The sequence below is a fragment of the Cupriavidus sp. GW823-FHT07B10 genome, assembly GCF_058794355.1.
The window spans coordinates 88678-144337 of sequence record NZ_JBXAGS010000008.1 but is presented as its reverse complement, the minus strand read 5'-3'; the positions used below and the strand labels follow the sequence as shown (position 1 = coordinate 144337).

Annotated in this window: 53 protein-coding genes (1 of these 53 cut by a window edge); 23 read left to right on the top strand and 30 right to left on the bottom strand. The window is 66.7% G+C overall.

Annotated features, from left to right (window positions below; translation table 11 throughout):
• The 4 genes in view from AC1Q6V_RS18625 to AC1Q6V_RS18610 are tightly spaced (at most 33 nt apart) and all read right to left on the bottom strand, a layout consistent with a single transcriptional unit that may run on beyond the window.
• On the bottom strand, positions 1 to 678 hold the 5' portion of the coding sequence (locus AC1Q6V_RS18625; RefSeq protein WP_010814005.1) for a hypothetical protein. 288 nt of this gene lie to the left of the window's left edge; the window shows 678 of its 966 coding nt (coding positions 1-678); it begins with the start codon at positions 676 to 678; the stop codon falls past the left edge of the window.
• A 15-nt stretch (positions 679 to 693) separates the two neighbouring features.
• Entirely contained in the window at positions 694 to 1485 is a 792-nt protein-coding gene (locus AC1Q6V_RS18620; protein ID WP_010814006.1) for an SDR family oxidoreductase, read from the bottom strand.
• A gap of 33 nt (positions 1486 to 1518) precedes the next feature.
• Complete coding sequence (locus tag AC1Q6V_RS18615) at positions 1519 to 2712, bottom strand: sulfotransferase family protein (protein WP_439669740.1); 1194 nt, start codon at positions 2710 to 2712, stop codon at positions 1519 to 1521.
• The gene (locus tag AC1Q6V_RS18610) at positions 2709 to 3827 is read right to left on the bottom strand and encodes a DUF1214 domain-containing protein (RefSeq protein WP_454750673.1); all 1119 of its coding nucleotides are present in this window, start codon (positions 3825 to 3827) and stop codon (positions 2709 to 2711) included. Before AC1Q6V_RS18610 ends, AC1Q6V_RS18615 begins: the two co-directional genes overlap by 4 nt.
• Before the next feature lie 212 nt (positions 3828 to 4039).
• On the opposite strand from AC1Q6V_RS18610, the gene cysD reads away from it, so the two are divergent.
• The 4 genes from cysD to AC1Q6V_RS18590 all read left to right on the top strand — a co-directional run bounded on the left by cysD (position 4040) and on the right by AC1Q6V_RS18590 (position 8854).
• Positions 4040 to 4936, top strand: coding sequence for a sulfate adenylyltransferase subunit CysD (cysD, locus tag AC1Q6V_RS18605; protein ID WP_010814009.1), 897 nt, complete (start codon positions 4040 to 4042; stop codon positions 4934 to 4936).
• The gene (gene cysN, locus AC1Q6V_RS18600) at positions 4936 to 6870 is read left to right on the top strand and encodes a sulfate adenylyltransferase subunit CysN (protein WP_010814010.1); all 1935 of its coding nucleotides are present in this window, start codon (positions 4936 to 4938) and stop codon (positions 6868 to 6870) included. The genes cysD and cysN overlap by 1 nt, the downstream gene beginning before the upstream one ends.
• Before the next feature lie 325 nt (positions 6871 to 7195).
• Complete coding sequence (locus AC1Q6V_RS18595; RefSeq protein ID WP_011616709.1) at positions 7196 to 8335, top strand: helix-turn-helix transcriptional regulator; 1140 nt, start codon at positions 7196 to 7198, stop codon at positions 8333 to 8335.
• A gap of 78 nt (positions 8336 to 8413) precedes the next feature.
• Entirely contained in the window at positions 8414 to 8854 is a 441-nt protein-coding gene (locus AC1Q6V_RS18590; protein ID WP_011616708.1) for a nuclear transport factor 2 family protein, read from the top strand.
• 36 nt (positions 8855 to 8890) lie between these two features.
• Here AC1Q6V_RS18590 and AC1Q6V_RS18585 read toward each other — a convergent pair whose 3' ends face one another.
• From AC1Q6V_RS18585 to AC1Q6V_RS18570, 4 genes are all read right to left on the bottom strand, one after another.
• Positions 8891 to 9472, bottom strand: a complete 582-nt coding sequence (locus AC1Q6V_RS18585) for a cysteine hydrolase family protein (protein WP_010814013.1) — start codon at positions 9470 to 9472, stop codon at positions 8891 to 8893.
• A gap of 175 nt (positions 9473 to 9647) precedes the next feature.
• Positions 9648 to 11594 (bottom strand): sensor histidine kinase, encoded by a 1947-nt coding sequence (locus tag AC1Q6V_RS18580; RefSeq protein WP_058697817.1) that lies wholly within the window; start codon positions 11592 to 11594, stop codon positions 9648 to 9650.
• Between the two features lie 2 nt (positions 11595 to 11596).
• A complete protein-coding gene (locus AC1Q6V_RS18575) occupies positions 11597 to 12304 on the bottom strand; it encodes a response regulator (protein ID WP_011616706.1) in 708 nt (235 codons plus the stop codon).
• 172 nt (positions 12305 to 12476) lie between these two features.
• On the bottom strand, positions 12477 to 13397 hold the full coding sequence (locus AC1Q6V_RS18570) for a pyridoxal-phosphate dependent enzyme (protein ID WP_011616705.1): 921 nt from the start codon (positions 13395 to 13397) through the stop codon (positions 12477 to 12479).
• Positions 13398 to 13541: 144 nt separating this feature from the next.
• On the opposite strand from AC1Q6V_RS18570, the gene AC1Q6V_RS18565 reads away from it, so the two are divergent.
• Positions 13542 to 14450 (top strand): LysR substrate-binding domain-containing protein, encoded by a 909-nt coding sequence (locus tag AC1Q6V_RS18565; protein ID WP_011616704.1) that lies wholly within the window; start codon positions 13542 to 13544, stop codon positions 14448 to 14450.
• Between the two features lie 80 nt (positions 14451 to 14530).
• Here AC1Q6V_RS18565 and AC1Q6V_RS18560 read toward each other — a convergent pair whose 3' ends face one another.
• Positions 14531 to 14821: an excalibur calcium-binding domain-containing protein gene (locus AC1Q6V_RS18560; RefSeq protein WP_081050256.1), complete on the bottom strand. Its 291-nt coding sequence runs from the start codon at positions 14819 to 14821 to the stop codon at positions 14531 to 14533.
• A 132-nt stretch (positions 14822 to 14953) separates the two neighbouring features.
• On the opposite strand from AC1Q6V_RS18560, the gene glnA reads away from it, so the two are divergent.
• Positions 14954 to 16429 carry a type I glutamate--ammonia ligase gene (glnA, locus tag AC1Q6V_RS18555; RefSeq protein WP_010811649.1) on the top strand — a complete coding sequence of 492 codons (1476 nt, stop codon included), beginning with the start codon at positions 14954 to 14956 and terminating at the stop codon, positions 16427 to 16429.
• 19 nt (positions 16430 to 16448) lie between these two features.
• Here glnA and AC1Q6V_RS18550 read toward each other — a convergent pair whose 3' ends face one another.
• Entirely contained in the window at positions 16449 to 17366 is a 918-nt protein-coding gene (locus tag AC1Q6V_RS18550; protein ID WP_010811648.1) for a LysR family transcriptional regulator, read from the bottom strand.
• A gap of 278 nt (positions 17367 to 17644) precedes the next feature.
• On the opposite strand from AC1Q6V_RS18550, the gene AC1Q6V_RS18545 reads away from it, so the two are divergent.
• From AC1Q6V_RS18545 to AC1Q6V_RS18530, 4 genes are read left to right on the top strand one after another with little or no spacing between them, the layout of a single operon-like run.
• Positions 17645 to 18847: a CaiB/BaiF CoA transferase family protein gene (locus AC1Q6V_RS18545; protein WP_010811647.1), complete on the top strand. Its 1203-nt coding sequence runs from the start codon at positions 17645 to 17647 to the stop codon at positions 18845 to 18847.
• Between the two features lie 13 nt (positions 18848 to 18860).
• The gene (locus tag AC1Q6V_RS18540) at positions 18861 to 19814 is read left to right on the top strand and encodes a hydroxymethylglutaryl-CoA lyase (protein WP_010811646.1); all 954 of its coding nucleotides are present in this window, start codon (positions 18861 to 18863) and stop codon (positions 19812 to 19814) included.
• Between the two features lie 19 nt (positions 19815 to 19833).
• On the top strand, positions 19834 to 20220 hold the full coding sequence (locus AC1Q6V_RS18535) for a VOC family protein (RefSeq protein ID WP_010811645.1): 387 nt from the start codon (positions 19834 to 19836) through the stop codon (positions 20218 to 20220).
• A 38-nt stretch (positions 20221 to 20258) separates the two neighbouring features.
• Positions 20259 to 21227: a Bug family tripartite tricarboxylate transporter substrate binding protein gene (locus AC1Q6V_RS18530; RefSeq protein WP_454750674.1), complete on the top strand. Its 969-nt coding sequence runs from the start codon at positions 20259 to 20261 to the stop codon at positions 21225 to 21227.
• Positions 21228 to 21276: 49 nt separating this feature from the next.
• On the opposite strand, the gene AC1Q6V_RS18525 is transcribed toward AC1Q6V_RS18530, so the two are convergent.
• Complete coding sequence (locus tag AC1Q6V_RS18525; RefSeq protein WP_439669734.1) at positions 21277 to 22431, bottom strand: glycerate kinase; 1155 nt, start codon at positions 22429 to 22431, stop codon at positions 21277 to 21279.
• 31 nt (positions 22432 to 22462) lie between these two features.
• Positions 22463 to 23419, bottom strand: coding sequence for a D-2-hydroxyacid dehydrogenase (locus AC1Q6V_RS18520; RefSeq protein ID WP_454750675.1), 957 nt, complete (start codon positions 23417 to 23419; stop codon positions 22463 to 22465).
• 349 nt (positions 23420 to 23768) lie between these two features.
• Here AC1Q6V_RS18520 and AC1Q6V_RS18515 point away from each other — a divergent pair, with 349 nt between their 5' ends.
• Complete coding sequence (locus tag AC1Q6V_RS18515) at positions 23769 to 24479, top strand: DUF899 domain-containing protein (RefSeq protein ID WP_010811641.1); 711 nt, start codon at positions 23769 to 23771, stop codon at positions 24477 to 24479.
• 18 nt (positions 24480 to 24497) lie between these two features.
• Here the strand turns inward: AC1Q6V_RS18515 and AC1Q6V_RS18510 are convergent, their stop codons facing one another.
• Positions 24498 to 24872 carry a VOC family protein gene (locus AC1Q6V_RS18510; RefSeq protein WP_439672472.1) on the bottom strand — a complete coding sequence of 125 codons (375 nt, stop codon included), beginning with the start codon at positions 24870 to 24872 and terminating at the stop codon, positions 24498 to 24500.
• Positions 24873 to 25166: 294 nt separating this feature from the next.
• Between AC1Q6V_RS18510 and AC1Q6V_RS18505 the strand changes: the two genes are divergently transcribed.
• A complete protein-coding gene (locus AC1Q6V_RS18505; RefSeq protein WP_454750676.1) occupies positions 25167 to 25646 on the top strand; it encodes an SRPBCC domain-containing protein in 480 nt (159 codons plus the stop codon).
• Between the two features lie 35 nt (positions 25647 to 25681).
• Here AC1Q6V_RS18505 and AC1Q6V_RS18500 read toward each other — a convergent pair whose 3' ends face one another.
• The gene (locus AC1Q6V_RS18500; RefSeq protein ID WP_010811638.1) at positions 25682 to 26581 is read right to left on the bottom strand and encodes a LysR family transcriptional regulator; all 900 of its coding nucleotides are present in this window, start codon (positions 26579 to 26581) and stop codon (positions 25682 to 25684) included.
• 144 nt (positions 26582 to 26725) lie between these two features.
• Between AC1Q6V_RS18500 and AC1Q6V_RS18495 the strand changes: the two genes are divergently transcribed.
• Both AC1Q6V_RS18495 and AC1Q6V_RS18490 read left to right on the top strand, forming a co-directional pair.
• The gene (locus tag AC1Q6V_RS18495) at positions 26726 to 27763 is read left to right on the top strand and encodes a tripartite tricarboxylate transporter substrate binding protein (protein WP_010811637.1); all 1038 of its coding nucleotides are present in this window, start codon (positions 26726 to 26728) and stop codon (positions 27761 to 27763) included.
• Between the two features lie 42 nt (positions 27764 to 27805).
• On the top strand, positions 27806 to 28981 hold the full coding sequence (locus tag AC1Q6V_RS18490) for a M20 aminoacylase family protein (protein ID WP_454750677.1): 1176 nt from the start codon (positions 27806 to 27808) through the stop codon (positions 28979 to 28981).
• 73 nt (positions 28982 to 29054) lie between these two features.
• Here the strand turns inward: AC1Q6V_RS18490 and AC1Q6V_RS18485 are convergent, their stop codons facing one another.
• The 5 genes from AC1Q6V_RS18485 to AC1Q6V_RS18465 all read right to left on the bottom strand — a co-directional run bounded on the left by AC1Q6V_RS18485 (position 29055) and on the right by AC1Q6V_RS18465 (position 32143).
• Positions 29055 to 29291: a hypothetical protein gene (locus AC1Q6V_RS18485; protein WP_010811635.1), complete on the bottom strand. Its 237-nt coding sequence runs from the start codon at positions 29289 to 29291 to the stop codon at positions 29055 to 29057.
• Positions 29292 to 29377: 86 nt separating this feature from the next.
• A complete protein-coding gene (locus AC1Q6V_RS18480) occupies positions 29378 to 30031 on the bottom strand; it encodes a TetR family transcriptional regulator (RefSeq protein WP_011616697.1) in 654 nt (217 codons plus the stop codon).
• Between the two features lie 13 nt (positions 30032 to 30044).
• Positions 30045 to 30422 carry a nuclear transport factor 2 family protein gene (locus tag AC1Q6V_RS18475; RefSeq protein WP_010811633.1) on the bottom strand — a complete coding sequence of 126 codons (378 nt, stop codon included), beginning with the start codon at positions 30420 to 30422 and terminating at the stop codon, positions 30045 to 30047.
• A gap of 23 nt (positions 30423 to 30445) precedes the next feature.
• On the bottom strand, positions 30446 to 31231 hold the full coding sequence (locus tag AC1Q6V_RS18470; RefSeq protein ID WP_454750400.1) for an SDR family NAD(P)-dependent oxidoreductase: 786 nt from the start codon (positions 31229 to 31231) through the stop codon (positions 30446 to 30448).
• 39 nt (positions 31232 to 31270) lie between these two features.
• On the bottom strand, positions 31271 to 32143 hold the full coding sequence (locus AC1Q6V_RS18465; RefSeq protein WP_011616696.1) for an alpha/beta fold hydrolase: 873 nt from the start codon (positions 32141 to 32143) through the stop codon (positions 31271 to 31273).
• Positions 32144 to 32269: 126 nt separating this feature from the next.
• Here AC1Q6V_RS18465 and AC1Q6V_RS18460 point away from each other — a divergent pair, with 126 nt between their 5' ends.
• From AC1Q6V_RS18460 to AC1Q6V_RS18425, 8 genes are all read left to right on the top strand, one after another.
• Entirely contained in the window at positions 32270 to 33058 is a 789-nt protein-coding gene (locus AC1Q6V_RS18460; RefSeq protein WP_010811630.1) for an SDR family oxidoreductase, read from the top strand.
• Between the two features lie 138 nt (positions 33059 to 33196).
• Entirely contained in the window at positions 33197 to 34759 is a 1563-nt protein-coding gene (locus AC1Q6V_RS18455; RefSeq protein ID WP_454750399.1) for a DUF1302 domain-containing protein, read from the top strand.
• A 69-nt stretch (positions 34760 to 34828) separates the two neighbouring features.
• The gene (dmpE, locus tag AC1Q6V_RS18450; RefSeq protein ID WP_010811628.1) at positions 34829 to 35611 is read left to right on the top strand and encodes a 2-oxopent-4-enoate hydratase; all 783 of its coding nucleotides are present in this window, start codon (positions 34829 to 34831) and stop codon (positions 35609 to 35611) included.
• Between the two features lie 45 nt (positions 35612 to 35656).
• Positions 35657 to 36565, top strand: coding sequence for an acetaldehyde dehydrogenase (acetylating) (locus tag AC1Q6V_RS18445; RefSeq protein WP_010811627.1), 909 nt, complete (start codon positions 35657 to 35659; stop codon positions 36563 to 36565).
• A 10-nt stretch (positions 36566 to 36575) separates the two neighbouring features.
• Positions 36576 to 37601, top strand: a complete 1026-nt coding sequence (gene dmpG / locus AC1Q6V_RS18440; protein ID WP_439669727.1) for a 4-hydroxy-2-oxovalerate aldolase — start codon at positions 36576 to 36578, stop codon at positions 37599 to 37601.
• Between the two features lie 92 nt (positions 37602 to 37693).
• Positions 37694 to 38686 carry a 5'/3'-nucleotidase SurE gene (surE, locus tag AC1Q6V_RS18435; RefSeq protein ID WP_454750398.1) on the top strand — a complete coding sequence of 331 codons (993 nt, stop codon included), beginning with the start codon at positions 37694 to 37696 and terminating at the stop codon, positions 38684 to 38686.
• Between the two features lie 11 nt (positions 38687 to 38697).
• The gene (locus AC1Q6V_RS18430; RefSeq protein WP_010811624.1) at positions 38698 to 39360 is read left to right on the top strand and encodes a carboxypeptidase-like regulatory domain-containing protein; all 663 of its coding nucleotides are present in this window, start codon (positions 38698 to 38700) and stop codon (positions 39358 to 39360) included.
• A 295-nt stretch (positions 39361 to 39655) separates the two neighbouring features.
• On the top strand, positions 39656 to 40066 hold the full coding sequence (locus tag AC1Q6V_RS18425) for a hypothetical protein (protein ID WP_010811623.1): 411 nt from the start codon (positions 39656 to 39658) through the stop codon (positions 40064 to 40066).
• Between the two features lie 65 nt (positions 40067 to 40131).
• On the opposite strand, the gene AC1Q6V_RS18420 is transcribed toward AC1Q6V_RS18425, so the two are convergent.
• The 4 genes from AC1Q6V_RS18420 to AC1Q6V_RS18405 form a co-directional block, all read right to left on the bottom strand.
• Positions 40132 to 41304 (bottom strand): thiolase family protein, encoded by a 1173-nt coding sequence (locus AC1Q6V_RS18420; protein ID WP_058698481.1) that lies wholly within the window; start codon positions 41302 to 41304, stop codon positions 40132 to 40134.
• Positions 41305 to 41308: 4 nt separating this feature from the next.
• Positions 41309 to 41701 carry a Zn-ribbon domain-containing OB-fold protein gene (locus AC1Q6V_RS18415; RefSeq protein WP_010810370.1) on the bottom strand — a complete coding sequence of 131 codons (393 nt, stop codon included), beginning with the start codon at positions 41699 to 41701 and terminating at the stop codon, positions 41309 to 41311.
• A 131-nt stretch (positions 41702 to 41832) separates the two neighbouring features.
• A complete protein-coding gene (locus AC1Q6V_RS18410; protein WP_010810371.1) occupies positions 41833 to 43377 on the bottom strand; it encodes an acetolactate synthase large subunit in 1545 nt (514 codons plus the stop codon).
• Between the two features lie 76 nt (positions 43378 to 43453).
• The gene (locus tag AC1Q6V_RS18405; protein WP_010810372.1) at positions 43454 to 44230 is read right to left on the bottom strand and encodes a GntR family transcriptional regulator; all 777 of its coding nucleotides are present in this window, start codon (positions 44228 to 44230) and stop codon (positions 43454 to 43456) included.
• A 328-nt stretch (positions 44231 to 44558) separates the two neighbouring features.
• Here AC1Q6V_RS18405 and AC1Q6V_RS18400 point away from each other — a divergent pair, with 328 nt between their 5' ends.
• Entirely contained in the window at positions 44559 to 45056 is a 498-nt protein-coding gene (locus tag AC1Q6V_RS18400) for an acyl-CoA thioesterase (RefSeq protein ID WP_010810373.1), read from the top strand.
• A gap of 53 nt (positions 45057 to 45109) precedes the next feature.
• Here the strand turns inward: AC1Q6V_RS18400 and AC1Q6V_RS18395 are convergent, their stop codons facing one another.
• The 7 genes from AC1Q6V_RS18395 to AC1Q6V_RS18365 all read right to left on the bottom strand — a co-directional run bounded on the left by AC1Q6V_RS18395 (position 45110) and on the right by AC1Q6V_RS18365 (position 55258).
• Positions 45110 to 46528 (bottom strand): sensor histidine kinase, encoded by a 1419-nt coding sequence (locus AC1Q6V_RS18395; protein WP_011616688.1) that lies wholly within the window; start codon positions 46526 to 46528, stop codon positions 45110 to 45112.
• Positions 46529 to 46766: 238 nt separating this feature from the next.
• Entirely contained in the window at positions 46767 to 46970 is a 204-nt protein-coding gene (locus tag AC1Q6V_RS18390) for a CsbD family protein (protein ID WP_454750397.1), read from the bottom strand.
• A 101-nt stretch (positions 46971 to 47071) separates the two neighbouring features.
• Positions 47072 to 47680 (bottom strand): hypothetical protein, encoded by a 609-nt coding sequence (locus tag AC1Q6V_RS18385; RefSeq protein WP_454750396.1) that lies wholly within the window; start codon positions 47678 to 47680, stop codon positions 47072 to 47074.
• 322 nt (positions 47681 to 48002) lie between these two features.
• The gene (locus AC1Q6V_RS18380; protein ID WP_010810377.1) at positions 48003 to 51125 is read right to left on the bottom strand and encodes an efflux RND transporter permease subunit; all 3123 of its coding nucleotides are present in this window, start codon (positions 51123 to 51125) and stop codon (positions 48003 to 48005) included.
• A 13-nt stretch (positions 51126 to 51138) separates the two neighbouring features.
• The gene (locus AC1Q6V_RS18375; RefSeq protein WP_439669725.1) at positions 51139 to 52338 is read right to left on the bottom strand and encodes an efflux RND transporter periplasmic adaptor subunit; all 1200 of its coding nucleotides are present in this window, start codon (positions 52336 to 52338) and stop codon (positions 51139 to 51141) included.
• Between the two features lie 54 nt (positions 52339 to 52392).
• A complete protein-coding gene (locus AC1Q6V_RS18370) occupies positions 52393 to 53775 on the bottom strand; it encodes a TolC family protein (protein WP_454750395.1) in 1383 nt (460 codons plus the stop codon).
• Positions 53776 to 54100: 325 nt separating this feature from the next.
• Positions 54101 to 55258: an acyl-CoA dehydrogenase family protein gene (locus AC1Q6V_RS18365; RefSeq protein WP_010810380.1), complete on the bottom strand. Its 1158-nt coding sequence runs from the start codon at positions 55256 to 55258 to the stop codon at positions 54101 to 54103.
• Positions 55259 to 55660 lie beyond the last annotated feature (402 nt).

Here is a 55660-nt window from a genome sequence, read left to right as displayed (position 1 = left end):
CAGCAGCGCGGCGCCGGGCACTTCGTGCGCGGGCGCCAGGCGGCGCGCGCGGGCCATGTCGTCCGCATAGCCGTCGCACAGCACCGCATAGGCCCCGCATTGCGCGGCGAACGCCAGCGGGTCGGCAAACGGCAGCATGTGCCGCGCCAGCTCGGCGGGATCGAAATGCAGGTCCGCCACGCACTCGCCATAGGCGTTGTAGTTCAGGCACGTGCCCAGCTGTTCCAGCACCGCGGTTTCGCGCTCGCCCAGCCCGGCCTGCGCCGCCAGCGCGCGCGCCACGCTGCCCAGGTTGTCGCCGAACGCGGCGGTGATCGCCCAGCGCCGGTGGCAGCCGTCCAGGTGGCGGTCGACCAGGAGGCTGGTGCAAACCTCCGGCCCCTCGTCGATATGCGCGCACAGGCCGGCATGCCCGGGCAGTTCGCCGGCATGGTGGTGGTCGAAGTAGTCCACCCGCGCACCGGCGCCGAGCAGCCGCATCAGGCCATCGCGGTTCTGCTCCAGCGAGATGTCCAGCGCGGTCACGGTATCGCCGGGCCCGGCGTCGATGCGCTCGAGCAGCCGGATATCGCGCTTGACGCCGGTGACCAGCGTGGCGTCGCCGGGCTGCGCCAGGCGCAGCTGCTGCAGGGCGCACAGGCCGTCGGCGTCGCCGTTGAAGGCAAAGTAGCGTGTCATTGGTGTGGTCAGGACTCAGGGCATGAAATCGCCGCCGTTGGCATCGAGCGAAGCGCCGGTGATGGCCCTGGCGTAGTCTGACACGAGAAACAGCGCAGCGCGCGCGCAGTCGTCGTCGGTCGGCATGCGGCCCAGCGCAATCTGCGCGGTCACCGGCGCGATCACGGTGTCCTCGCTCACGCCCTGCTCGGCCGCAGCGTGGCGCACATAGCCCTGCACCGGCTCGCCCCACATCCAGCCCATGAAGATGCTGTTGGCGCGGATGCCATGCGGGCCCAGTTCGCGCGCCAGGTACTTGACCGCCACCGCCAGCGCGCCCTTGGACGCCGCGTAGCCGGATTCGCCGGGCATCGGCTTGCGCGTGGCCTGGGTGTTGATCATGACAATGGCGCCGCCGCCCTGCGGCTTCATCAGCGCCGCCACTTCCTGCGTCAGCGTCATGGTGCCGAACACGTTAGTGTCGAACACCTGGCGCCAGACATCCAGGTCGGCCGCTTCCACCGGCTCGGGGAAGTTGCCGTGCTGGAAGGCGCTGTTGACCAGCGCATCGATGCGGCCGAAGCGGCGCATGGTCTCGCCGGCCAGGTGCCGGGACTGGGCCCGGTCGGTGATGTCGGTCACCACCTTGAGCACTTCGCAGTCGGCGCCTAGTGCATCGATGCGGGCCTGGGCGTCGTCCAGCTTCGCCGCGGTGCGCGCGGCGATGGCAATGGCGCGGGCGCCTTCGCGCGCCGCCTCAACGGCCAGCTTGACGCCCAGCCCGGGACCGATTCCCGACACGATGACGACCTTGTCTTTCAACAGCATGGTGTTGTCTCCTGTGATGCGCAGTGCGCAGTCTTAGTTTTGCTTCAGGATGTGCCGTGCGCGGTAGCCGGCGAAATCGCGTTCCAGTTGTTCCTGGCTCAGTCCGAACTGCTCCAGCGTATAGGCGTGCGCCGCGCGCTGGTTGCGCGGGTTGCCCTCCATCCATGCCCACATGCCGGCGCGCGCGGACTCGGTCAGCGGCATGCCGGCAAAGCGGTAGACCGCCTGCGCCACGCCGAAGGGATCGCGCACGGTATCCTCGAAACGCACGTCGAGGAAGCAATCGGCAGGCAGCCCGTCGCGCACCGTCATGGCATGGGCGGTGGCGCGCTGCATCTGCCCGCTCCACTGCCGCCCCACCGTGGCGGCATCGGGCGCGTCGGCGTACAGCTTCCACAGCGTATGCGCCATGCTGGCCATCGACGGAATGGTCTGGGCGGGGTCGCGATGGGTCAGCACGACCTGCGCGCCGGGGAAGACCCGGAACAGGATTTCCAGCGTATGCAGGTGCTGCGGCGTCTTCAGCACCCACCGCTGCGCCGGCGGCTCGCCGCGCTGCCGCTTCTGCCACTGCAGGAACTGCAGCATGGTCTTCAGGTAGGCATAGACCTGGGTGTGGTCCTGGCGCGCCAGCCAGTCGGTATAGGACGGCACGTTGGCGTAGGAATCCATCGCGCACAGGAAGGAATGCTCCATCAGCATGAATTCCTCATCGGCCGCCATCGCGTCGAGCGGATGGATGGCGAGGATGTCCGGGATAAAGCGGATCATCTGCGCCACCTCCTCGCGCGCCAGCCCGATGCGCCGGCCGGCATCGCGCACGTCCTCGCCGGGCAGCGGCGCCGGGTAGCGCGTTTCCCACCACGCCGCCGAGTGGAAGCGCGCGTCCGTGGCCAGCATGCGCTGCAGCAGCGTGGTGCCGGTGCGCGGCAGGCCGACGATCACCAGCGGATCGTCGACGCGCTCTTCCAGGATTTCGGGATGGCGCCGGCAGTAGTCCTGGATCACCAGCCGGTTCACCAGTTGCGCCTGCAGCTTGCCTTGCAGCATCTGCGCGCCCTGCGGCGACAGCCCGGCTTCGCGCGCAAGCGAGTCGGACAGCACCGCCAGCGCCTCGCGGTAATCGCCCGGGCCAAAGTCAGTCAGTCCGCCGGCCTGTGCGCTGGCCTGTGCCAGCAGTCGCTCCACGTCAAGCACTGCGGTGTGGTCGGATGCGATGGTGTTCATGCGTTCTCCCGGCATTCATTCCTGAGCGATTCAAGCTTGACCACGCGCGTGCGCGGATGCACCGGCTGCGCCGCCCCCACCCAGCGCCAGCACATGGTGCCGTTGCGGTGGCCCGCGGTTTCCAGCCAGTTGGGCAGGCCCGGATCGCGCGCGCTGAGGACGACGGTGACGCCGCCGTTGGCATCCAGCCGGGCACTGTGCTTGTTCAGGCAGATGTCGTGGTAGCGGTAGTCGAGCGACTCCATCCAGTAGTTGTTGATCTGGAAATTCCAGAAATCGCAGGCCGGCACCCGGTCCACCTCGACCACCAGCGCTTCGTCGTCCGCCAGCGCCCAGCAGGAGTGGTAGTAGAAGATGTTGGGATCGCCGCCGGCCGCCTGGCATACGGCCTGGTCGGCGGGCGGCAGCGCATTGACATGGCCGCCATAGCCCTGGGCCCAGTCGGCGAAGATGCGCGCGGTCCCCTCGACAAAGCCAGCGGCGCGCAGCAGGCCGCCATGCAGGCGTTCAGCGTCGAGCACGGGCGGCTTGTCGCTGCCATTGAGGTGCTCGATGTGCAGTTCGGCCGGGGTCTCGGCCTTGCGGTCCATAAAGGTCTGCCGCACCACCAGCGCGTTGGTGCCCGGCTCCATGCGCACCCAGTTGCCTTCGTGCTGGCGCGCGCTGAGGGCGATCTCGAAACTGCCATCGGCCGCCACTGCCAGCTTGTTGCTGTCGAGAAAGCCGGTCTGGACCATGCGCCCGTCGGTTTCATAGCCGCCCTTCTGCGTGCCGAAACTCAGGTACGCCACCGTGCCGCGCCGGCCGCGGATGCGGTACTCGGCACTGCCGTCCAGGCGTGCGTATCGGTACAGGTTGTCCGGATTGTCCGCGCCGATCTTGGCGGTTTCGTGCGACGGCGAGAAGAAGCCGGGAAACGCCGGATCGGCAAATTCCACATGCATCTCCAGCGCAATGCGCAGCAGGCGGCTCAGGTAGCGGAAGCCCTCGGCGCGCGTGAGCGCGTCCGAGGGGGCCTCCGGGCGCAGGATCTGCTGCCCGCTGCGCTTGAGCACCTCGCAAAACTCGGCCCAGGTCTGGCCGCTCAGCAATTGTTCTTCGGCGGAGTTCGCCATCTGCCTGCTCCCGTGGTTCGTCGGCGAAGCAACGATACCGAGCGCGGGGCCGCCCCAGCCTCGTCCGGGTGGACTAGGAAATGCGCGCCGCGTCCCGCGATTTCTTAGTCCGCCCGGACGAAGTGGCGAAGGGCCCCGGCTCGCTACCTTGTGGCCATGCCAGACCGCCGCGACATCCCTGCACGGCGCCGGCAAACCAAGAGGAGATCCCGATGTTGACCCACCTGGAGCAACTGGAGGCGGAGAGCATCCACATCATGCGGGAGGTGGTGGCGGAATGCGAAAACCCCGTCATGCTCTATTCCATCGGCAAGGACAGCGCCGTGATGCTGCACCTTGCCATGAAGGCCTTCCATCCCGCGCGGCCGCCGTTCCCGCTGCTGCATGTCGATACCACATGGAAGTTCGGCGAGATGATCGCGTTCCGCGACCAGACCGCCGCGCGGCTTGGCCTGGACCTGCGCGTGCATGTCAACCCCGAAGGGCTGGCGCGCAATATCAGCCCGCACGAGCACGGCTCCGCCGTCCATACCGACGTGTGGAAGACCCAGGGCCTGAAGCAGGCGCTGGACCACTACGGCTTTGACGCCGCCTTCGGCGGCGCGCGCCGCGACGAGGAAAAGTCGCGCGCCAAGGAGCGCGTGTTCTCGGTACGCACCGCCCAGCACCGCTGGGACCCGAAGATGCAGCGCCCCGAGCTCTGGCGCCAGTACAACACCCGCAAGCGCAAGGGCGAAAGCCTGCGCGTGTTCCCGCTGTCCAACTGGACCGAGCTGGACATCTGGCAATACATCTACCTGAACGACATCCCCATCGTGCCGCTCTACTACGCCAAGGAGCGCCCGGTGGTGGAACGCGACGGCACGCTGATCATGGTCGACGACGAGCGCCTGCCGCTGCGCCCCGGAGAAACGCCGCAGCTGCGCAAGGTGCGCTTCCGCACGCTGGGCTGCTACCCGCTCACCGGCGCGATCGAGAGCGAGGCCGACACCCTCGGCGGCATCATCCAGGAAATGCTGCTGGCAACCACCTCGGAGCGCCAGGGACGGCTGATCGACAGCGACTCGGCCGGATCGATGGAAAAAAAGAAGCAGGAGGGATACTTCTGATGGAAACCCTGATCGACACCGCGCCCGCGCTTGCGCAGGACGCCGCGCAAGCCACCGGCACCTCGGGCGAGATCGCCCACTACCTGCGCGCCCAGCAAAACAAGAGCCTGCTGCGCTTTATCACCTGCGGCAGCGTCGACGACGGCAAGAGCACGCTGATCGGCCGGCTGCTGTATGAATCCAAGATGCTGTTCGAAGACCAGCTCGCCCAGCTGGAGGCCGACTCGAAGAAAATGGGCACGCAGGGCGAGAACCTCGACTTCGCGCTGCTGGTGGACGGCCTGGCCGCGGAGCGCGAACAAGGCATCACCATCGACGTGGCCTACCGCTTCTTCGCCACCGACAAGCGCAAGTTCATCGTCGCCGACACGCCCGGGCACGAACAGTACACGCGCAACATGGTCACCGGGGCCTCCACCGCCGACCTGGCCATCCTGCTGGTGGATGCGCGCCGCGGCGTGCAGACCCAGACGCGCCGCCACAGCTACCTGGTGGCCACGCTTGGCATTCGCCGTGTGGTGCTGGCCGTCAACAAGCTGGACATGGTCGACTACTCGCGCGAGGTCCATACGCGCATCGAGAACGAGTACCGGGAGTTCGCCCGGCAGATCGGCCTGACCGATATCACCTGCATTCCGATGTCGGCCCTGCGCGGCGACAACATCACCGAGCCCAGCGCCAATACCCCGTGGTACCACGGCCCGACGCTGATGGCCCACCTGGAGAACGTGCCGATCGACAACGCGCCCGTGCAAGGCGAACCGTTCCGGTTGCCGGTGCAGTGGGTCAACCGGCCCAACCTGGACTTCCGCGGCTTTGCCGGCACCGTCAGCGCCGGCGAGATCCGCCGTGGCGACCGCGTGCGCGCGCTGCCCTCGGGCCGCGAGAGCCGCGTGGCCGGCATCGTCGGCGCCGCCGGCGCGTGCGAGCACGCCATGCGCGGCCAGGCGGTGACGCTGACGCTGGAGGACGAGATCGACATCAGCCGCGGCGACGTGCTGGCCTGCCCGGAAGACCCGCCGGCAGTGGCCGACCAGTTCGAGGCCACGCTGGTGTGGATGAACGAGGACGCCATGCTGCCCGGGCGCCCCTACCTGCTCAAGCTCGGCACGCGCACCGTGGGCGTGACCGTGGCGCAGCCCAAGTACAAGGTCAATGTCAACACGCTCGAACACCTGGCCGCGCGCACGCTGGAGCTGAACGAGATCGGCGTGTGCAACCTGCACCTGGACCAGCCGGTGGCCTTCGATCCCTACGCGCGCAACCGCGAGCTGGGCGGCTTCATCATCATCGACCGTCTCAGCAACAACACGGTCGGCGCCGGCATGCTGCACTTTGCGCTGCGCCGGGCGCAGAACGTGCACTGGCAGGCCATCGACGTGGACCGCCGCGCCCATGCCGCGCTCAAGCACCAGTCGCCGCGCATCGTCTGGTTCACCGGGCTCTCCGGCGCGGGCAAGTCCACCATCGCCAACCTGGTGGAAAAGCGCCTGCACGCGCTGGGCCACCACACCTACCTGCTCGACGGCGACAACGTGCGCCACGGCCTGAACAAGGACCTGGGCTTCGCCGAGGCCGACCGCGTCGAGAACATCCGGCGCGTGGCGGAAGTGGCAAGGCTGATGCTCGATGCGGGCCTGATCGTGCTGGTGTCCTTTATCTCGCCGTTCCGCTCGGAACGCGAGATGGCCCGCGCGCTCGCCGGCGACGGCGATTTCGTCGAAGTCTTCATTGACACGCCGCTGGCGGTGGCCGAGCAACGCGACCCCAAGGGCCTGTACCGCAAGGCGCGGCGCGGCGAGCTGAAGAACTTCACCGGCATCGATTCGCCGTACCAGCCGCCCGAGCGGCCCGAGATCCGCATCGACACTACCGCCGACACCGCGGAGCAGGCGGCGGAGCGGATCGTGGCGTGGCTGCGGGAGAAGCCCTAGGCCGAACGGACGATGAGGCGACGGACGGGGTCGGTACGATGGGAACGGCGGGATTTGCGTCTCGGAGTGCTGACAAGCTTGCCAAGTGCCATTGAGTCTGAATGACCAGTTGTGTGCTCCCTCTCCCGCTTGCGGGAGAGGGTTGGGGAGAGGGCCGGTGTGTCGACGAAGTGCAGGCTGTCGATACTGCCAATGCCTGCCCTCTCCCCCGGCCCCTCTCCCGCAAGCGGGAGAGGGGAGCAAACCCGCGGCATGCGGGTTTTGTCAGCAATCAGGGGCGAGATTCGCGCTTTTGACTGTTGCCACGACCCGACGGACCGCCATCATGCTGCCAGCCCCCCTGCCCGCCGCCGAGCTGAGCGCCCTGCTCGCCCAGCTCTACCAGGGCCCGACCGAAGCCATGCCCTGGGCCGGCTTCCTGGAAAGCGTGCGCCAGCGCCTGGGCGCCGCCTTCGTCACGCTGGTGCTGCGCCACCCTGCCACCGACCGGCCGGGCCTGATCGTCAATGCCTCCGACTACGGCCCGCACCTGCCGGGCGAGCCCTCGTACAGCGAGCAGTACTACGCGCTGTGCCCCTTCCTGGACCTGCACCCGGACCGGCTCTTCAGCGCCGACGAACTGTTTGGCGAAGCCGGCTGGCTGGCACACCCCTTCTACACGCAATACCTTCAACCGCTGGGCCTGCGCTATATCCTGGCGGCCAACCTGGTCACGCCCGACGGCGTGGAATGCGCGCTGTTCATCAGCCGCGTCCACGCGGGACAGGACTTCGGCGAGGCCGACAAGGCACTGCTGCACGGCCTGCTGCCGCACCTGAAGCGCGCAGTGGACCTGCATGCCGCGCTCGACGTGCTTGCATCCGAACGGTCCCTGTACGCGGATGCCGTCGACCGGCTGCAGGTCGGCACGGTGATCCTGGACGAACACGGCAGGACCATCCGGACCAACGACGTCGCCGGCCGCCTGCTGCAGGCGCGCGACGGCCTCTACCTGTCAGACGGCGCGCTGCACGCGCACTGCCCGGTGGAAAACCGCAGGTTCCGCAAGATCCTGGAAGGCGCGGCCCAGGCCCACGCGCTGGCCGCACCGCGCAGCGAAGTCACCACGCTGAGCCGGCCCGCCGCGCCCACGCCCCTGAGCGTGCTGGTGCGGCCGATCCCGCTCAGCTATCGCAGCGAAGACAAGTCGCGCCGACCCGCGGTGGCGGTGTTCATCCGCGACCCGGCGGGATCGCCGCGCAACACCCACGCCAACCTGCGCAAGCTGTTCCACCTGACCCCGACCGAGATCGAACTGGCTTTGCTGATGGTCGACGGGCTGACGCTGGACGAAGCCGCGATGCGGCTCGGCATCAAGAAGAACACGGCACGGGCGCACCTGCGGGGCATCTTTGCCAAGACCGGGGCGACGCGGCAGGCGCTGCTGGTGAAGATGTTGCTGTCCAGTGTGGTGGGGATGGGGTAAGGGCTTCGTACTCCAAGCGGACGATGCCGGAGTAGCGCCGGACTGCTTTAATCCTCGCAAACCACCGGAGACGAGTCGATGACCGAGGATGCCGTGCAGCTTGCCAATCTCCTCTACATCTATGCCGAGCGCATGGACGCCGGCGATCTGCCTGGGGTCGCCGCACTGTTCGAGCATGCAGAGATCGACACCGGAGATGCAGTGCTGCGAGGTTCCGAGGCCATGCTCAAGCTCTGGCAAGCCTATGTGAAATTGCATGCGGATGGAACGCCCAGAACCCGGCATGTCATCAGCAATCCGATCATTGAGATTGCTTCGGGCAAGCTGACAGCTACCGTCAGATCGTACTACACGGTCCTTCAGGCATCCGACCGAATCGCGCTGCAGGTGATTGCGGCCGGTCGCTATCATGACGCCTTCGAAAAGGTCGACGGACGCTGGCGCTTCAGCCGCCGGAATTATTCGATGCTCGATCTGAAGGGCAACCTGACCGATCATCTGCTCTTCCCGTCTGCCTGAGAGATGGCGCGGCGGCACTCCTGGCAGGTCGAAATGCTAGGCAAGCAAGCGCAAGGCATCAGCGAGCGAAAGCACCGTTGTGCGCGAATCGAACGCCGTTGAAAAGAGATGGTCGTGCACGACCTGATCCGGGTCGTAGCAGCAATCCTTGACCGTGAATAGCCGGAAGTCCGCATCGCTCGCATAGGCGACCGACGACAGCACCACACCGGTCGAAGCAATGCCCACCATGAGCAGGGTATCGATACCCTGCGCGGAAAGCCGTACCTGCAGGTCAGTACCAAAGAACACGCTGGCGCGATGCGCGATGATCAGCGGCTCGGTGGCCTGCTGGCCGAGTTCCGGCGAGATCTGGTCGTCGACGAAAAGACCAAGCTGCTTGATTCCCTGCCCGTTCCGGTTCAACGGACTGACTTCCGGATAGCCTGGAGCAAAGTGGATCTTGGCAAAATAAACGCTGACGCCCCTGGCCCGCGCGGCGTCACACAGCTTGCGCGTGTTGGAGAGCAGAGTGGGCGCGACCGAGGGAAATAGCGCCAGGATGTCGGTCTGATAATGCATGACCACCAGCGCGGTTTGCGCGGGAACAATTGCCGGAATCTCAACGGGTGGCGACATAAGGCTACACGATAAGAAATGATGGTCGACTCTACCACGACCAATCGGTTGGCCGTTCTGGGTCGTCTACGGAAGTTGGCCGTGGGATCGTCAGCGAACGACCTGCACCCGGCTTCGAGGGTTCGAATGCATCCGCAGCCCGTTCAACATTGACTATGTTCGTCTCGCCGGCGGCCTAACCTTGGCCCTGAACCGGAGGATCAGTCTCTATGGCGAAGCCGGCAGGCTTTGGGCCACGGGGGGTAATGCCAGGGTCAGGAACTCGATCATTGGATCGGCCGGGCTGCAGGTCAAGTGGTGATCCAAGGGTGTCGGCCGCGATTGGGATACGCACGGTCAGCATTGTCCCCTCCCCTGTGGATCGCACGCTGAGCGTCCCGCCAAGACGCCGGGTACGCGCGCGCATGCTGCGCATGCCGGTGCCCGGATGCCGTTCGATGGCGGCGGGTTCGAAGCCCATTCCGTTGTCGCTGACAACCAGCTCCAGCCCCCGGGCATCATTGCGCAGGACGACGTCCGCGCGACTCGCCTTGCTGTGCTTCAGCACATTGGTCAGCGCCTCTTGCAAGGTCCTCATGACATCAAGAATTTGCGAAGTCGGCAGATAGCATTGATCGAGGCCAGTGAGCTGCCACCGGCACTCGATGTCGTGGCTCTCGAACAGCCGCGTAAGACGGTGCCGCAGCGGCACGATCTGACCTGCCAGCGCGTGCTCGCCAAACTGCTGGCTGGAGGTGGTATCGATGATGATGCGCAGGTCGTCGCGCAGCTCCTTGAGGATCGACAGGACCTGGCCTGGCGGGATGTCGTGAGGGATGCGCTCCAGTGTCGCAATTCCGCTGACGAGCGTGCCGCCGAGCCCGTCGTGCAGGTCGTGTGCGAGATTGAGCCGTTCACTGAGCCGCGCATTGGCGACTTCGAACTCGCGCTGGCGATCCAGGTTGGCTGCGAGCTCCGCCTTGGCCGCGTCGATCTTGCAGTGCAGTTCGTCATTGAATCGTTCAATGCGGCGCAGGTTGGCGACGAAGCGCCAGGCCAGCACCAGCGCCATGGCGATCATCTGGAACTGCGAAGTGAGGGCCGCGTAGTAGAGGTTGTCCTTGAGGATGCCAAGAAAGCTCAGCAGGTCGTGTACCGCGGCGACAAGGAAAATTGCAATGCAAAACGAGAGGATGCGATGGTCGGTGCGACCACTGCGCCCGGCAAAGCAGAGAAATACGAGGCACGTCGCGAAGAAATTGCACGCCAGTCCCACCGTCAGCGTGTTGCGCACGTCGGTCAGGTAACCGTGCGGCGCCCCGAGCATGACGGCGGCGCCCAACACTACCAGCGTCCAGAGCACCGCTTCGATGCGCGGCAGGCGCCGTTCGCAGAAGCGCACCATGGACATCGTGAAGGCAGCACTGTAGATGAGCAGCGCGATGATATTTGCGCGCCCCCAGGCATCGGTACTGGCAAACGGCCAGGTGCTCGTCGCCACCTGATTCAGCGCCACCCACCACCAGGCCAGCGACATCAGGCTGAACCATCCGTAGGTCACTTCTTGCCGGCGCATCACCCAGAGCGAAAAGAAGAAGCAACCTAGCGCGACGGTGATTGCAAGGCTGACCAACTGCAGGTCATGACGCAGCCGGTAGGCCTGTTCGTAAGCGGCCCGCAGGCGGTCCGGGTCGGCGACCGATACTGGTCCAAGGCCGGGTTGGTATGCCGACAGCCCCGAGACGCGAATCAGCAGCGTGTTGGTGCCCTCCCGCAGCAACGGCGGAGATATCAACTGATAACGGGGAGTATTCCAGGCTCGCGTGAGCGGTTCGACGAGGCTCGCGTCACGCATCAGCAAGCTGCCGTTGAGATAAACCGCCCCCGCCATATTCAGGTAAGCGAGCATCAGCGCCGTGGGTTGGCTTGCATCTGCGCACTGCCAGCTCAGCCGGTACCAGACCACGCCGTCGAAATCGGGCCAGCGCGAGGACCAGTCGTCCGGCAGCTTCACTGGGACCCAGCCCGCCGCCGGCGGGCTATCACCCTGCCAGGTCGATCGGGCAGCCTCTATGCGGGTAAAGGCGGTGGCGCCCGGCCCTTCCTGCGCGTTTGCAGCGCCGGCGAGGAGCGTGGCGCCCAAGATCAGCGCAACAAGCCATGCGCACGCGCTTCGAAAACGGCCTGCGTGCGGGAGTGGACGGCCAACTTCTTGTATATGTTCCTGATGTGGCATTCGACCGTCAGTCTGGACAAGGACAGCAAATCCGCGATCTCCCGATTGGTCAGGCCCTTGCCGACCAGCGAGAGGATTTCGATTTCCCGTGCGCTCAGCGGCGACGCGCCGACCAATCGGCGCGCATGAATTTGCGCCCCGCCTGGCAATGGTGCCGTCGTGGCGACCAGATCGAGGATGTGCCTGGCAACGAAAGGATCGATCGGCGCTCCGCCGCGCAGCGCACTGCGGATCGACAAGGAAATCTCGAGGTCGTCGCGCTCCTTGAGCAGGTAACCGGTGGCACCCGCCTGCAGCGCGCTCACGATGACGCGCTCCGTGTTCCAGGTCGAGATTACCAGAGTTGGCAAGGCAGGATCGCGCTCGTGCAACGCGCGAATGAGGTCGATGCCATTGCCGTCGGGCAACCCGACGTCAACCAGCACCATCGCAAATGGCTGGGCGGTTAGCAGCGCATTGGCGTCGGCGAGGCTGCCGGCAAACCACAAGGCCTCCTCGGCATAGCCGAGCGTGGCCAGGATCGTGCGTAGCCTGGTCTGCATCAGTGGCTCGTCCTCGACGACCAGCAAGGGAGCGGGCAACACCGATTCGCCGGTGTCAGTCAATGGTTGGCTCATTGGGTACGGTGCGGTCACGGCCAGAGTTTAGCTGTACCACCGGAATTGGCCGATCTCCGGATCACGCCAGGCTGACAGAAATCGGCCGTGAGGGGCATCCCCGGAACCAGGTAATTCGGGCGAATCTCGCCGGCGGGTAGCCGAGCTTACCAAATTGCTACCTTAAGCCCGCTCAGTCCAGCCTTGCAGCAAAGTCAAGCAGTTGCTGTGCCGTCACTGTGGCCCCGCCACATACCACCACGGCAATGCTGGACGCCGCCTGCAGCACCGGGGTGTCGCAATCCAATGCCGCCAAGGCTGCGCCGCATGCCGGCTCAACCAGGACGCGGTGTTCGTCAAGAAGCCTTATCGCTGCCTCCACCGCCTGTTTGTCTGACACAACGACGCTGTGGATCTCGTGACGCTGCGCCCATCGGAGCGCGCCATCACACGGCCGCCTGGCGCCAAGCGACGTCGCCACGCTGGTGATCTGTGCGAGTTCGACCGGCCTGCCTTCGGCAACCGAGCGGGCGTAGCAGTCCGCACCGTCGGTTTCTACCGCGATCACAGGCACGTCGGACCAGCCATTCCGCTGAAGCCCTTCCAGCACGCCGCACAGCAGGCCACCACCGCCCACGGCAAGAACGATGGCGCCTGGCTTCGGCCCGGATGCCGCGATCTCGTCCACCAGCGTGGCGTGCCCCTGCCAGATGAGCGGATCGTCGAACGGGTGCACGAAGGCATCGCGTGGCCCGATCAGGGACAGTGCAAACTCGTGCGCTTCCGCCCATGTGCCTCCGCGCACGATCAACTCCGAGCCCTCCAGGCGGATCAGGTCGCGCGCTCGCGATGGTGTGCTCTCCGGTACCACCACCACCACGGGAACGCCGAGTTCGCGTCCGCAATAGGCTGCCGCAAGCCCGGCATTTCCGCCTGAAGATGCAACGAATCGCTGTACGCCCGCGGCGTGCCGCGCTTCACACAAGGCTCCGACACCCCGAAGCTTGAAAGACCCGGACGGCTGTGCGGCTTCCATCTTTAGCCAGACCGGCTTGCCGAGCCGCCGCGAATTGGGCTGGGACTGTACAAAAGGCGTGCTGATGTGAAGCGTCATGTTTGGTAGCGAAATGTGGAAAGCGAGCCGTCCCTGCAACGCGGGAAGCTGCGCCATCGTAGTCGCAGGAAGCTATGCAAACCAATGTTATCTAGGTAGCCTAGCTATGCTTCATGAGTATGGAAATGAATGGGCGGAGACGGTATGCGGAACATTGAATTGCGGCATCTTCGCTACTTCATCGCGGTAGCGCAGGCCGGCAGCGTGGTGGCGGGCGCCCGTGCCGTCGGCATTGTCCAGCCAGCCCTGTCGCGGCAAATCATCGAACTTGAGGCGGCCATCGGTACGCCACTGCTGGCGCGCAAGGCAAGGGGCGTGCAACTCACCGTGGCGGGCGAGAGCTTCCTGAGGGATGCCACACAACTTCTGGCAAACCTGCAAGCCAGCCGCGATCGCGCCCTGCGTTGCGCCGCCGGGCAGCTCGGCGAGCTGCGCCTTGGTGTGTTGCCGAACTACCTGAGTTCAGCCGTCGTGACGGAGGTGCTCCGGGCCTTCCGGATAGCGTGCCCGGAAGTCAAGGTCCTGGTGGACCCGATGCTGTCGACGGAGCAGATTGCCGCGATCCGGAACAGGCAGGTGGATGGCGGCATCATGGCCTGGCGTCGGCATGAGGCGCCGCATCTGACTGGCATCGTGTTGCTCAGCGACCGCTTCGTATTGGCCATGCCTTCATCGCAGACCGCCCGCCACAAGCAGCCGAAACGACTGGCGGACGTGGCGGATCTGCCCTTCGTCTGGTTCGATCCGGCGCGGTCCTCGTCCCAGCATCGCTTCCTGATGACGCAGTGCGAGCGCGCCGGCTTCTCGCCTCGCGTGGCCCAGGTGGGCAGCGACATCCCGACCGTGCTCGGTCTGGTTTCGGCGGGGATGGGTTGCGCGTTTGTCCCCGCAAGCCTGTCAACCGTCTGTCCGCCGACCGTGCGGCTGGTGCCACTGCCTGAGGTCGCTGACCGCTTCGACGTGGAATTCGCGTTCGACGAGGAGGTAGCGACGCCAGCAGTCAGGCAATTCGTGCAGGCGCTGCAGCAGGTGATCGATGATCGGGCAAGCTGAGCCATTGACTTCGTGGCGGCCCGTGCCGGTCGGTCACATGACGCATTGCGTGGTTCCGGTGTCGGACAGCAAGCGGCACGTCAAAACATGCACTGGAGGGGCGGCGTCTCACATGGAATACCGTCGCCGTCCCCATCCATCTTTACCGCCGGGCAGTTTTTCAGATAGAAGCGCGCTTCCGCGCAGGATGCCATCTGGCTGCAGTGCTGTTTGCCCTCGCAGCGGAATGCCGGTTCCGCCGTGGCTGCCACTGCTGGAGCCTCGATCTGCTGTGGCTCGGCCTGGGCAACGGGATTTGCCAAAGGCGCGTGCGTTTTGTAATAGATGAAGGCGGCCGCGGCGGCCGCAACTACCAGCAAGCCCTTATACATGTTGACCCCTACCCTTCTTTTTCTTTTTGGAAATGGAAGGATGCCACAACAGCGTCGTTGGTAAGGCACTTTCCATTCGGAATCCGACAGACTAATCTTGGACTAGGCTGCGGGCAGACGATGGAGGCGGATATGGGCATGGTCTCAATAGAACCCGGCAGCTATCACGTTGTACCGCCGCAAAACCCCGGCGAGGTCATCGATCTGATCCGGACGCACGCGATCCAGGTGGTTGACCTCAGGTTCACCGACTTGCCCGGCGTGTGGCAGCACTTCTCGATCACGCTGCCGGAAGTCAACGACGACTTATTCTCTGTCGGCATCGGCTTCGACGGGTCTTCCATTCGCGGGTTCCAGGAAATCCACGAGTCCGACATGCTGGTCAGGCCTGACCCGGCCACGGCATTCATCGATCCGTATTGCGCAGCACCAACGCTGGCGCTGATCTGCGACGTGCTGGACCCTGTCCTGCACCAGCCGTACTCGCGCGATCCGCGCCATATCGCACGCAAGGCCGAGCTGTACCTCCGGCAAACCGGTCTTGCCACGGTTTGCTACCTTGGCCCCGAACTGGAATTCTTTATTTTCGACTCCATCCGCTTCGGGCAGGACCAGCACTCTGGCTACTACCATGTCGAATCCGCCGAAGGCGAATGGACCTCGGGCCGTGACGAAGGCGCCTATGGCGGGGGCAATCTCGGCTACAAACAGCGCTACAAGGGCGGGTACTTTCCCGTGCCGCCAAGCGACACGCTGCAGGACATCCGCTCCGAAATCGTGCTCGCGCTGATGCAGGCCGGCATCCAGGTCGAAGTGCATCACCATGAGGTCGCCACGGCCGGCCAGAATGAAATCGACATGCGCTTTGCGCCACTGATGCGCATGGCAGACAACGTGATGATGTACAAGTACATCTGCAAGAACGTTGCGCGCCGCCACGGCAAGGTCGCCACCTTCATGCCCAAGCCGCTGTTTGCCGACAACGCGAGCGGCATGCATTGCCACCAGAGCCTCTGGCGCGACGCCGAGAACCTCTTCTATGACAAGAACGGTTGGGCGCAGACGTCCCAGATGTGCCGTTGGTATATAGGCGGCTTGCTCAGCCACGCCCCCGCGCTGATGGCATTCTGCGCACCGAGCACGAACTCCTACAAGCGGCTGGTGCCCGGATACGAGGCGCCTGTCAATCTGGCCATGTCGCAGCGCAACCGGTCCGCCGCGGCCCGGATTCCAATGGTTTCGGATTCCCCGAGCGCCAGGCGCGTTGAATTTCGCTGTCCTGATCCGTCGGCCAATGCCTACCTCGCCTTCTCGGCAATGCTGCTCGCCGGCCTGGACGGCATTGAAAACCAGACGGACCCCGGCGACCCGCTCGACAAGAACATCTATGATCTGCCACCGGAGGAAGCCGCCCGCATCCGGCAGGTACCAGGCTCCCTGGAAGAGTCGCTTTGCGCGCTGGAAGCCGATTCAGCGTTCCTGCGCAAGGGGGATGTCTTCACTGAAGACCTGATCACGACCTGGATTGATTACAAGCGCACGCGCGAGATCGATACATTGAAGGTGCGGCCACACCCGTGGGAATTCCAGCTCTACTTCGACATCTGATGACGGCACTACCGTGTCATCAGCGACTCGCGCTGGCAGAGCCCGCTGCACGCAGATGCTCCAGGAGCGTCCTTGCCTCCGGCAAGAGACCAGCTTCGTCCCTCACGCCCAGCCAGAGAATGCGTGAGGCCCAGGCGTCGGACAGGTAGACGGCATGCAGCCCGGCACCCAGCAGTTCGGGCCGGACCGCGCCATCTGGCAGGACGCCGATGCCCAGGCCGGCCTCGATCATCCGGCAGATCGCATCGAAGCTGCTGACCTGGATCCTCAGCCGCACCACCTTGTCCAGTGCCGATGCGGCGTCGGTCAGGCGCTGCAGCAGCGAGCTGCCCTGGTTGAGGCCGACAAAGTCGTACTCCAGGGTTTCGTCGAAACTCACTTCCGGGCGCCCGGCCAGCGGATGCCCGGCAGGCACCAGGACGACCAGGCGGTCACGCCGATAGACAGACTTCCTGATGTCATAAGCCGGCACGTTGTCGGCGAACACGCCGATATCGGTTTCACCGGACAGCAGCGCTACCACCACGTCCTGGCTCAGGCGCTCCTCCAGGCTGATCCTGATCATCGGCTGCGAGGCCAGGAAGCTTGCCAGGTCGTGCGGAAGGAACTGGATCACGGCTGACGTATTGGCCCAGACCTTGACGTGTCCGCGCACGCCGGTGGCGAAGTCGCTCATCTCGCCCGCCATCTGGTTGACCTTGTCGAGCACCATGCGCGCATGCTGGACCAGCTCATGGCCAGCGGGGGTCAGCTCAAGCCCGCGCCGAACCCGCAGGAACAGCGCGCATCCCACCGTGCGCTCAAGATCCGCGATCCGTTTGCTCAGGGCCGACAGCGTCATGTGTGACTTGTTCGCCGCCTGCGTCAGCCCGCCGCATTGGGCCACCAGCTGGAAGACGCGCAGGGACTGGAGATCGAAATGGGCAGGATTGATCATGGTATTGCACTGGCGACGCGCGCCGACTGGATTGAAAGCCAGGAAAGGCTAGTAAGCCGCTCGCGCCTTGTCAAACGGCGCGCCCGGCTCCCGGCAGCGCAATGCAGGCCTTGATCCGCCTGGGATAGCCGACAAAGTGGCGGGTTGTGCCGGTCGTGGTACTCCCGTACGGCAATATGCACCACCTTTTCCCGTAAGGAAAGGACGGTTGAGAATCCATCGATTACCAGGCAACGGCTTTTGACCCACTATCTCCAGCACACAGCAGGAGCCATGAGATGGAAACAAGCAAGTCAAAGCCCCTTGCCGGCGTACGCGTCCTGGAACTGGGGCAGCTGATCGCGGGGCCGTTTGCCGCGCGCATGCTGGCGGCGTTCGGCGCGGAAGTGATCAAGGTCGAGCCGCCGGGCACGGGCGATCCGCTGCGCAAGTGGCGGCTGTTGCATGAAGGCACCTCGGTCTGGTGGGAGGCACAGTCCCGCGACAAGCAGTCGGTCACGCTGGACCTGCGCACGCCGCAAGGCCAGGAAGTCGTGCGCAAGCTGGCCGCGCAAAGCGACGTGCTGATCGAGAACTTCCGCCCGGGCACGCTGGAAGGCTGGGGCCTGGGCTGGGACAGCCTGCGCGCGGCCAACCCCGGGCTGGTGATGCTGCGCGTGTCCGGCTATGGCCAGACCGGCCCCTATCGCGACCGGCCGGGCTTCGGCGTCATTGGCGAAGCGATGGGCGGCTTGCGCCACCTGAGCGGCGAGCCGGGCCGCACCCCGGTGCGCGTGGGGGTATCGATCGGGGACTCCCTGTCCGCGCTGCACGGTGTGATCGGCATCCTGCTGGCGTTGCGGCACCGGGAGCAGAACGGCGGCCAGGGCCAGGTCGTGGATGTGGCCTTGTACGAGTCGGTGTTCAGCATGATGGAGAGCCTGCTGCCGGAATACTCGGTGTTCGGCGCCGTGCGGCAGGCGGCCGGCAGCAGTCTTCCCGGCATCGCGCCGACCAATGCGTACCGCTGCGCCGACGGCAAGTATGTGCTGATCGCTGGCAATGGCGATGGCATCTTCAGGCGGCTGATGGACATGATCGAGCGCCCCGACCTGCGCGACGACCCTGCGCTGGCCCACAACGACGGCCGGGTCAGCCAGGTCGCGATGCTCGACGCCGCCATTGGCGAATGGGCGGCACAGCGCAGCCTGGAAGCGGCACTCGACGCGCTCAATGGCGCCCGCATCCCCGCGGGCAAGATCTATGACGTCGCCGATATCGCCAGCGATCCGCACTACCGCGCGCGCGACATGATCCTGGACGCGCAATTGCCGGACGGCACCCCCGTCCAGTTGCCCGGCATCGTGCCGAAGCTGAGCGCCACCCCCGGCGCACTGCCCAACCCCGCCCCCGCGCTTGGCCAGCATACCGACGCGGTGCTGGAAGGCCTTGGCATCGGCACGGCGCAGCGCGAGGCATGGCGCGTGGCAGGGATTATCTGACAAGGAGACCGGCATGACTGCCAGGAAGGTGTACATACATGAAGTCGCCACGCGAGACGGCTTCCAGAACGAGGCCCGCTTTGTCGAGACCGATGACAAGGTTGCCCTGATCGACGCGCTGAGCGCATGCGGCTACGCCAGGATCGAGGTGACTTCCTTCACCTCGCCCAAGGCGATTCCCGCGCTGCGCGACGCGGAAGCGGTGATGCATCGCATCGCGCGGCGCCCCGGTGTGGTCTACACGGTGCTGGTGCCGAATGTGCGCGGCGCCGAGCGGGCCCTCTCCTGCCAGGTCGACGAGGTCAACCTGGTGATGTCGGTCAGCGAAAGCCACAACCGCACCAACCTGCGCATGTCGCGCGAGCAATCGTTTGCCCAGCTTGCCGACGTCATCCGCGTGGTGAGGGAGACGCCGACCGCGATCAACATCTCGCTGTCGACCGCGATGGGTTGCCCGATGGAAGGCGACGTGCCGCTGGAAAACGTGCTGGGCTGGATGCAGCGCTTCGCCGACCTGGGGGCTCACGGCGTGACGCTGTGCGACACCACTGGCATGGCGTTCCCGTCCCAGGTCGCGAGGCTGTGCCAAGCCGCGCGGCGGCAGTTCCCCGGCCTGGCGCTGACCCTGCATTTCCACAATACCCGGGGCCTGGCGCTGGCCAATACGCTCGCCGCGCTGGACCAGGGCATCGACCGCTTCGACGCTTCGCTGGGCGGCCTCGGTGGCTGCCCGTATGCGCCGGGCGCGACCGGCAATGTCTGCACCGAAGAACTCGTCCATATGCTTGAACTGGACGGCTACGACACCGGCGTCGACCTGGCTGCCATCCTGGATGCCGCCGCGCGCTTGCCTGGCCTGATCGGCCATGACGTCCCAAGCCAGCTGCTGAAGGCCGGCCGCCGCCTCGACCTGCATCCGATGCCTGCCGCCGACGCGATCCCCGAACAACGGGCCTTCCAGCCCTGACACCCACCCGGAAACCATCATGTCCCTGATCGACCATCTTGACCATCTGGTGCTCACCTGTGTTGACCTCGAAGCCACGCGGCACTTCTACACCGAAGTCATGCAGATGCAGCCTGAAACCTTCGGCAACGGTCGCCTGGCCTTCCGCTTCGGCAACCAGAAGATCAATCTCCACCAGCGCGGCGCCGAGTTCGAGCCCAAGGCACACCTGCCCGTTCCCGGCGCACTCGATCTCTGCTTTATCGCTTCCGTCCCGCTCGACGACGTCATCGCCCATCTTCGGCGATGCCAGTGGCCCATTGTCGAAGGACCGGTGGCGCGCACCGGCGCAACGCAGAAGATCCGCTCGGTCTACGTGCGCGATCCGGACCTGAACCTGATCGAGATATCAGAACTGGTCGACTGAAGATCGGCCAACCCGGCAAAACGATGGAGGAGACACCCATGAAACGCATGACGATCGCCGCGGCCGCCCTGGCGGCCCTGGCTGCGGCCGCCCCGGCCCACAGCACCAACGCCTATCCCACCAAGCCGGTCACCCTGGTGGTGCCCAGCGCACCGGCCGGATCCACCGATATCGTTGCCCGCCTGGTCGGCGAACAACTGCAGGCCGCGCTTGGCCAGCCCGTGGTGGTGGACAACAAGCCCGGTGCCAGCGGCAATATCGGCACCGAAGCCGTGGCGCGCGCCGCGCCGGACGGCTATACGCTGCTGCTTCAGTATTCCGGCTACCACGTCGGCAATCCGGCGCTGTTCCCGCAGATCCGCTGGAAGCCGTCCAGCTTCGTCCCGGTGGCGCTGGTCATGCGCGCGCCGCACGTCATCGCCATCAACGGCAAGCTGCCCGCGACATCGATAGCCGAACTGGTTACCTACGGCAAAAGCAATGGCAAGGGCCTGTTCTATGCCTCGTCCGGCAATGGCTCGATCCAGCATATCGCCGGCGAGATGCTGGCGCGGCAGACCAGGGTGCCGATGACGCACGTACCGTACAAGGGCGCCGGGCCCGTGGTCACCGACCTGATCAGCGGGCAGGTCGACATGTTCATCACGACCCCGCCGAGCGTGATCGGGCATGTGCAGGCGGGCAAGATCAAGGCGCTTGCCTATGCCGGACCGAAGCGCCATCCCTCCATGCCCAATGTGCCGACCACCGCGGAGGCTGGGCTGCCAGGGTATGAGGTGGAATCCTGGTTTGCACTGTTTGCACCGGCGAATACACCGCCGGCCATCGTCGAGCGCTTGTCCCAGGAGGTGAAGAAGATCGTGGCCAGCGACACGTACAGGAAGAAGATCGAGGAACAAGGTGCCTTTGCCGCCTACATGGGGCCGCAGGAGCTGGGCAAGTTCGTCGATCAGGAACTGGCGTCCTGGTCGCGTCTGGTCAAGACATCGAATATTCGCGCGGACTAAGTGTCGTCGATGCGTGGAAGGTCTCCCCGGGTGGGGAGACCCGTTTTTTCTATACGCCCAGGCGATTTTCCAGCCGGCTGGCGGCGACATACAGGCGCGCAAGCTGGCACGCAGCATCCTCAAGCAATGCCGCCGCATGCTCCATCGCAAAGCCGATTGATACCGGCCCCTGCTGAATCGAGATGCACCCGTCGAAGGCTTCGGCCAGTCCGGCATCGGGCTCGACGGCGCCTGAGAGCAGCGTCACCGGCACACCGGCCTGGCGCGCCATGCGCGCGATCATGGCAGGACCTTTTCCCATCATGGTCTGCGCATCGGACCGTCCCTCGCCGGTAATGACCCAGTCGAAGGCGCCGAGCCCTGCATCGAGGCCGGCAGCACCCAGCACAAAGGCCGCGCCGGGAACGATCTCGGCGCCGAGCAGGTGCAACGCAAAGCCGATGCCGCCGGCGGCGCCGCTGCCTTGCGCATCGGCAACCTCCAGCCCGACCACGGCCGCGCATCGCGTTGCAAACCGTTCCAGCCGGGCATCCGCAGCGGCCAGGTCTTGCACGCCCTTCTGCGGGCCGAAGACAAAGGTCGCGCCGTTTGGCCCGCAGAGCGGATTGTTGACGTCGGACAGGCCCAGCAGCCGGACCCGGCCAAGCTGTGCAGGCTGCTGATACGTTGCGGCGCAGATCGCGTCCAGCGTATCCAGGGTTGGCCACAATGCGTTGCCCTGCGCATCGGTAAAGCAAAAGCCGGTTTCCGCCAGCAGGCCGGCACCTGCGTCATTGGTGGAAGATCCGCCCAGCCCGATCGCGATGGTATCGACACTGCGCTCAGCGAGCGCGCGGATGACATGGCCGATGCCCCTGGTCGTGCGTTGCCCCGGCGCCAGCAGGGCGTGCGGAAGGCCGACGATTTCAGCCACCTCGACGATCGCGAGCTCGCCAAACTCCTGCGTGCGGCCGCGGAAGTACCGCACCGGCCTTGGCACGCCATTGGCATCGGTGGCAACCACCGCTTCCCACACGCCCGCACGCGTGGCCGCCAGGACTTCGGCGGTACCTTCGCCGCCATCGGCGATCGGTGCCACGGTGACATCCGCACCAGGCACCGCGCGCCGGATGCCGGCGCGGATGCGATCCGCCACCTCGGTCGCGCTGAGGCTGCCTTTGAACGAGTCAGGTGCAACCAGCACCTTGAGTCCTGCTGCTTTCATTGTCGGCACCATCCTTCGTCCGGCGGGCACGTCATGCGGCCACCACGTTCCTGGGCGCGCCTTGCGCGAAGGCACAGATATTGTCGATAAGCTGGTCGGCCAGGCCTTGCACGGCCTCGTCGCTGGCCCATGCAACGTGCGGGGTCAGGATGAAGTTCGGCACATCCTTCAACTGATGGAACGGGTGTTCCGCGCCGGGCGGCTCCTGCGTCGCAACGTCGAAGCCGGCTCCGGCCACCTTTCCGGATTGCAGCGCTTCCACCAGCGCCGCTTCATTGACCAGCCCGCCTCGGGCGGTGTTGATCAGCAACGGGCGCCGTTCCATCTTCGAGAACTCCGCCGTGTCGATCAGGTTGCGTGTCTGCGCCACCAGCGGGCAATGCAAGGTGATGATGTCGCTACGGCGCAGCACCTCGTCGAAAGGCGTGTAGAGCGGGCCCATGCCCTCGCGTCCCTTGTGGGCCGCAAACAGCGGCTGCATGCCCAGCGCACTCGCCATCCTGGCCACCGACTGGCCGAGCACGCCGTCGCCGATGATGCCAAGCACCGACCCGTGCAAGTCCTTGATCGGGTAGTCGAAGAAGCAGAAGGATCCGGATTCCTGCCAGCGGCCGCGCCGGACCGCATCGTGGTAGGCGGCCAGGCTTCGCCGCAGCGCGAAGATCAGGGCAAAGGTATGTTCCGGCACCGTATGGACGGCATAGTCGCGGATATTGGAGACGACGATGCCGCGGGCGGCACAGGCTTGCAGGTCGACAACATCGGTGCCGGTCGCCGCAATGGCGATGAGCTTCAGGTTCGGTGCCTGCTCAAGCTGGCGGGCATCCAGCTTCACCTTGTTGGTGATGACCACGTCCGCAGCGGCGATGCGCGCGGCGACGTCCTCGTCAGGCGTTTCCCCGTAGAGTTGGAGCTCATGCGGGAACGGCAGCGCTGGCAGCGTGATCTGCGGCGAGATGGTGGAACGGTCCAGGAATACGATCTTCATTGCCATGACATCCAGGTTGCGGGCCCCCCGCAGCGTGCCGATGTGAGGCACGGCTTGTCACACTGGCGCGTAGGGACGGGCTGCGGTCGAAGGGCGGCAGGCATCTGCCGCGTTATTGCGCCACAGACATGATGAGGGGAGGCAGGCCCAGCTGGAATCGCGGCTTTCTCCATCTTCCTTTCTCAAATGGAAAGGCAATGGCCACGTCACGGCAGCATCGGCCCTGCATGGCGTGGAACATTTCGGCCTGGGCTGACACGAACTACGTGAGGGGCCGCGGAAACGCCGACGCTGCGCGACGGCATCACATTCCCCGGCCATTCGCGGTAGCTATGGCAGGAGGACCCACATGAACACCACTGCAAAACTCATTCCCTCAACCGAGTTGGCGCAACAAAACCCCGTCCGGTTTCCCAATGAAAGCGCGGAGTACCGCAAGGCGCGCAATGCGCTGCTCGCGGAGGAGATCGAGCTGCGGCGCCACATTGAGCGCGTGGCCGAACAGCGCCGCGGCCTGCCCGCGGGCGGCGAGGTGACAAAGCGCTATACCTTCCAGGGCGAACGCGGTCCGGTCACGCTGGCCGAACTGTTCGGCGACAAGGACACCCTGGTCATCTACAGCTATATGTTCGGACCGCAGCGGGAGCAGCCTTGCCCGATGTGCACGTCGGTGATGGCGTCGTGGGATCACAAGGTCCCGGACATCGAGCAGCGCGTGGCGCTGGCGATGATCGCCCGCTCGCCCATCGATCGCCTGGTCGCCGCCAAGAAGGCGCGGGGCTGGACCAAGCTGAAGGTCTATGCGGACGTCGACGGCGATTTCACCCGCGACTATGTCAGCCCCGAAGATGCCGACGCTCCGGGCTACTCGGTGTTTACGCGCCGGGACGGCAAGATCCGCCATTTCTGGAGCAGCGAGATGTATGCCCTCTCGGTCGACCCGGGTCAGGACCCGCGCGGTGCGCCGGACCTGGATCCGCTGTGGACCCTGCTGGACACCACGCCGGAAGGCCGGGGGGCGGATTGGTATCCGAAGCTGGAATACCCCGAGGGGAAATAATCGTCCTCGATGGCAGGGTCAGGCCTCGGGTTGGTGGCAAACCACTTCGATGTTGTGCCCGTCCGGACCAATCACGAACGCCGCATAGTAGTTGGCGTGGTAGTGCGGGCGCAGGCCAGGCGCACCATTGTCTTTGCCACCCGCCTCCAGGGCCGCGCGATAGAAAGCTTCGACTTGCTCGCGATTCTCGGCCGTGAACGCCAGGTGAAGATGCGCCGGCTTTTCCTCGGTCTGGAACAGGCACAATGAAGCCTTGCCCTTTGGGCAAAGCTCGACACCGTACGCCGGCGGCCCCTCCGAGGCAACCGCTACGCCGAGCGGTTCGAGTGCCTTGAGGAAGAACGCCTTGCTCGCTGCATAGTCGCTGACTCCGAATTTGACGTGGTCAAACATGGGTTCTCCTGAAGTGTGTGGGCCCTGCGCGCGGCCCGACCCCAGAGTTTGACGATGAACCAAAAAAAATGCCAGCCATCCCGGATGGCCGGCACCAAGCTCACAGCAGTTGGAGACTGAGACCCCGCCGCGCGTCGCCGCCGCCGGACCGCGCGCGCTCGGGGCAAGCCTCAATCTGCCTGACCTCGACAACATCGCCTTCGTCCACCCGGACTCGTCCGTTCGGGGTATGCGAACCGAAGTCACACGGCTCTAGTGTGTCCCTTCCCAATGACTTTCATGAAGGAGGGGCCGATGGCCAAAGCAGAGAATCTCGTGACGTCGATCCAGGTGGAGATCGACGCACCGGTAGCGCTGGTGTGGGAAGCGCTGACCGACTTTGCGCGCTACGCGGAATGGAATACATTCTGCCCGGAGCTGGAGACCACCGGCCGGCTCGGCGACATGGTGTACATGCAGGTGCGCATCCCCGGCACCGACCAGGTCATCCCGGTCAACGAGTACCTGGTGGCGTGGGAGCCGGAACGCCTGCTCTCGTGGGAGCAGCGCCCCACCGACGAGAACAAGGATGCAGCCCGGCGCGACCAGTACCTGGAAGCCGTCGGGCCCGGGCGCACCCGCTACTTCACCACTGACCTGTTCCTGGGGCTGAACGCGGAGACCATCATGCGCGAGCACGGTGCCTGGGTGAAGCAGGGCTTCGACCAGGTGGCACGGGACGTCAAGGCGCGCGCGGAAGCGCTGAATGCGCAACGGCAGGCTGGCCTGCGCTGAGCAGTCATTGCCTGTACGCGCGGGCGGGAGCGCCGCTACTCCCGCATCCTCTCCGCCATGAATGCCCGCAGCATCTCCATTGCGGGCGTCTCGGTCCGTCCCTGCAAGGTGATCAGCGCGAACTGCGCGCTGGTGTGCAAGGGCGGCGTCAATGCCAGCTCCACCAGTTCCCCGCTTGCCATGGGCTCGCGCGCGGCGGCGATGATGCCGAGGAACACCGCATCGGTGATGCGGGCGGCTTCCACCAGGCTGGAGATCTCCTCGCAGCGCAGCGTGACCATCTGGTCGGGATGCGCGCGTGGCCCGAAGTGGGCGATCAGGATGCGCGCCACCTCGTCCGACAGGGGGCTGGAAGCGATCGGATAGGCCAGCAGATCGTCGAAGCTCACGCGGCGCAGCTTGCACAACGGATGGCCGCTGCGGCACATGAAGCCGGCGCGCAGGTCCGGCAGCCGCTCCACGCGCAGGTCGGGGCCCGGCACTAGCGAGCGCAGATCGATGACCACGCCGTCAAGCGCGCGGGCGCGTAGCTGCTGAAGCTGCAGATTGGTCGCGCCGCGCGAAATGGTCAGCCTGACCCTGGGATGGTGCCTGGCCATATGCACCAGCAGCGGCGTCATCAGCATGGCGCCCGGCCCGGATCCCAGGCCGATGCGCAGCGTGCCCGCCTGGCCGGCCTGCAACGCCAGCGCGCTCTGCCTGAGCTCGCCAGCCTCGAAGACGATGCGCCGTGCCCTTTCCAGCGCCAGCTGCCCGAACGGCGTCAGTTCGTTGCGCTTGCCGATGCGGTCTACCAGTGGCATGCCCAGCTCCGCTTCCAGGGCCTGGATGCTGCGGCTGAGTGCCGGCTGCGTCAGATGCAGCCGCGCGGCGGCCTGGCTGAACGAGCCGGTCTCCGCCAGCGCGATCAGGTGCTTGAGCTGAATCAGGTTCATCGCCGTCCTCGCATGCAATCTTGTAATGATAATGAGAAAAATGATGCATTGGACATCAGGTTGCCGCCTTCCTAACATGGCTGCCAGCCGTGCGTCCCGCCGGGGCAACAAGACAGACGCGGCATCCATGATCAGGAGACGACGATGACCCTCACACAATGCCTGCGCCGCCCGCTGACGAGGCTGACTGGCGGCCTGCTTGCCGCCGTGCTGGCCAGCCCGATCTGCGCCGGCGCGGCCGGCGCGACCGCAGCCGCGGGGGCGACCGGGGCGTCCTATCCCGCCAAGCCGATCGCACTGATGGTGCCCTATCCCGCCGGCGGCGCCTCCGACGCCATCGCCCGCGTGCTGAGCCAGCCCGTCGGCAAGCAGCTCGGCCAGACCGTGCTGGTGGAGAACCTGGGCGGCGTCAGCGGCGCCATCGCCGCGCAGAAGGTGCTGTCGGCGCCGGGCGACGGCTACTACCTGTTCCAGGGCTCTCCCAACGAAGTGATCCTGTCTCCGCTGGCCAATGCCGCGGTCAAGCTGCAGGCGGAGGACTTCCAGCTGGTGCAGCCGATTTCCACCGCGGTGCTGGCACTGATCGCACGCAAGGACCTGGAAGCCAACTCCGCGGACGAACTGATCGCCCTGGCGCGCAGCCGCAAGGACAAGCCGCTGTCTTATGGCAGCGTGGGAGTGGGCTCGCTGTACCACATCCTGGTCGAGCACATGCAGCAGCTCACCGGCACCAGGATGACCCACGTCCCTTACAAGGGCGCGGCGCCGCTGGTACAGGACCTCGGCGGCGGCCAGCTCGACTTCGCCATCGTGCCGTTCAACGCCGCGCTCGGCGCGATGGCCCAGCAGGGACGGCTGAAACTGCTCGCCACCGCGGGCGCCACCCGGGCGCCGCTGTTGCCCAATGTGCCCACCATCGGCGAAGGCAAGCTGCTGAAGAACTTCGCCTTCACGATCTGGACCGGCTTCATGGTGAAGAAGGGAACCCCGCCCGAGGTGGTGCAGCGCCTGAACCTGGCGCTCGGCAATGTCCTCAAGGATCCCGCCGTGCGCGCCGGGCTGGAAGCCCAGATGCAGACCGTGGCCACGCCGATGACGCTGCAGGAGGCGGCCCGCTTCTACGAAGGCGAGACGGCGCGCTACCGCGGCCTGGCCAAGGCCATCGGGCTGCAGCCGCAATGACGCAACGCCAATGCCATCGCATATAGAGAGGAGAGAAATCCCATGCACGCCATCCTGGAATCGCTGCGCTCCCGCGCGGACAAGTTCGTTGCGCTGCGCCGCGACATTCACCAGCATCCGGAACTTGGCTTCCAGGAGCACCGCACCAGCGACGCCGTGGCCGAGCGCCTCGCCCAATGGGGCTACGACGTGGAGCGCGGGCTGGGCGGCACCGGCGTGGTGGGCAGGCTGCGGCGCGGCAGCGGCACGCGCCGGCTCGGCCTGCGCGCCGACATGGACGCCCTGCCGATCGGCGAGGCGACCGGCCTGCCCTACTCCAGCAGCCATGCCGGCGTCATGCATGCCTGCGGGCACGATGGGCACACCGCCATGCTGCTTTGCGCCGCGGAATACCTGGCGCAGGAAGCGCAGTTCTCCGGCACGCTAAACCTGATTTTCCAGCCGGCCGAGGAAGGCATGGGCGGCGCCGTGCGCATGATCCAGGACGGGCTGTTCGAGAAGTATCCCTGCGACGCCGTCTTCGCCATGCACAATATGCCTGGCATCACGCAGGGACGGCTGGTGCTGCGCGACGGTCCCACCATGGCTTCGTCGGACTACGTCACCGTCACGGTCAGAGGCGTGGGCGGCCACGGCGCGCTGCCGCACCGGGCAGCCGATCCGCTGGTGGCCGCCGCCGGCATCGTGCTGGCCCTGCAGACCGTGGTCTCGCGCAACGTCGACCCGCTGCAGATGGCGGTGGTGACGGTCGGCGCCATGCATGCCGGCAAGGCCAACAACGTGATCCCGCAGGAAGCCACGCTGGAAATCAGCGTGCGGGCGCTCGACCGCGACGTGCGTGCCACCCTGGAGCGGCGCATCAAGGCGCTGGTGCAGGCCCAGGCGGAAAGCTACGGCGTGCGCGCCGAGATCGATTACCGGCAAGGCTATGCGGTGCTCGTCAACACCCCGGAAGAGACGGAATTCGCGCGCCAGACGGCGCTCGCCTTGCTTGGGCCGGACAAGGTCGTGCCGCAAGGCCCGGCGCTGCCCGGCAGCGAGGACTTCGCCTTCATGCTGGAGCGCTGCCCCGGCAGCTATCTGCTGATCGGCAACGGCGATGGAGACAGCGCAGGCGCCTGCATGGTGCACAACCCCGGCTACGACTTCAACGACGACAACGTCACCATCGGCGCGGCCTATTGGGCGCTGCTGACGCAGCGCTTCCTGATCGACTGAGGTTGCAGATCGCTGTTTCGGCTATTAGGGACTGGCCCGTCGATCGACCTGCATAGGCAGGTCGATCGACGGGTCAATGCGGAGGTCTCTGGCTTAGCACCACCAACGCCGCGGTGCCGCGGCTGCGCACGCAGGCGTCGTTGCAGTGGTCTTGCGCCGCGTCGGCGGAGGCCACGCTGACAGCGGGCATCTCGTCCTGGCTGCCATGCGCGGTGGCAAGGTCGCCGCCCACGGCAATCGCCCAGGCCGCGCCCATCGCGGCGCCGGCCCCGGCCAGGCCCGCCGCCCAACGAAATCCGAGCCGCTTCATGCTGTCTCCTCCGCACCCTTACTGGGTTTCCATGCTTTTGAAAGCATCGTAGTCAGCGCCGGCCCGAAACGCTTCGTCCGAGCAGACTAAGGGGTATCCCGCAGCAGCGCCGGATCGAAAGTGGCGTCGGGTCGACAGGAAGGGATGGTGGACAGGGCCGGATGCGGCGGCACGTCGGGCCCTTGATACAGCCGGGCCAGCGCTGCGGCACAGCCGGACAGGCCAGACGGCGCCAGATGCATGGCGTGCGCGCTCAGCAGGCCCCACAGGTGCGCCACCAGCAGGCCGGCCATGCCTGGGGCCGGCAGCAGGCCGGCGAAGGTTGCGCGCAGGGTCTCGACGCCCGCCAGCACGCGGGCGCGCAGCGGGCAAAGCTCGCAGTCGTCGCCGCACTTGTGCTGCAGCAGGGCGGCCAGCAGGCTGACATGGCGCGCCAGGTCATCGCCATCGAGCAAGGCGGCCAGCGCCTGCTCCAGCGTGCCTGGCCCGTTGGCGGCGCGGCCTTGCGCCAGCGGCGCGAGGCGGGCGGCGAAGTCGGCTTCGGCGCACGACAGCAGCGCGCCGAGCAACTCGGCGCGGGAACGGAAATGCCCGTAGACGGCCCCGCGCGTCATGCCGATGGCGCGGGCCACATCGTCCACGGTGACGCAATGCAGGCCGCGGTGCCGGATCAGTTGCAGCGCGCTGGCCAGGATGCGCGTCCGCGTGACGGCGGCATCTTCGCGGGTGTGGCGGGCCATGGGCGCGGCGGGCCTACAGGAAATGCACGTCGTCCGGCCCCCAGTGGGCGCGCATGCTGCGGATGCGGCCATCTGCGCCGAACGTCATGATGTCGGTCACGTCGATGCGGGCCGGCCGCCCTTCCAGGCGGGCATGCACGGCAAAGGTCAGCGCGGCGGCGTCACCGTGCGAGCCGCGCGGCGGCGCCACCACCTCCAGGCGCGCGCCCAGTGCGGTGGTGTGCTGGTAGAAGGCCAGGATGGCCGGCTTGCCGGCGATCGGCTGCGCGCCGACCGGGTCTTCGACGGTGGCATCGTCGGCGTAGAGCGCGGCAACGCCCTGCGCGTCACCGGCATTGAAACGATCGACATAGGCGAGCAGCGTGGCTTTCATCGCGGCGCTATCGGGCATGGGGTTCTCCTTGTCTGGTGGTTCTAGCGTGCGGTGTAGCCGCCGTCGATCACCAGCTCGGCGCCGGTGACGTAGCGCCCGGCGTCGGACACGAGGTACAGGATGCCCGCGGCAATGTCGCGGGGCTGGCCCACCTTGCCCGCGGGGGTCTGTCCACCCAGGTAGTCAAACAGCGCCTCGCCCTGCCCCGAGGCCTGGGCCACGTGTTCGAGCATCGGCGTGCGGATATAGCCGGGATGGATCGAGTTGGCGCGAATCCCCTTGCCGGCATAGAGCATGGCATCGGTCTTGGCCATCATCCGCACCGCGGCCTTGGATGCGTGATAAGGCGGCACGTCCGGCCCGCCGGCGATGCCGTACATCGACGACACGTTGACAATGGCGCCGCCGCCGGCGCGCTCCATGTGACCGATGGCGTGCTTGGTGCACAGGAAGGTGCCGGTCACGTTCACGGCCATGACCTGCTGCCATTGCTCCAGCACGAGCTCATGGGTCGGCGCATTGGGCCCTTCGATGCCGGCGTTGTTCACCAGGATGCCGAGGCCGCCGAAGCGCGCCGCGATCTCCGCGAACACGCGCTTCACGTCGCTTTCGCTGGTGACGTCGAGCTTCCAGAACTCGGCCTCGCCGCCTTCGGCGCATATCGCTTCCGCGGTGGCCTTGCCGTCGGCTTCCAGCACGTCTAGTACCGCGACCTTCGCGCCGGCCGCCGCCAGCACGCGGGCGGTTTCCGCGCCGATGCCGCGCGCGGCACCGGTGATGGCGGCAACCTTGCCGCGCAGGTCGAACAGGCTATACGGGTATTCCATGATGTCTCCTGGGTCTTCTTGTGTGGACGTGCGAGCCAATTATGCCGCCCCGCCCTGGGCGGTATCCGCCAGGAAGCCGATACATTCACGGTTGAAATATGCGGCGTGCTCGACCATCACCCAGTGGCCGCAGCGGTTGATCATGACGAAGCGCGCGTCGGCGCAGCCGGCCAGGAATCTGGTGGCGCCCGAGGCGGGATTGAACTGGTCTTCCGTGCCCCAGAAGCCAAGCACCGGGCAGCGGATCTCGCCCAGCCGCTCGGTCAGGTTGGGCACCTTCATGGTGGCCAGCACCTCGCGCGGCTGCTCGCGGCACACCGCCATGCGCTCATCGACCAGCGCGTCGGTGACCAGGCTGGCGTCGTGCACCAGCAGTTGCAGCAGCTGCCGCATGGTGTCCGGGTTCATGTGGCCGCCGGTAAACAGCGACACCATGCGCTGGATGCCCTCCATCTGGAAATAGGTTTCCCGTTCTTCCACGCCGCCGGGCGCCATCATCACCAGGCGGCTGACATGCTCCGGGAAATCCAGCGCGTACTTCAGCGCGATGGCGCCGCCAAGCGAATTGCCCACCAGCACGCAGCGCGGCAGCTCCAGTGCCAGCAACTGCTCACGCAGCGCGGCGACAAAGAAGTCCAGGGTGTACTCGACATCGTCCGGCTTGGACGACAGGCCATACCCGGGCAGGTCCACCACCACGGTGCGAAGGCCCGCCTCGGCGAACGCCGGCGCGTTGTGGCGGAAGTTGCTGTGCCCGCTCGCGCCCGGCCCGCTGCCGTGGATAAAGACCACAGGCTCGCCGCTGCCGGAGTCCAGGCAGTGCAGGCGCAGGCCCGTTGACGTGATGACGAAGCGCCCGACCGGCAGGTTCGGGTGTGGGGACAAAGGCGTGTGCTGTGACGTAGCGGACATGAGGGCGTCTCCCGTGGTTTGCCCAGCATATTGCGCAGCGCTGCCCGCGCGGGCATCGTTCATTCGGACTACGATCCGGACGGCCACTTCTCCTACGATGGGCGCTCCATGCATCAAGGGGGACCCATGACAGGATTCGACTACACCGGCCAGACCGTGCTGGTCACGGGCGGCATGCGCGGCATCGGCCGCGCCATCAGCGAGGCCTTCCTGCGCGCCGGCGCGCAGGTCTTCGTATGCGGCCGCACCGCGCCCGCCGACGACAGCGAACTGCCGGCCGCGGATGGCCGCAGCGCCCGCTTCATCCCGGCGGACATCCGCGACATCGAACAGGTCGATGCCATGCTGGCGCAGATCGCGCACGCCAGCCCGACGCTCGACGTGGTCATCCACAACGCCGGCGGCTCGCCGTTCGCGCTGGTTGCGCAGGCCTCGCCACGGCTGCTGGAATCGGTGATCCGACTCAATCTGGTGGCGCCGCTGCAGCTCGCGCAGCGCACCAATGCACGCATGCAGCAACAGGCTGGCGGCGGCACCCAGCTGTTCGTCGGCAGCGTCAGCGCGCTGCGCCCTTCGCCCGGCACGGCGGCCTATGGCGCCGCCAAGGCCGGCATCCTCAATGCGGTGCGCACGCTCGCGGTGGAATGGGCGCCCAAGGTGCGCGTTGCCGCGGTCAGCCCGGGCGTGGTGCTGACCGAGACCTCGCAGCAGCAGCACTACGGTGACCCCGAGGCGTTGCGCACCATGGCCGCGACGGTGCCGCTGGGCCGGCTCGCGCATCCGGACGACATCGCCGGCGCGTGCCTGTTCCTGGCATCGCCGCAGGCGTCGTACGTATCTGGCGCCAATCTCGTGATCGATGGCGGCGGCGAGCGCCCGGCCTTTCTCGACGCCGCTTCGGTCAATCGCGGCTGAGCGGCCCGCCTGTAGGGAAACCGCCTAGTCCGTTCTGCCGATTTGTGCATGGCTGCCCCTCTCTACGCTTGCGACCAGGCGAGCGCCATTCGAAGTGCCAGGCAACGAACCAACACCGACACCACGGGGGAGACCACCATGCACCATCCACAACTCGGCCCACTGAAACGCCGCAACCGGCTGCGGCCAATCGCTGCCGCGGCGGCACTGGCCGCGCTGCTTGCAACGCCAGCGAGGGCGGGCGACACCATCGACCTTGGCCACGACACCACGCTCGACTACAGCGTCACCGCCTCCTACGGCGCGGCGGTGCGCACCGGCCACCAGAGCAACACACTGCTGAGCCCCGCCAATATCAACGGCGACGATGGCAACCGCAACTTCAAGCGCGGCGACCTGATCGCCAACCGCGTCTCGCTGCTGGGCGAAGCGCATCTCAAGCACGGCGTCTTCGGCGCGCTGGTGCGGGGCAGCGTGTTCCAGGACTGGGCCTACAGCGGCACCAACTCGAACAATGCGCCGTTCACGGTCAACCACAGCGGTCCGTTCAACCAGTTCACCAACTCGGCGCAGGACTATCACGAGCACCGCGCGCAACTGCTCGATGCCTATGTCTATGGCGCGGCGCCGATCGGCAGCACGCAGCTGAGCTTCAAGCTGGGCAACCAGGTGGTCGCCTGGGGCGAGAGCCTGTTCTTCGCCAATATCGCCGGCGCGCAAGGGCCTGCCGATGCCACCAAGGCCTTCGTGCCGGGCGCCGAGGTCAAGGACATCCTGCTGCCGGTGCCGCAGGCGTCGCTGCAGCTGCAGGTCACGCCGGCATTCAGCGTGATGGGCTATTACCAGTTCACCTACAAGCCGAACCAGATCTTCGCACCGGGCAGCTATTTCAGCTCCACCGACGTGGTCGGCCCGGGCGCGGAGTTCATCATCGGGCCCGGTTTCAACATCCCGCGCGGCCCGGATATCCGCCCCTCGGACTGGGGGCAATGGGGCGTGGGCGCGCGCTTCCGCGTATTTGACAGCACCGAGATCGGGCTGTACCAGCTGCGCTATCACGACAAGAACCCGAGCGTGGTCACCTCGCTCTTTCCCACGCTGCAATACCAGCAGAAGTTCTACGGCGGCATCAACCTGACCGGCGCCAGCTTCTCCACGCAGATGCTGGGCGCCAACGTCGCCGGTGAAGTCAGCTACAAGGACGGCGTGCCGATGCTGGTGGACGTGGCCGGCTCGCCCACCGCGACGCGCGGCAAGGCGCTGCAGGGCCAGCTCTCCGCGATCTACTCGGTGGGCCCGACCTTCCTGGCCGACTCGCAGACGCTGCTGGGCGAAGTGGCCTACCTGCACGTGCTCGACGTGGACCCGGTGATGGGCTTCAGCAAGCTGTCGAACACCCGCAACTCGGCGGCGTTCCAGGTGGGCTGGTCGCTGAACTACAACAATGTGTTCGATGGCTGGGACATGAGTGTGCCACTCACCTACGCTCAGCAGTTCAGCGGCCAGTCGGCGGTGGCCGGCGCCTTCGGCACGCTGCTGGGCTATGGCGACAAGCGCGCCAGCGTTGGGCTGACCTTCAAGTACCTGAACAACCTGGAGCTCAACCTGACCTACGCCGCGTTCATCGGCGGCGCCAACATCGCCAACCGTCCGCTGGCTGACCGCGACTACGTGGCCTTCAACGCCAAGTACTCGTTCTGACCTTTTGTCCTGACCCGAACTGCCGCGGCGCGCTGCCGCCGCGGCAGTGCGGCCCGACCCTCCCCTGCCATGAACGCCGACCTGATCACCACGCTCAGCAATGAACTCCACCATGCGCTGGTCACGCGCTCGCCGGTGCCGCCGCTCAGCGGCCGCGGACTGGGGCTCGACGTCCACGCTGCCTATCGCATCCAGCAAGGCTTTATCGCCCACCGGCTGGCGGCCGGCGACCGCGTCACCGGCAAGAAGATCGGCGTGACCAGCGCGGCCGTGCAGCAGATGCTGGACGTGCACCAGCCGGACTTCGGCATCCTGCTGCAGAGCATGCAGTACGCCGCCGGGCAGCCCATCCCCACCGAAACCCTGATCCAGCCGCGCGCCGAGGGCGAGATTGCCTTCTTCCTGCGGCGCGACCTGCGCGGCCCGGGCGTGACGCGCGCCGATGTGCTCGACGCCACCGAAACGGTGGCGGCCTGCTTCGAGATCGTTGACTCGCGCATCCGGGACTGGCGCATCCGCATCGAGGATACCGTCGCCGACAACGCCTCTTGCGGCGTCTATGTGCTCGGCGAGGAACGCGTCAGCCCGCACGCGCTGGACCTGGGCGCATGCGCGATGACGCTCGAGAAGAACGGCAAGTGCGTCGCCACCGGGCTTGGCAGCGCCGCGCTGGGGCATCCCGCCGACGCGGTGGCGTGGCTGGCCAACACCCTGGGCAGCTTCGGCATTCCGCTGCTGGCCGGCGAGACCATCCTGTCGGGTTCGCTGGCGGCGCTGATTCCGGTGCAGGCGGGCGACCGGCTGTCCATGCATATCACCGGCATCGGCGGCTGCAGCGCCGTGTTCCGCTGACTTACACGACTTTCCTGACTTCCTGACTTTGCCAAGCGAGACCCCATGAACAAGATCCGATGTGCCCTGATCGGGCCCGGCAATATCGGCACCGACCTGCTTTACAAGCTGCGCCGCAGCGACATCCTGGAACCGGTCTGGATGGTCGGCGTGGAGCCGTCCTCCGAAGGCCTGGCGCGCGCGCGCGAGCTGGGACTGAAGACCACCAGCGACGGCATCGACGGCTTGCTGCCGCACCTGGAGGCCGACGATATCCGCATCGCCTTCGATGCCACCTCGGCCTACGTCCACGCCGAGCACTCGGCCAGGCTGACCGCGCGCGGCGTGCGCGTGATCGACCTGACGCCGGCGGCGATCGGGCCGTTCTGCGTGCCGCCGGTCAACCTGGACGCGCATATCGGCAGCAACGAGATGAACGTCAACATGGTCACGTGCGGCGGCCAGGCCACCATCCCCATGGTGTATGCGGTCTCGCGCGTGCAGCCGGTGGCCTACGGCGAGATCGTGGCAACGGTGTCGTCGCGCTCGGTCGGGCCCGGCACGCGCCGCAATATCGACGAGTTCACGCGCACCACGGCGGGCGCGATCGAAGCCGTGGGCGGCGCGCGCCAGGGCAAGGCCATCATCGTGATCAACCCGGCCGAGCCGCCGCTGATCATGCGCGACACCATCCACTGCCTGACCGACGATGCGCCCGACGTTGCCGCGATTACCGCCTCGGTGCACGACATGATTGCCGAAGTGCGCAAGTACGTGCCCGGCTACACGCTGAAGAACGGCCCGGTGTTCGACGGCAAGCGCGTGTCGATCTTCCTGGAGGTCGAGGGCCTGGGCGACTACCTGCCCAAGTATGCCGGCAACCTGGACATCATGACCGCCTCGGCCGCCCGCACCGCCGAGTGCATTGCCGCCGCCATGCGCGCCGGCAGCGCGCAAGAAGCCGCCAACGCCTGAGGAGCCAGCCATGGTCCAACACATCACCCTGCACGACATGACCCTGCGCGACGGCATGCACCCGAAGCGCCACCAGATCTCGCTGGAACAGATGAAAGGCATTGCCCGCGGGCTGGACGCCGCCGGCGTGCCGCTGATCGAGGTCACCCACGGCGATGGCCTGGGCGGCGCCTCGGTCAACTACGGCTTCCCCGCGCACAGCGACGAGGAATACCTGCGCGCGGTGCTGGGCGAACTGAAGCAGGCGCGCGTCTCCGCGCTGCTGCTGCCCGGCATCGGCACCGTCGACCACCTGCGCATGGCGCATGAGATTGGCGTGCATACCATCCGCGTCGCCACCCACTGCACCGAGGCCGATGTCTCGGAGCAGCATATCGGTATGGCGCGCAAGCTGGGCATGGATACCGTGGGCTTCCTGATGATGGCGCACATGGCACCGGTGCAGACGCTGGTGCAGCAGGCGCTGCTGATGGAAAGCTATGGTGCCAACTGCCTGTATATCACCGACTCGGCCGGGCACATGCTGCCGCACGACGTCACCGAGAAGCTGGGCGCCGTGCGGCAGGCGCTGCGCCCCGAGACCGAGCTGGGCTTCCACGGCCACCACAACCTTGCCATGGGCGTGGCCAATTCGCTCGCCGCGATCGCCTGCGGCGCCAGCCGCATCGACGCCGCCGCGGCGGGACTGGGCGCCGGTGCCGGCAATACGCCGATGGAAGTGCTGGTGGCCGTGTGCGAGCGCATGGGCATCGAGACCGGCGTCGACGTCTACCGCATCGCCGACGTGGCCGAAGACCTGGTGGTGCCGATCATGGACCACCCCATCCGCATCGACCGCGACGCGCTCACGCTGGGCTATGCCGGCGTGTACTCGTCCTTCCTGCTGTTCGCCAAGCGCGCCGAGGCCAAGTACCGCATCCCCGCGCGCGAGATCCTGGTCGAGCTCGGCCGGCAGCGGCTGGTGGGCGGGCAGGAGGACATGATCGAGGATACGGCGATCACGCTGGCGCGCGAACGGGGCCTGCTGGTGCCGTGACGCTGTCGCCCCGGTTTCGATCAAGCCTGGCGGCGCCGCTGCGCGGCCGGGCATGGCTTTCATCAGGCACCAGAGAATGGAGACAGGTTCCCATGCTTCGACTTCCCACCCGCCTGCGGCTCGCTAGCCTCGGTATCGCGGCCGCGGCACTCGCCGCCGCGGCCAGCCCCGCGCACGCGCTCAATATCCTGCTGACCAATGACGACGGCTGCGCCGCACCTGGCATCACCGCGGTCCGCAAGGCCCTGCAGGACGCCGGCCACCGCGTCATCACGGTCGGGCCGGCCACCAACCAGAGCGGCTCGGGCGCTGCCTATGCCGTGCCCGACGGGCGCACCCGGCTGGTAGTGGATCCGCTCGCCGGCAGCGCCGACACCTACTGCGTGCACCGGGTCAAGGCCACCTTCGTCGCAGGCGGCGCGCTCAATGCCACCAACCCGGAATACCTGGGCAGCGGCTCGCCGGTGGACGCCACCGCCATGGGCCTGAAGATCGTCGGGCCGGAAAGCAGCTTCACGCCGGACCTGGTCGTCTCCGGGGCCAATTTCGGCGAGAACCTGTCGGACTCCATCCCGCACTCGGGCACGGTGATGAACGTGCTGTTCGCCGCGCGCCGCGGCGTGCCCGGCATCGCGCTGAGCGTTGGCGTGGACTTTGCCGAGGCACGCACCGGCTTCGGCGGCACCGTGGCCGCGTTCCCCAGGGCCGGGGCCTTCCTGGCCCGCGTGATTGCCAGCCTGGAAGCCACGCGCGCAGCCGGCCAGCCATTGCTGCCGGTGGCCCACCCGCTGAGCATCAACTACCCGATCGCTGCCGGCGGGACTCCTGCCGGCGTGCGCCTGACCACGCCTGGCACGGTGGATTCCTTTACCACCGCCTACAAGCGCAATGCCGACAACACGGTATCGATCGACGTGGGCGCGCCGGAGACCGAAGCGGCAGCGCTGGCGCGGATCGCGGAGACGCCGGCCTTCCTGGCCAAGTTCATCACGATCTCGGCGCTTGACGTCGACTTCCGCCCGACGCCGCTGGCGCGCGGCCTGTTCAACCGCTCGCGCCGCGAGCTGGCCACCCTGGCACCTTAGGCGGAGCAACCATGGGCAAGGACCTTAGATCCTGGCGCCACCTCGTGCTCGCATGCGGGGTCGCGGCGGTCGCAGCATGCGGGGATGACCATGCGCCGGAAGTGAGCGGCACGGCTGCCGTCGGCGCCGCGCTGGCAGGCGCCACCGTGCAGTTGCGCGATGCGCAAGGACAAGTGCACAACACAACCACCGATGCAAAGGGCGCATTCCGCCTGGCCGCAGTGCCGGGCGGCGCGCTGATGGTGCGCTGCGAGGGCGGGCTCGCGCAGGGCGAGCCGAACCGCCTGCGGCTGCATGGCCTGGTGCTGGGCGCGCGCACCGTGAACTGCTCGCCGCTGACCGAGCTGGCCTTGTGGAAGCTGCTGAGCGGGCCGCCGGATCAGGCGTTCGACAGTTTCGGGCAGGGGCGCGCCAGGGACCTGTCCGCCGACGCCATGGCCGAAGCGGAGGCCGCGGTGCTGGCTGCGCTGGCGGCAGGTGCCGGCGTCGATATCGACCCCGCTGCCTTACCCCGGCGCTGGCATGACACGCCGCTGGAGGCAGGCAATGCCAGCGATCCCCATGACGCCGCGCTGGATGCGCTGCGCGACGCGATTGCCGACCAGGCTTCCATGGACTTCATGGGCGAGATGGTGGTGCGCGGCGTGTGCGTGGCCGACGGAACCTGCGGGTGAGGCGGTTGCCGCTGCGGCGCGAACAGGTGGCCTGAAGCGGCCGGTGTGTTAGCCGCAAACGCCGCCCCCTGGCAAGGGGGGCGGCGTTTCTGTTTTCTTATATCACCCCTGAATCTTTCTTAAAACCCGGCGAAAATGTGGCGCGCCCGGTGTAGCCCAGGTGGTGAAGCAAGCGCACGAAGGCTGAGGCATTCGGTTCATTGAAGACATGGCTATCAAACTAGCCCGCGAAGCGCCGTAATCGCTAGAATGCGCGTTAATGCGCAGTGCGCGTTGGCCTGATCCCGGAGCCGGTATGGAACCCCTCTCTTTTGAATTCGTCACCGTTGAGGAAGCAAAGAAGGTACTGGACGGCGCGCCGCCAGTGCAAACCGAGCCTGACTGGAGCGGCGTGCGGCGCCCGCCGTCGCCGAAAGATACGTTGCTGTCAGACGTCGCCATGCGGTGGCTGGCATCGCTGCCGGCCGAGGCGCGCCCCGTTGAGCTGTGCCGCCGCTATGCGCGCATCGGCAACCACCTGGCTGCGCTTTCTGCCAACCCGGCGGCTCTGCGTGCTTTCCTGGTTGAGCTGCTGATAGACAAGCGGGGTGGGCGGCAGGGGTTTCCGGATGGCATTGCGCTGGAACTGTCGCGGTTGCATGAATACATGGTGCAACAATTGCCCGGGTCCGGCGGCGGGCAGGGGTGGCCTGAGTTGGGGGATTGAACTGCGTTGGGGTGGGGGCGACAGGCGGCCGCATGGCGCCAAGCCAATAGCCCCCCGCTCCCGCCTTAAACCGTCGCCGCAGTCCCCAGAATCGCCGTAGCCTGACTCGACAACGTCCCCCCATTCCCATGCACCACGGCAACCTCGGCATCCCGTACCTGCCGCTCCCCACATTCCCCACGCAACTGCCGCACCGCCTCAATGGTGATGAACATCCCATACATCCCAGGATGCACGCATGACAAGCCACCGCCATTGGTATTCACCGGCAGCCGCCCGCCCGGCGCAATGCCGCCACCGCTGACAAACTGGCCGCCCTCACCCTTGGCGCAGAAACCCAGGTCTTCCAGGAACAGCAGCGTGTTGATGGTGAAAGCATCATAGAGCTCGGCCACATCGACATCCGACGGCTTGAGCCCCGCCATGGCAAAGGCGCGCTCGCCGGATTCCTTGGCAGCCGTGACGGTCAGGTCCGGCATGCACGAGATCTGCCGGTGCCACGTGGCAGTGGCATTGCCCAGCACATAGACCGGCGGCTTGGCCAGGTCCCTGGCGCGGTCCGCGCGCACCATCACATAGGCGCCGGCGCCATCGGTGACCAGGCAGCAGTCACGCACGGACAGCGGGTCCGACACCATGCGCGCATTGAGCACATCATCGATGCTGAGCGGGTCTCGCATCATCGCTTCCGGATTCAGCTGCGCCCACTTGCGCGCGGCCACGGCGACCTCGGCCAGGTGCTCGCGCGTGGTGCCGTACTGGTGCATATGGCGCGCCGCGGCGAGAGCATATGACGTGATCGGCTGCAGCGGGCTGTACGGGTGCTCATACGGCTGCGGGTCCAGCACCGCGCGCACCTTGGAGATGCCGGCGCGGCCAACCGTGGAGGTGCGCTGGTTGCTGCCGTAGCAGACCAGCACCGCATCGCACTGCCCCGATTCCAGCGCCATCATCGCCGGCAGCATGTGCGAGACAAAGCTGGAGCCGCCGATCATGGTGCTGTCGACAAACTTGGGCTTGATGCCAAGGTACTCGGCCACCGGCATCACCCACATGCTGGCGCCGACGCTGGCGGTGGCGATGCCGTCGATGTCGCGCATCGACAGCCCCGCATCCCTGACGGCGGCCTTGGCGGCCTCCACCAGGATTTCCATTTCAGTCTTGCCGTGGGCCTCGCCCAGGCCCGCCTGGCCGACCCCGACGATGGCGACGCTGCCACGCAAATTCGACAAACTCATGGCCTCAGCCCTCCACCGGATCGAACACGACGAGAGCGGCCTCGCCTTCCTTGCCCTGCGCCACGCGTGCCTGCACACGCATGCCGATGCGCACGCTGGCGGGCGCAATGCCTTCCACGCGGCTCATCATGCGCACGCCCTCATCCAGGTCGACCAGCACCACGTTGTAGTCGCCGCCGGCATCCGGCTTGCGGCGGATCACGCTGGTGGAGTAGACCGTGCCGGTCCCCTTGGGCTCGACCCAGGCGAGCGTGTCGCCGCCGCAGTGCGGGCAGATATTGCGCGGGAAAAACACGTGGCGCTTGCAGTCCTGGCAATGCTGGATGCGGAACTGGCCAGCGGCGAGCTGGTCCGCGTAAGCCTTGTCCGGACCCACCGCCGCTTGTTGTTGGGGCATGGAGTCTCCTTCACTTTTGATGGTGCCGCCATGGACCTGCCATGGCACAGCAATCAGCTTGCCGCAGTCTGTGCATTGCAACAATTCACATCTGCCGAAGGCTGGATTTTTGAATCCGGAAAGCGCTGCGCTCAGATCACCAGTTCGATCACAAACGGCCCCCTGCGCGCATTGGCCATGCGGAACAGGTCGGCAAAACTTTCCATGTCCCTGGCCTGCGCGCCCTCCACGCCCATGCCGTTGGCCAGCTTGACCCAGTCCAGGTCCGGATTGCCGATATCCAGCATGTCCAGCGCGGTCTTGCCCGGGTTGGCGCCTACGCCCGCGAGCTCGCCCAGCAGGATGGCGTACTTGCGATTGGCCAGCAGCACCACGGTGACGTCGAGCTGCTCGCGCGCCATGGTCCACAGCGACTGCAGCGTGTACATGGCCGAGCCATCGGCCTGCAGTGCCACCACGCGCCGGTCCGGCGCCGCCACCGCCGCGCCCACGGCCAGCGGCAGGCCTTCGCCGATGGCGCCGCCGGTCAGCTGCAGCCAGTCGTGCGGGGCCGCATGGACCGTGCCCGGATAGAAGGCGCGGCCGAAGCTGATGCTCTCTTCCACCACGATCGCCTGTTCGGGCAGCAAGGCGGTCAGCGTACGTGCCACCGCCTCGGACGTGACCGCGCCGCGGGCGGGCTCAACGGATGCGGGCGCTACGGCAGCCGGCAGCGGTGCATTGCGTGCACCCACCTCGTCGGCCAGGCGGGCCAGCGCTTCGGCAAGGTCTTCCTCCGGGCGTGCCAGCACGTGGATCACGGCATCTTCCGGATACGGGCGCGGCGACTTGCCCGGGTAGGCAAAGAACGTCACCGGCGCCGGTGCGCCGACCAGGATCACGTTGCGGATGCCGGCCAGCTTGTCGCGCGCGACGTCGCCCGAATATGGCACGCGGTCCACCGCCAGGCGGCCGCTGCCGCGCGACACGCGCGCATTGGACATGGGCGAGATCAGGCGGGCACCGGTGGCCGCGGCAATGCGGTGCGCATCGGCCAGCGGCGCCTCGCGCAGCGCGCTGCCCCCCAGCACCACCAGCGTGGGCTGGCCCGAGCGCAGCACGCGCGCGGCCTGCTGCACGGCGTCGGGCGAGACCTTGGGCACCGCCAGCGGCGGCAGCGGCGCGGCCACCACGCCGCCCGCATCCCAGCACACATCGGAAGGCAGGATCAGGCTGGCGACCCCGCCCGGCGCGGCGCATGCGGCCTGCACCGCGGACGAGGCATCGGCGCCGACGGACGCAGCCTGCGTGGCCGTGCGCGTCCACACCGAGACCGGACGGGCCCAGCCTTCGGTATCCGCGGTCAGCGGTGCGTCCAGCGGCCGGTGGTAGGTGGCCTGGTCGCCGATGATGTTGACCACCGGCGTCTGCGCGCGGCGCGCGTTGTGCAGGTTGGCCAGGCCGTTGGCCAGCCCCGGGCCGCAATGCAGCAGCGTGGCGGCGGGCTTGCCGGCCATGCGCGCATAGCCATCGGCCGCGCCGGTGACCACGCCTTCGAACAGGCCCAGCACGCAGCGCATGCCCGGGATGCGGTCCAGCGCCGCGACGAAGTGCATCTCGCTGGTGCCCGGGTTGGCAAAGCAGGTGTCCACGCCGTTGGCGAGCAGGGTCTTGACCAGGCTCTCGGCGCCGTTCATCGGTTGGGTAGTTTCCATGTCTCGGGTTCCGCTCAGGTTCTGGGTCAGCAGGTTGGCATTGGTTGCACGGGAGGCGTCAGGCCGGGCACGGCCGCGCCGCCAGCAGGTCGAAATCCAGGCAGACAAAGTCGGTCGGGAATTCGATGCGTGCGTAGTAGACGATCAGCTCGCCGCGCTCGCCCGGGACACAGGCAAAACGGCGCAGCTCAGCCACCGGCGCGCCCACGGCAAGCGCCAGCGCGGCGGCGGATTCGGCCCCGGCCGCGACGATCGACAGGCGCTGGCGCGCGGTGCTGACCGACAGTCCGGGGAAGCGGTCCAGCACCGGCACCGAGGCGCCCTGGCGGAAGGCCTCGGGCTCGCGCGCAAAGACGCCGGCCTCGATATAGACCTCGCCCACCGCGAACGGCCGTCCTTCCAGCCGGTGCAACCGGCGCAGGAAGTGGTATTCGGCGGCGCGCTCACCGGGGCACGGCATGCCGAGATCGGCGGGCAGCGGCACGTTGCCGGCGGATTCGACCATCGCTTCGGTGTCCAGCTGAGCGCCCACCGCCACCGCCTCGTCCCAGCTGGTCGACAGCGACACCTGCCGCCGCGACTGGCACGGCGCCTTGACGAAGGTGCCGCGCCCGCGCGAGCGCGCCACCAGCCCTTCTTCATCGAGCATCGACAAGGCATGGTGCATGGTCATGCGCGCCACGCCGTACTGGCGGCACAGCTCTTCCAGCGACGGGATGCGCTCACCCTCGCGCCAGGCGCCGCTTTCGATCTGGCGGCGGAAGATGGTGGCCAGCTGCAGGTAGACCGGCTGGCGGCTGCGCGCGAGGAGTTCGCTGGACGTGGTGTCTGCCATGCGGCAAGGGAGGTTGGGAAACGCCGGTGAACGTCGGGGAAAAAGGGCGAGGCGTGGGCCGCCCGGAGGCAGCCTGGCCGGACGACTATATAAAAGTCTACAAACCTAGACTACTCGGGTTAACGCCGATCCATGCCGCTCCGGTATTGCCAGGCCCGGGCGTGCATTCCGGGACTTTTGTCGCCCGTGCGTCACGCGCCGGAACGTGCCGCAACCCCCACTTCAGCGCCCACCTTGACACTGCCCAAGCGGACAGAATGCCACCATGCCCCAACCTTCCCGGGGGCAGGCGTGGCTGCCGCTTGCAGCCATCTCAAGGAGTCAACTTATGTTGATGCGAGACGTGATCCCCCAAATCCTGAACCGCGGCGCGGCCCAACTGGCGCCCGACGCGTTCGAGACCGCTTCGCACAAGACCTTCCACCATGCGATCGACATCTACCTCAAGGATTCCAATGCCTTTATGAACACCTACTTCGCCCGCTATTTCGAGTGGCAGGGTATTTGCCGGGAGCGCTGGTTCCATGAATGCATCCACGACAACCTGCTGGCCGCGGGCGGCGTCTTCGTGACCAAGCGCGCGCACCAGGAGTATGTCGAGGAGACGTTCCCGTTCCAGCGCGTGGATTGCTACCTGAACACCTTCCAGGTCCGGCAGTGCTCGGCCTACCTGCTGTTCCGCTTCTGCGTGGGGGGCAAGCCGGTGTCGCTGGGCTACCAGCAGATCGTCTTCGCCGACCGGCAGAAGCGCATCACGCGCTTTCCGGCGGGCATCATCGAACGGGTCAGGGAATATGAACTGGCGCTGCCGGCACTGGCCAGCTGAGCCAGGCGCGGCTGACCCCGCGCGGGTCTGAATCCGGCACCGCCGGCCGTGGCTCAGCCGGCGGTGCTGGTGCGCAGCCGGCTGTCGGCCATGGCGGTGAAGCGCGGCAGGCTGAGGGTAAAGGTGGTATGCACGGCCGGCACCGACTCGCACTCAATGCGCCCGCCGAAGGTCTCGATCACGCGCCGGCAGAAGGCCAGGCCGAGGCCGGCACCGGTGCCATGCGCCTTGGTGGAGAAGAACGGATCGAAGATGCGCGGCATGACGTCGGCCGCAATGCCCGGGCCGGTGTCGCGAAAGCGGATCACGTGGTACTGGCCCTCGGTCGCGCCGGTGATGTCGATGCGGCCGCCGCCGGCCGCGCGGATCGCATGCAGCGCGTTCTTCAGCAGATTGAACAGCACGTAGACCAGCAGCGTGTCGGAGCCGACAAAGCGCCAGCCCTGGTCGATGCCGCGCACCTGCACGCAGCCGCGCTCCTCGCCCTGGAACGGGTAGCGCTCCAGCGCCGCATGCACGCAGTCGGCAATGCCGTGCGGGGCAAAGCTGCTGCGGTCCAGCCGCTCCAGCGTGACCGAGGCCAGCGCCATGTCGATCACGGTGCTGGTGCCATCGACTTCCCGCGTGATGGCGCCGACCAGGCTCGACACGCGCTCAAGCTGGCCGGGCCGCATGCGGTCCTCGCACAGCCCCTGCTGGACCGCCAGCCGGTAGCCGTGCAGCACCTGCGGCCAGGTGCGCGCCAGCTCCTGCGCCTGCATGCGGATGGTCGCCAGCGGCGTGCGCACCTCGTGCGCCACGGTGGCGGCCAGCGAATACGGATGCATCAGGTCGTAGCGCACCACGCTGACCGCCAGGATGCCCAGGCTTGCCGCCACGAACACCACGCCCGGCGGATAGAAGGCCGCGCCATAGTTGACGGCGTAGTCCACCGCCGCCAGCGAATAGAGCGCCACCGCCACCAGGCACAGCTTGTAGCGCTTGCGGCGTTCGGCGGTTGCATTGCGCCGCGCCGCCACCAGCAGCCAGGCGCTGCGCAGCGCCACCAGCACCGTCTGCACCAGGTGCAGCGGATGCAGCGGGCCGGCCCTGGGATAGTCGCCAAAGAAATAGCTGTAGTAGCCGGAGACCACCTGGTCGGTGGTCAGCAGCAGCACCGCCAGCACCAGGCTCAGGCCGTACGAGGCCAGCAGCAACGGCCGCTCGCGGCGGCACTCGGTGACTTCGGCGATGAAGTGGTAGAAGGTGGTCGGCAGGAACAGGATGAAGAGGTAGCCGAGCCGGGCCAGCATCAGCGACACATCGGGATGCGAGGCCTGGAACAGGAACACCCACGTGCCCTGCCAGGCGAAGGTGGTCACGCACAGCAGGAAGAACGAAGTGGAGACGCGCGTCACGCCCTTGGTCACCAGCACATAGAGGCCGTAACCGAGGAAGATCGACGAGACGAAGGCGGGCAAGGCTGCGTACATGCGGAGCGCGAAGGCAAGCCGGGCGGATGGCAGGGTCGGCGACGCGACATGTTATGCCCTGCGCGGGTGGCGCGTGCATCATTCGGTTGCATTCAGAGCTAATCCGCGCTTAATGCTGTGCGATACGCGCCGGCATACCCCTCGTTCCGGGGGTGCCAGGTACCGAGCACGCGCCGCACGCAAAAAGCAAGGCGGGACGCCCGCTGGCGTCCCGCCTTGCCTAGCTGCCACGCATTGCTTACCAGCGCGTGTCCCGTTCCCACTCCTTCATTTCTTCCTCGGCGCGCTCCTTGGTGTAGCCATAGCGCTCCTGGATGCGGCCGGCAAGCTGGTCACGCTTGCCGTTGATCTGCGCGATGTCGTCGTCGGTCAGCTTGCCCCACTTCTCCTTGATCTTGCCCTTCGCTTGTTCCCACTTGCCTTCGATCTGGTCCCAGTTCATCTCATGCTCCTTCATCCGGTGGCAAGGGGGCGCATTGAAGGCGTCCCCTTGCGGGTGGTGCGGTGCGTGGCCCGCCAATGCTGGCGGGATGCCGCGAAGGCTTACTTGCCGTACTTGGCCTTCACATCGGCCTGGCACTTGTCCTTGGCATCGCCCGACATCGCGTCGCAGCGTTCCTTGTCGGCCTTGTAGGCGGCGTCGGTGGCGTCCTTCTTCGCGTCGGCGCGGGCTTCCGCCACGTCGGCACGCGAACCGGTCGCCGCGGCCTTGTCGACCTTGGCAGCCATCAGTGCCTTTTCATGGGCGGCCTTGGCGTCCTTCTTGCAAACGTCCTTGTCGTTGCCCTTCTTGTCGTCGCACATTTCCTTGGCTACGTCATAGTCGCGGTCAGCCTTGGTCTTCTCGGCCTTGGCGGTCGCCTTCTGCGTGCCGTCGCGGCGGGCTTCGGCCTGGGCCTTGGCCACATCGCGGTCGCGCTTGGCCTCGGCCTTGCAGACGTCCTTGGCGTTGTCCTTCATGCCATTGCACTTGGCGGAGGCAGCCTTGTAGTCCGCATCAGCCTGCTTCACCGCGGCGTCATAGTCTGCCCTTGCCCCGGTTGCAGTCGTTCCGGACGCGGTTGTTGGTGCGGTCATCTGCGCCAGCGCAATTCCCGCCGGTGCGGCAACCATCATCGAACACACTGCTGCGGTCAGCCATTTCTTCAACATGTCGATCTCCTTTCCGGGTGATTGCGTAAAGGTACGCATGAGAGGCCGGCGGCTATGCTGCTGGCCATGCCGTAAGTACAGAGTAGGCCCGGGGGGGGTATGGGAAGCAGGCGTCCGGTTCCGAAAGGCGCGTCAGACTATTCCGACATTGCAATGCGGGCGAGGCACGCGGCGGGGCATGCACCTGGTTGCTGGAGGGGGGATGGTGCGGTCAGCGCGTCATGTGCGCGACGGCGGGCGAGCATGCGTGCCGCAGAACAAGGCGCCCCTCTCCCGCGCAGCGGGAGAGGGGCGCAAATTGCCAGTGAAGTCAGGGCGGTCGTCAGCCCAGAATCGACGGCGTCAACCGGTTCTCGTCAGGCGCTTCGCCCTCTTCGTCCGGCCAGTTGCGCCCCACCATCCATTCATACAAGGTGGGCAGCACGATCAGCGTCAGCATGGTGGCGGTGATCAGCCCGCCGATGATGACGATGGCCAGCGGGCGCTGCGTCTCAGAGCCGATGGCGCGAGAGATCGCCATCGGGAACAAACCCAGCATGGCCAGCAGCGCGGTCATCAGCACCGTGCGCAGCCGGTCCATCGAGCCGGTCAGCACCGCCTGGCGCACCGGCATGCCTTCATCGCGCAGCTGGTTGAAGTAGGTGACCATGACCACGCCATTGAGCACCGCCTGGCCGAACAGCGCGATAAAGCCGATCGCCGCCGACACCGACAGCGGGATGCCGGTCAGGAACAGCGCGAACACGCCCCCGATCAGCGCGAACGGGATGTTCGAGATGATCAGCGTGGCGCTCTTGAACGACTTGAACGCATTGAACAGCAGCAGGAAGATCACCAGCACCGACAGCGGCACCACGATCGAGAGCCGCGCCATGGCGCGCTCCTGGTTCTCGAACTCGCCCGACCAGCTGATCTTGACGTCGTCGGCCTTGACGTTCTTCGCCACCAGCTTCTGCATGTCCTTGACCACGCTGCCCATGTCGCGGTCGCGGATAAAGATGCCGATCGAGGTGGTGCGCTGGCCGTTCTCGCGGCTGATGTTCATCGCGCCGGATGCCGCGCGGAACGTCACCAGTTGCGACAGCGGCACCTGCGCGCCGTCCGCGGTCTGCATGAAGATATTGGGCAGGTTCGGCAGCGCGCGCTCCGACGGCTTCAGGCGCACGGCCACGCTGAAGTGCTTCTCGCCCTCCCACAGCTCGGTCGCGGCCTTGCCGGCCAGCGCGGTTTCCATCAGGTCCTGCACGTCGGCGACATTGATGCCGTAGCGCGCGGCCTGGGCCCGGTCGAACTCCAGCACGTACTGCGGCAGTTCGCCGTCACGGTCGATAAAGGCGCGCATCACGCCCTTGACCGTCTGCACGTTGGCCAGGATCTGGTCGGCCACCTTCTTGTTCTGCTCCAGGCTGTCGCTCTGCACCTTGATCACGATCTGGCCCTTGATCTGCGAGATGCTCTCCAGGATGTTGTCACGCACCGGCTGCGAGAAATTGGGCTCGATGCCGGGGAGCTGGCGCAGGTTCTTGTCGATCTCGCCGATGATGGCGCGCTTGTTGAAGCCGTCGCGCCATTGCTTCTCGGGCTTCAGGTCCACCAGGATCTCGACGGTGTTGATCAGCTTGGGATCGGTGCCGTCGTCGGGGCGGCCCACCTTGGAGATGGTGGTATTGACCTCCGGGGTCTTGCGGATCACGCTGCGCAGCAGCCGCGCCTGGTCGCGCGCCTCGTCGATCGAGACCGATGCCGGCAGGTCGAAGCTGACCCACATCGAGCCTTCGTCCAGCTCGGGCAGGAACTCGCTGCCGAGGAACTTGCCCACGCCCACGGTCACCACCAGCAGGCCCAGCGCCGAACCCACCACCAGCTTCTTATGGTCCAGCGCCCAGGCCAGCATCGGCTCATAGAGCCGCTTGCAGTGGCGCACGATGAAGTTGTCGTCGTGCGCGATGTTCCTGGTGAGCAGCAGGTGGCACAGCAGCGGCACCAGCGTCAGCGAGAGGATCAGGGAGCCGATCAGCGCGCCCGTGACCGTGTAGGCCATCGGCGCGAAGATCTTGCCCTCGTGCCGCTGCAGCGTGAAGATCGGGATGTGCGCCGCAATGATGATGACCATCGAGAACACGGTCGGACGGCCCACTTCCGTGGTGGCCTGCAGGATGGCATGCAGGCGCGCCTTGCTGTCCTTGATCTGCTGCGCCTTGAGCTCGCCCAGCCGCTTGAAGATATTCTCAACCACGATCACCGCGCCGTCGACGATGATACCGAAGTCCATCGCGCCAAGAGACAGCAGGTTGGCTGGAATACCCACCCAGGTCAGCCCGATGAAGGTCGACAGCAGCGCCAGCGGGATGATCAGCGCCACGATCGCCGCGGCGCGCACGTTGGCCAGGAACAGGTACAGCACCGCCATCACCAGCAGCGCGCCTTCCACCAGGTTGCCGAACACGGTGTGCAGGGTCTTGTCGATCAGCGTGGAGCGATCGTAGTACGGCACGATCTTCACGCCCTTGGGCAGGATCTGGTCGTCCAGCAGGTCGATCCTTTTCTTCAGCGCCTCCAGCACCAGCGACGGGTTCTCGCCCTTGCGCATCACCACGATGCCCGAGACGATGTCGTCCTCGTCGTCCTGGCCCATCAGGCCCTGCGGCGGCGCGCTGCCGACCCTCACGTCGGCGATGTCCTTGACCAGGATCGGGGTGCCCTGGTTCTCGGCCACCACCACGTTGGCGATATCGGCCGAGGTGCGGAAACTGCCCAGCGAGCGCAGCAGGAACTGTTGCCGGCCGTGCGCCACGGCGCCGCCGCCGGCATTGGCGTTGGCGCGCTGCAGCGCGGTGAACAGCTGCGACAGCGAGATCTTGGCATCGCGCATGCGCGCCAGGTTGGGATTGACCTCGTACTGCTTGATGGTTCCGCCGATGGTGACCAGGTCGGCCACGCCCGGCACCTGGCGCAGGTTTTTCTCCACCACCCAGTCCTGCAGCGTGCGCAGCTCTTGCGCGGTATAGCCCTTGCCGGCCAGGCGGAAGCGGTAGATCTCGCCGATCGCGGTGGACAGCGGCGCCAGGTCCGGATGCACGCCGTCGGGCAGGTCCACGCTGCGCAGGCGCTCCAGGATCTGCTGGCGCGCGGTCACGTCGGTGGCGCGGTCGTTGAAGGTCACCATCATGAACGACAGGCCGAACTGCGTATGCGAGAACACCCGCACCGCGTTGGGCGTTCCGGCCAGCGCGGTTTCAATGGGGATGGTCACCTGGCGCTCCACCTCTTCGGCGGCGCGGCCCGGGTACAGCGTGATGACGTTGACCTGGATGTCGGAGACATCCGGGAAAGCTTCGATCGGCAGGTTCTTGAATGCAGCCAGGCCGCCCCCGACGAAGATAAGCAGGCCCAGCCAGACAAAGAGCTTCTGGTGCAGGGCAAAGCTGACGATGCGCGAAATCATGTGGCGGCCGTCCTCACTTCTTCTCGGACGCACGCGCCGCGTTCACGGCAGTGGCATCGCGCAGGATGTCCTGCAGGTAGAGGTTGCCGTCGGTGATCACGGTCTCGCCGTCCTTCACGCCTTCAAGCAGCTCGGTGGTGCCGGGCAGCGTCACGCCCACGCGCACCAGGCGGCGCTCGAAGGTATTGGCGGCGGTGCGCACGAACACATAGTTGCGGTTGTCGGCCAGGAACACGGCCTTGGACGGCACGGCGATGCCCTTGAACGACGCGGCCGGCAGCTTCGCGGTGACGAACATCTCTGCCTTCAGGCGCCGCTCCGGGTTGGGCACGTTCAGCCGCACCTTGATACTGCGCGCGGTGGGATCGACATAGTCGGCAATCTTGACCACGGTGCCGGAGAAGGTCTCGCCGGGCCAGGCAGCGGTGGTGAGCTGCACGTCCACGCCCGGCTTGAACAGGCTCAGGTCGGCCTCGCCCGCATCGACCTGCGCCCACAGCGTGGTCGGATCGGTCACCAGGAACAACGGCGCGGCGGGCGGCTGGTCGGGGCGCAGCTCCATGCCGAGGTTGATGTTGCGTTCGACCACCAGGCCGTCGATCGGGCTGCGCAGCGGAAAGCGCTGGTTTACGATGCCTGAGGCGCCCGCGCCGCCCGCGGCCGCGCCGTACTGGGCCAGCGCCGCCTGGGTGCGCTGCAGGTCCGCCGCGGCGCGCGCGGCGTCGGCCTGCGCCTGCTCCAGCTCCTTCTGCGCGATGATGCCGGCGCCGTACAGCTCGCGCTGCCGTGCCAGCGCCTTGGCCGCGACCGCGCTGTCGGCGGCGGCCTTGCGCGCATCGGCCTGGGCCACGCCGAAATCGGGCGAGGTCAGGCTGGCCAGCGGCTGGCCCGCTTTCACGGTGGCGCCGGGCTGCACCAGGATCTCGGTGACGCGGCCGGCAAACGGCGTCGACACGCGCACGGTCTTGTCCTCGTTCCACACCAGCCGGCCGGGCAGGCTCAGCATGCGCTCGCCGCCGGTCCTGGCGGCTTCGCCGGCGATGCCCGGCAGCGTCTTCACGCTGGCCGGGAACTGGATGGTATTGCCGCTGACCTTGGGATCGTCATCGGCCTTGGGCGCTTCAGACTTGCCGCAGGCGGCCAGCGCCAGCGCGCACAGGGACAGGGCAGCAAACCGTGCGGGCAGGCCGGCGGGGAAATGGACGGAAGACATGCGGCGGGACATGCGTGACAGGAGGGAGTGCATTGGATTCGCTGGGACTGCGGTTCAGGGACGCGAGCTTGTCGCAGTGCCGGTCGTGGAGGTCTGCAGCGCGGCGCGGTAGGCCGACAGGGCCTTGGCGTAATCGCCCTGGGCGCTGACGGCATCGAGCCGGGTCTGGCGCAGCGCGCGGCGGGCATCGAGCAGGTCGAGCACGCCGGTGGCGCCCTTGCCGTAGGCAAACTCGGCGCTGCCGGCCACGCTTTCGGCGGCGGGCAGCACGTCGTCGCGCATCTGCCGCAGTGACTGGCGCGCGGCTTCGAGCTGGCTGCGCAGCCGTTCCATCTCATTGCCGGCTTCCAGCAGCACGCGGTTGCGGTCGTCCAGCGCGGCGTAGTAGTCCACCTCGGCGCGGCGGGCCTCGCCGCCGTTGCTGTGGCGCACGTACAGCGGGATCGTCAGGAACACGCCGTAGCTGTTGCCGCTGCCGTTGGTATTGGTGGCGGAAACCGGATAGTGCTCAGCCTGCGCGCCGACGGTCACGTCGGGCACGCGGCCGGCGCGCGCCAGGTCGCGCGCGGCGGCGGCCGCGGCCAGGCGGGCCTCGGCCGCTGTTACGTCGGGGCGGCGCTGCAATGTGTCGGGATCGACCTGCGGCACGGGCGTATCCAGCGGCGGCCAGTCCGGCACCAGCCGGTTGCCGGCAAGCGTGCCGGGCACGCCCATGGCCTGCGCCAGCTGGGCCTTGTCGCGCGCGTGGTCGGTCATGGCCTGGCGCATGTCGCTCTGCGCGCGCAGCGCGTCTAGCTGCAGCTTGGTCACGTCGGCGCGCGAGACGTCGCCGGCCTTCAGGCGGGTCTCGCTGGCCTGGCGCGTGCGGTCGTAGAGCGCCAGCATCTCCTTGAACACCGCCACGCGCTCCTGACTGACCACCGCGTCATAAAAAGCCTGCTCCGCGGCGGCGCTCTGCTGCGCCACCACCGCCTGCACCACTTCGCCGGCGGCCGCGCTGGCCTTGCGCGCGGCGTCCACGCGCAGGCCGCCCTTGTTGGCGGTCTCGATCAGCTGGTCCACGCGCAGGGTGGAATCCACGGTCTTGCTGCGCAGGTTGCCCGAGCCGATGCCGGCATGCGGGTTGATATTGGTCACGCCCAGGCTCAGCACCGGATTGGGCCGCTGCGAAGCGATCTGTATGTCCGCCTGGCTGGCTTCGACGCCGCGGCGGGCGGCGATGATGTCGCGGTTGCAGCGCAGTGCGTCCAGGCGCGCCTGCGCCAGGGTCAGCGTCGCGCCCGCCGGCGGCGGCACGCAAGGACCGGCAGCATCTGCGGAATCAGCGGAAGGAAGCGGATCGGCGGGGCCTTCGGCGGCAAGGATTGCCGCGGGCCGGGCCAGAACCCCCAGTAGCAGCAGGGCACCTACGGCAATACGGGAAAAGACAAAAGGCACGGTCAGTCAGGCTCGGTTCGACAACGGTCTGCGGTAAACGACCGTGCTCGCCGAACGGTGCACCAGGGCGGCAAATATTCATCCGACCCTGATCCCGCCAATGCGGCCGCGAAGCGTGGCTGTCCTGGTGCGCCCTCGCCCGCTGTCCTGGTGCATCAGACGCCACCGGACACGATCTCCCGCACGCATTCAAACCGAATCGCATTACAAACGGCTTTCATAAAGCTGACAAAAGCCTTTAACTGCGCGAAAACCCTAGCCAATCGGAAAACCATGAAAAACGGCACGGCCGTTGCCGGCCGTGCCGTCTGTACTGCCAGGCGGCTTACCCCTTCATGCGGTCATCCAGCCCCAGGCTGCGGCCGATGATCTCCTTCATGATCTCGCTGCTGCCGGCGTAGATGCGCGAGATGCGCGCGTCGGTGTACATGCGGCAGATGCGGTACTCCTCCATATAGCCGGCGCCACCGTGCAGCTGCACGCCCTCGTCGACCATGCGTCCCTGCAGTTCCGACGTGAGCAGCTTGGCCGACGCCGCCGTCTCCACGGTCAGCGTGCCTGCGTTGTGCTGCAGCACGCACTGGTCGACGAAGGTCTGCAGCGCATCCAGCTGCGCCCGCAGTTCGGCAAGCTTGAAGCGCGAGTTCTGGAACGTGCCGATGGCCCGGCCGAAGGCCTTGCGCTCCTTGACATAGTCCAGCGTGAGGTCGAACGCCACCTGCGCCGACGCCATGTAGCCGCAGGCGCCAATCAGCCGCTCTTCGGCCAGGTGGCGCGTCAGGTAGCGGAAGCCCTGGCCGGGCTCGCCCAGCACGTTGGCCTTGGGCACCTTGACGTTGTCGAAGAACAGCTCCGAGGTGTCCTGCGAGTGCAGGCCCATCTTGCGCAGCTTGCGCCCGCGCTCGAAGCCGGGCATGCCGCGCTCGACGATAAAGAGGCCAAGGCCATGGCTGCGCTCCGGATCAGTGCGCGCGACCACCACCACGTAGTCGGCCAGCTGGCCGTTCGAGATATAGGTCTTGGCGCCGTTCAGCACCCAGTGGTCGCCGTGGTCCTCGGCACGCGTGCGCATGCCGGCCAGGTCGGATCCCGCCTGCGGCTCGGTCATGGCAATGGCAAAGATCGACTCGCCGCGCGCGGCCGCCGGCAGCAGGCGCTGGCGTTGTTCCTCGTTGCCGATGCGGCCGATATACGGCGCCACCAGCCGCGAGTGCAGCGTGCCGAAAAAGCCCGAGTCGCCGTGGCGCGCATTCTCTTCGATCAGGATCTGCTCATAGCGGAAATCCTCCACGCCGGCGCCGCCGTATTTCTCGTCGGCCCACATCAGCAGGTAGCCCTGCTCGCCGGCCTTGCGGAACACTTCGCGGTCCACGCAGCCCTGTTCGCGCCAGCGCTCGCCGTGCGGCCCCACCTCGCGCTGGTAGAAGCGGCGGGCGGATTCGCGGAAGGCGTCGTGTTCGGCTTCGAAGATCAGGCGTTGCATGCGGGGTCTCCTGGTGTTTTTGAGAGTGACCGGCTGAGTGTCTGCCGTGCAGCGTCTATGAGATTCGTCGGAAAGGATGATTTTTCCTCCCGCAGCCGAACGGCCAGGTTTGAAGGAGAAGCCGGCTTGAATGCAATTTTATTGATATGAAGTGGAAATAACTTTCATTTACCCGCCGGAACGCTTTGCACAATACTGGAAGCACAGATACCTATTCGATGGAGCGGGGAACATGGAAGCCGTCCTCTGGATCGCCCTGGCGCTGGCACTGGTGGCGCTGGGAGGCACCGTCACCTGGCTGATCGGGACCCGGGTGCCCGAGCCGGTGTTCGAACGCGCGCAGCGGCATGGCCGCTTTGCCGGGCTGGAACCGGGGCCGCCAGGCGGGGGGGGGGGTTGGCG

Bases quoted from the DNA above. Each gene is read 5' to 3' on its own strand.
- AC1Q6V_RS18620 (WP_010814006.1), bottom strand. From the start codon at position 1,485: ATGCTGTTGAAAGACAAGGTCGTCATCGTGTCGGGAATCGGTCCCGGG.
- AC1Q6V_RS18615 (WP_439669740.1), bottom strand. From the start codon at position 2,712: ATGAACACCATCGCATCCGACCACACCGCAGTGCTTGACGTGGAGCGA.
- AC1Q6V_RS18610 (WP_454750673.1), bottom strand. From the start codon at position 3,827: ATGGCGAACTCCGCCGAAGAACAATTGCTGAGCGGCCAGACCTGGGCC.
- cysD (WP_010814009.1), top strand. From the start codon at position 4,040: ATGTTGACCCACCTGGAGCAACTGGAGGCGGAGAGCATCCACATCATG.
- cysN (WP_010814010.1), top strand. From the start codon at position 4,936: ATGGAAACCCTGATCGACACCGCGCCCGCGCTTGCGCAGGACGCCGCG.
- AC1Q6V_RS18595 (WP_011616709.1), top strand. From the start codon at position 7,196: ATGCTGCCAGCCCCCCTGCCCGCCGCCGAGCTGAGCGCCCTGCTCGCC.
- AC1Q6V_RS18590 (WP_011616708.1), top strand. From the start codon at position 8,414: ATGACCGAGGATGCCGTGCAGCTTGCCAATCTCCTCTACATCTATGCC.
- AC1Q6V_RS18585 (WP_010814013.1), bottom strand. From the start codon at position 9,472: ATGTCGCCACCCGTTGAGATTCCGGCAATTGTTCCCGCGCAAACCGCG.
- AC1Q6V_RS18575 (WP_011616706.1), bottom strand. From the start codon at position 12,304: ATGAGCCAACCATTGACTGACACCGGCGAATCGGTGTTGCCCGCTCCC.
- AC1Q6V_RS18570 (WP_011616705.1), bottom strand. From the start codon at position 13,397: ATGACGCTTCACATCAGCACGCCTTTTGTACAGTCCCAGCCCAATTCG.
- AC1Q6V_RS18565 (WP_011616704.1), top strand. From the start codon at position 13,542: ATGCGGAACATTGAATTGCGGCATCTTCGCTACTTCATCGCGGTAGCG.
- AC1Q6V_RS18560 (WP_081050256.1), bottom strand. From the start codon at position 14,821: ATGTATAAGGGCTTGCTGGTAGTTGCGGCCGCCGCGGCCGCCTTCATC.
- glnA (WP_010811649.1), top strand. From the start codon at position 14,954: ATGGGCATGGTCTCAATAGAACCCGGCAGCTATCACGTTGTACCGCCG.
- AC1Q6V_RS18550 (WP_010811648.1), bottom strand. From the start codon at position 17,366: ATGATCAATCCTGCCCATTTCGATCTCCAGTCCCTGCGCGTCTTCCAG.
- AC1Q6V_RS18545 (WP_010811647.1), top strand. From the start codon at position 17,645: ATGGAAACAAGCAAGTCAAAGCCCCTTGCCGGCGTACGCGTCCTGGAA.
- AC1Q6V_RS18540 (WP_010811646.1), top strand. From the start codon at position 18,861: ATGACTGCCAGGAAGGTGTACATACATGAAGTCGCCACGCGAGACGGC.
- AC1Q6V_RS18535 (WP_010811645.1), top strand. From the start codon at position 19,834: ATGTCCCTGATCGACCATCTTGACCATCTGGTGCTCACCTGTGTTGAC.
- AC1Q6V_RS18530 (WP_454750674.1), top strand. From the start codon at position 20,259: ATGAAACGCATGACGATCGCCGCGGCCGCCCTGGCGGCCCTGGCTGCG.
- AC1Q6V_RS18525 (WP_439669734.1), bottom strand. From the start codon at position 22,431: ATGAAAGCAGCAGGACTCAAGGTGCTGGTTGCACCTGACTCGTTCAAA.
- AC1Q6V_RS18520 (WP_454750675.1), bottom strand. From the start codon at position 23,419: ATGAAGATCGTATTCCTGGACCGTTCCACCATCTCGCCGCAGATCACG.
- AC1Q6V_RS18515 (WP_010811641.1), top strand. From the start codon at position 23,769: ATGAACACCACTGCAAAACTCATTCCCTCAACCGAGTTGGCGCAACAA.
- AC1Q6V_RS18510 (WP_439672472.1), bottom strand. From the start codon at position 24,872: ATGTTTGACCACGTCAAATTCGGAGTCAGCGACTATGCAGCGAGCAAG.
- AC1Q6V_RS18505 (WP_454750676.1), top strand. From the start codon at position 25,167: ATGGCCAAAGCAGAGAATCTCGTGACGTCGATCCAGGTGGAGATCGAC.
- AC1Q6V_RS18500 (WP_010811638.1), bottom strand. From the start codon at position 26,581: ATGAACCTGATTCAGCTCAAGCACCTGATCGCGCTGGCGGAGACCGGC.
- AC1Q6V_RS18495 (WP_010811637.1), top strand. From the start codon at position 26,726: ATGACCCTCACACAATGCCTGCGCCGCCCGCTGACGAGGCTGACTGGC.
- AC1Q6V_RS18490 (WP_454750677.1), top strand. From the start codon at position 27,806: ATGCACGCCATCCTGGAATCGCTGCGCTCCCGCGCGGACAAGTTCGTT.
- AC1Q6V_RS18485 (WP_010811635.1), bottom strand. From the start codon at position 29,291: ATGAAGCGGCTCGGATTTCGTTGGGCGGCGGGCCTGGCCGGGGCCGGC.
- AC1Q6V_RS18480 (WP_011616697.1), bottom strand. From the start codon at position 30,031: ATGGCCCGCCACACCCGCGAAGATGCCGCCGTCACGCGGACGCGCATC.
- AC1Q6V_RS18475 (WP_010811633.1), bottom strand. From the start codon at position 30,422: ATGCCCGATAGCGCCGCGATGAAAGCCACGCTGCTCGCCTATGTCGAT.
- AC1Q6V_RS18470 (WP_454750400.1), bottom strand. From the start codon at position 31,231: ATGGAATACCCGTATAGCCTGTTCGACCTGCGCGGCAAGGTTGCCGCC.
- AC1Q6V_RS18465 (WP_011616696.1), bottom strand. From the start codon at position 32,143: ATGTCCGCTACGTCACAGCACACGCCTTTGTCCCCACACCCGAACCTG.
- AC1Q6V_RS18460 (WP_010811630.1), top strand. From the start codon at position 32,270: ATGACAGGATTCGACTACACCGGCCAGACCGTGCTGGTCACGGGCGGC.
- AC1Q6V_RS18455 (WP_454750399.1), top strand. From the start codon at position 33,197: ATGCACCATCCACAACTCGGCCCACTGAAACGCCGCAACCGGCTGCGG.
- dmpE (WP_010811628.1), top strand. From the start codon at position 34,829: ATGAACGCCGACCTGATCACCACGCTCAGCAATGAACTCCACCATGCG.
- AC1Q6V_RS18445 (WP_010811627.1), top strand. From the start codon at position 35,657: ATGAACAAGATCCGATGTGCCCTGATCGGGCCCGGCAATATCGGCACC.
- dmpG (WP_439669727.1), top strand. From the start codon at position 36,576: ATGGTCCAACACATCACCCTGCACGACATGACCCTGCGCGACGGCATG.
- surE (WP_454750398.1), top strand. From the start codon at position 37,694: ATGCTTCGACTTCCCACCCGCCTGCGGCTCGCTAGCCTCGGTATCGCG.
- AC1Q6V_RS18430 (WP_010811624.1), top strand. From the start codon at position 38,698: ATGGGCAAGGACCTTAGATCCTGGCGCCACCTCGTGCTCGCATGCGGG.
- AC1Q6V_RS18425 (WP_010811623.1), top strand. From the start codon at position 39,656: ATGGAACCCCTCTCTTTTGAATTCGTCACCGTTGAGGAAGCAAAGAAG.
- AC1Q6V_RS18420 (WP_058698481.1), bottom strand. From the start codon at position 41,304: ATGAGTTTGTCGAATTTGCGTGGCAGCGTCGCCATCGTCGGGGTCGGC.
- AC1Q6V_RS18415 (WP_010810370.1), bottom strand. From the start codon at position 41,701: ATGCCCCAACAACAAGCGGCGGTGGGTCCGGACAAGGCTTACGCGGAC.
- AC1Q6V_RS18410 (WP_010810371.1), bottom strand. From the start codon at position 43,377: ATGAACGGCGCCGAGAGCCTGGTCAAGACCCTGCTCGCCAACGGCGTG.
- AC1Q6V_RS18405 (WP_010810372.1), bottom strand. From the start codon at position 44,230: ATGGCAGACACCACGTCCAGCGAACTCCTCGCGCGCAGCCGCCAGCCG.
- AC1Q6V_RS18400 (WP_010810373.1), top strand. From the start codon at position 44,559: ATGTTGATGCGAGACGTGATCCCCCAAATCCTGAACCGCGGCGCGGCC.
- AC1Q6V_RS18395 (WP_011616688.1), bottom strand. From the start codon at position 46,528: ATGTACGCAGCCTTGCCCGCCTTCGTCTCGTCGATCTTCCTCGGTTAC.
- AC1Q6V_RS18390 (WP_454750397.1), bottom strand. From the start codon at position 46,970: ATGAACTGGGACCAGATCGAAGGCAAGTGGGAACAAGCGAAGGGCAAG.
- AC1Q6V_RS18385 (WP_454750396.1), bottom strand. From the start codon at position 47,680: ATGTTGAAGAAATGGCTGACCGCAGCAGTGTGTTCGATGATGGTTGCC.
- AC1Q6V_RS18380 (WP_010810377.1), bottom strand. From the start codon at position 51,125: ATGATTTCGCGCATCGTCAGCTTTGCCCTGCACCAGAAGCTCTTTGTC.
- AC1Q6V_RS18375 (WP_439669725.1), bottom strand. From the start codon at position 52,338: ATGTCTTCCGTCCATTTCCCCGCCGGCCTGCCCGCACGGTTTGCTGCC.
- AC1Q6V_RS18365 (WP_010810380.1), bottom strand. From the start codon at position 55,258: ATGCAACGCCTGATCTTCGAAGCCGAACACGACGCCTTCCGCGAATCC.